This window comes from Stenotrophomonas sp. LC732 (genome assembly GCF_052446685.1).
GTDB classification, from domain to species: domain Bacteria; phylum Pseudomonadota; class Gammaproteobacteria; order Xanthomonadales; family Xanthomonadaceae; genus Stenotrophomonas; species Stenotrophomonas muris.
Map to the genome: position 1 here is coordinate 2,175,706 of NZ_CP199214.1, position 57,671 is coordinate 2,233,376.

At 67.0% G+C, this 57,671-nt stretch carries 46 protein-coding genes and 1 pseudogene (2 of these 47 only partly in view); 13 read left to right on the plus strand and 34 right to left on the minus strand.

What is annotated here, in order from left to right; translation table 11 throughout:
* From ACT6SE_RS10490 to ACT6SE_RS10500, 3 genes are all read right to left on the minus strand, one after another.
* Window positions 1–30: the start of a Rap1a/Tai family immunity protein gene (locus tag ACT6SE_RS10490; protein ID WP_046430720.1), read on the minus strand. It extends 381 nt beyond the left edge of the window; 30 of the gene's 411 nt are visible here — the first part of the coding sequence; its start codon is at window positions 28–30; its stop codon lies beyond the left edge, outside the window.
* Window positions 31–111: 81 nt separating this feature from the next.
* A complete protein-coding gene (locus ACT6SE_RS10495) occupies window positions 112–732 on the minus strand; it encodes a hypothetical protein (protein ID WP_227863764.1) in 621 nt (206 codons plus the stop codon).
* Window positions 733–824: 92 nt separating this feature from the next.
* Window positions 825–1,808 carry a LacI family DNA-binding transcriptional regulator gene (locus ACT6SE_RS10500; RefSeq protein WP_046430722.1) on the minus strand — a complete coding sequence of 328 codons (984 nt, stop codon included), beginning with the start codon at window positions 1,806–1,808 and terminating at the stop codon, window positions 825–827.
* Window positions 1,809–1,965: 157 nt separating this feature from the next.
* On the opposite strand from ACT6SE_RS10500, the gene ptsP reads away from it, so the two are divergent.
* The 4 genes from ptsP (at window position 1,966) to ACT6SE_RS10520 (ending at window position 8,489) form a co-directional block, all read left to right on the plus strand.
* Window positions 1,966–4,476 carry a phosphoenolpyruvate--protein phosphotransferase gene (gene ptsP, locus ACT6SE_RS10505; protein ID WP_046430723.1) on the plus strand — a complete coding sequence of 837 codons (2,511 nt, stop codon included), beginning with the start codon at window positions 1,966–1,968 and terminating at the stop codon, window positions 4,474–4,476.
* Window positions 4,473–5,429, plus strand: coding sequence for a 1-phosphofructokinase family hexose kinase (locus ACT6SE_RS10510; RefSeq protein ID WP_046430725.1), 957 nt, complete (start codon window positions 4,473–4,475; stop codon window positions 5,427–5,429). The genes ptsP and ACT6SE_RS10510 overlap by 4 nt, the downstream gene beginning before the upstream one ends.
* 86 nt (window positions 5,430–5,515) lie before the next feature.
* Window positions 5,516–7,222, plus strand: coding sequence for a PTS fructose transporter subunit IIC (locus ACT6SE_RS10515; RefSeq protein ID WP_046430726.1), 1,707 nt, complete (start codon window positions 5,516–5,518; stop codon window positions 7,220–7,222).
* Between the two features lie 13 nt (window positions 7,223–7,235).
* The gene (locus ACT6SE_RS10520) at window positions 7,236–8,489 is read left to right on the plus strand and encodes a carbohydrate porin (RefSeq protein WP_046430729.1); all 1,254 of its coding nucleotides are present in this window, start codon (window positions 7,236–7,238) and stop codon (window positions 8,487–8,489) included.
* 113 nt (window positions 8,490–8,602) lie between these two features.
* Here the strand turns inward: ACT6SE_RS10520 and ACT6SE_RS10525 are convergent, their stop codons facing one another.
* From ACT6SE_RS10525 to ACT6SE_RS10555, 7 genes are read right to left on the minus strand one after another with little or no spacing between them, the layout of a single operon-like run.
* The gene (locus ACT6SE_RS10525) at window positions 8,603–9,448 is read right to left on the minus strand and encodes an aldose epimerase family protein (RefSeq protein WP_046430731.1); all 846 of its coding nucleotides are present in this window, start codon (window positions 9,446–9,448) and stop codon (window positions 8,603–8,605) included.
* On the minus strand, window positions 9,438–10,475 hold the full coding sequence (locus ACT6SE_RS10530; protein WP_046430732.1) for a glycoside hydrolase family 43 protein: 1,038 nt from the start codon (window positions 10,473–10,475) through the stop codon (window positions 9,438–9,440). The genes ACT6SE_RS10525 and ACT6SE_RS10530 overlap by 11 nt, the downstream gene beginning before the upstream one ends.
* 16 nt (window positions 10,476–10,491) lie before the next feature.
* A complete protein-coding gene (locus ACT6SE_RS10535; protein ID WP_444811154.1) occupies window positions 10,492–11,976 on the minus strand; it encodes an MFS transporter in 1,485 nt (494 codons plus the stop codon).
* 59 nt (window positions 11,977–12,035) lie between these two features.
* Complete coding sequence (locus ACT6SE_RS10540; protein WP_164232680.1) at window positions 12,036–14,729, minus strand: glycoside hydrolase family 3 protein; 2,694 nt, start codon at window positions 14,727–14,729, stop codon at window positions 12,036–12,038.
* Window positions 14,726–16,420: a glycoside hydrolase family 43 protein gene (locus ACT6SE_RS10545; protein WP_046430734.1), complete on the minus strand. Its 1,695-nt coding sequence runs from the start codon at window positions 16,418–16,420 to the stop codon at window positions 14,726–14,728. Before ACT6SE_RS10545 ends, ACT6SE_RS10540 begins: the two co-directional genes overlap by 4 nt.
* Before the next feature lie 53 nt (window positions 16,421–16,473).
* Window positions 16,474–18,462 carry a sialate O-acetylesterase gene (locus ACT6SE_RS10550; RefSeq protein WP_046430735.1) on the minus strand — a complete coding sequence of 663 codons (1,989 nt, stop codon included), beginning with the start codon at window positions 18,460–18,462 and terminating at the stop codon, window positions 16,474–16,476.
* Complete coding sequence (locus ACT6SE_RS10555) at window positions 18,459–20,633, minus strand: alpha-glucuronidase family glycosyl hydrolase (protein WP_049420865.1); 2,175 nt, start codon at window positions 20,631–20,633, stop codon at window positions 18,459–18,461. Before ACT6SE_RS10555 ends, ACT6SE_RS10550 begins: the two co-directional genes overlap by 4 nt.
* A 92-nt stretch (window positions 20,634–20,725) precedes the next feature.
* On the opposite strand from ACT6SE_RS10555, the gene ACT6SE_RS10560 reads away from it, so the two are divergent.
* Entirely contained in the window at window positions 20,726–21,784 is a 1,059-nt protein-coding gene (locus ACT6SE_RS10560; RefSeq protein ID WP_014647205.1) for a LacI family DNA-binding transcriptional regulator, read from the plus strand.
* A 67-nt stretch (window positions 21,785–21,851) separates the two neighbouring features.
* Here the strand turns inward: ACT6SE_RS10560 and ACT6SE_RS10565 are convergent, their stop codons facing one another.
* The 10 genes from ACT6SE_RS10565 to ACT6SE_RS10610 all read right to left on the minus strand — a co-directional run bounded on the left by ACT6SE_RS10565 (window position 21,852) and on the right by ACT6SE_RS10610 (window position 37,547).
* Complete coding sequence (locus tag ACT6SE_RS10565) at window positions 21,852–24,410, minus strand: glycoside hydrolase family 3 protein (RefSeq protein WP_088375221.1); 2,559 nt, start codon at window positions 24,408–24,410, stop codon at window positions 21,852–21,854.
* Window positions 24,407–25,816 carry a sugar porter family MFS transporter gene (locus ACT6SE_RS10570; protein ID WP_046430740.1) on the minus strand — a complete coding sequence of 470 codons (1,410 nt, stop codon included), beginning with the start codon at window positions 25,814–25,816 and terminating at the stop codon, window positions 24,407–24,409. The genes ACT6SE_RS10565 and ACT6SE_RS10570 overlap by 4 nt, the downstream gene beginning before the upstream one ends.
* Before the next feature lie 31 nt (window positions 25,817–25,847).
* A complete protein-coding gene (xylA, locus tag ACT6SE_RS10575; protein ID WP_046430742.1) occupies window positions 25,848–27,182 on the minus strand; it encodes a xylose isomerase in 1,335 nt (444 codons plus the stop codon).
* A 43-nt stretch (window positions 27,183–27,225) separates the two neighbouring features.
* Window positions 27,226–28,719 carry a xylulokinase gene (xylB, locus tag ACT6SE_RS10580; protein ID WP_046430744.1) on the minus strand — a complete coding sequence of 498 codons (1,494 nt, stop codon included), beginning with the start codon at window positions 28,717–28,719 and terminating at the stop codon, window positions 27,226–27,228.
* Window positions 28,720–28,884: 165 nt separating this feature from the next.
* Window positions 28,885–30,417: a tryptophan halogenase family protein gene (locus ACT6SE_RS10585; RefSeq protein WP_046430745.1), complete on the minus strand. Its 1,533-nt coding sequence runs from the start codon at window positions 30,415–30,417 to the stop codon at window positions 28,885–28,887.
* 11 nt (window positions 30,418–30,428) lie between these two features.
* Window positions 30,429–31,451: a cupin-like domain-containing protein gene (locus ACT6SE_RS10590; protein WP_046430746.1), complete on the minus strand. Its 1,023-nt coding sequence runs from the start codon at window positions 31,449–31,451 to the stop codon at window positions 30,429–30,431.
* A gap of 3 nt (window positions 31,452–31,454) precedes the next feature.
* Window positions 31,455–32,213 carry a SapC family protein gene (locus ACT6SE_RS10595; RefSeq protein ID WP_046430748.1) on the minus strand — a complete coding sequence of 253 codons (759 nt, stop codon included), beginning with the start codon at window positions 32,211–32,213 and terminating at the stop codon, window positions 31,455–31,457.
* A gap of 130 nt (window positions 32,214–32,343) precedes the next feature.
* Complete coding sequence (locus ACT6SE_RS10600) at window positions 32,344–35,472, minus strand: TonB-dependent receptor (RefSeq protein ID WP_444811155.1); 3,129 nt, start codon at window positions 35,470–35,472, stop codon at window positions 32,344–32,346.
* 574 nt (window positions 35,473–36,046) lie between these two features.
* Window positions 36,047–36,259 carry a hypothetical protein gene (locus ACT6SE_RS10605; RefSeq protein ID WP_046430752.1) on the minus strand — a complete coding sequence of 71 codons (213 nt, stop codon included), beginning with the start codon at window positions 36,257–36,259 and terminating at the stop codon, window positions 36,047–36,049.
* Window positions 36,260–36,365: 106 nt separating this feature from the next.
* Entirely contained in the window at window positions 36,366–37,547 is a 1,182-nt protein-coding gene (locus ACT6SE_RS10610) for a serine hydrolase domain-containing protein (protein ID WP_046430754.1), read from the minus strand.
* Window positions 37,548–37,841: 294 nt separating this feature from the next.
* On the opposite strand from ACT6SE_RS10610, the gene ACT6SE_RS10615 reads away from it, so the two are divergent.
* Entirely contained in the window at window positions 37,842–39,089 is a 1,248-nt protein-coding gene (locus tag ACT6SE_RS10615) for an arsenic transporter (protein ID WP_041863460.1), read from the plus strand.
* A gap of 25 nt (window positions 39,090–39,114) precedes the next feature.
* Here ACT6SE_RS10615 and ACT6SE_RS10620 read toward each other — a convergent pair whose 3' ends face one another.
* The 5 genes and pseudogenes from ACT6SE_RS10620 to ACT6SE_RS10640 all read right to left on the minus strand — a co-directional run bounded on the left by ACT6SE_RS10620 (window position 39,115) and on the right by ACT6SE_RS10640 (window position 44,271).
* Window positions 39,115–40,548: an OprO/OprP family phosphate-selective porin gene (locus tag ACT6SE_RS10620; RefSeq protein ID WP_046430756.1), complete on the minus strand. Its 1,434-nt coding sequence runs from the start codon at window positions 40,546–40,548 to the stop codon at window positions 39,115–39,117.
* Window positions 40,549–40,636: 88 nt separating this feature from the next.
* Window positions 40,637–41,251, minus strand: a pseudogene (locus ACT6SE_RS10625) (ABC transporter permease); the annotation flags it as partial.
* Window positions 41,169–42,002, minus strand: a complete 834-nt coding sequence (locus ACT6SE_RS10630; protein WP_046430758.1) for an ABC transporter ATP-binding protein — start codon at window positions 42,000–42,002, stop codon at window positions 41,169–41,171. The gene ACT6SE_RS10630 and the pseudogene ACT6SE_RS10625, both read right to left, overlap by 83 nt.
* A gap of 13 nt (window positions 42,003–42,015) precedes the next feature.
* Window positions 42,016–43,074 carry an ABC transporter substrate-binding protein gene (locus ACT6SE_RS10635; protein ID WP_046430760.1) on the minus strand — a complete coding sequence of 353 codons (1,059 nt, stop codon included), beginning with the start codon at window positions 43,072–43,074 and terminating at the stop codon, window positions 42,016–42,018.
* A gap of 75 nt (window positions 43,075–43,149) precedes the next feature.
* The gene (locus tag ACT6SE_RS10640) at window positions 43,150–44,271 is read right to left on the minus strand and encodes a 4-oxalomesaconate tautomerase (protein WP_014647220.1); all 1,122 of its coding nucleotides are present in this window, start codon (window positions 44,269–44,271) and stop codon (window positions 43,150–43,152) included.
* A 109-nt stretch (window positions 44,272–44,380) separates the two neighbouring features.
* Here ACT6SE_RS10640 and ACT6SE_RS10645 point away from each other — a divergent pair, with 109 nt between their 5' ends.
* Window positions 44,381–45,283, plus strand: a complete 903-nt coding sequence (locus tag ACT6SE_RS10645) for a LysR family transcriptional regulator (RefSeq protein ID WP_010485668.1) — start codon at window positions 44,381–44,383, stop codon at window positions 45,281–45,283.
* Between the two features lie 13 nt (window positions 45,284–45,296).
* Here ACT6SE_RS10645 and ACT6SE_RS10650 read toward each other — a convergent pair whose 3' ends face one another.
* The 3 genes from ACT6SE_RS10650 to ACT6SE_RS10660 form a co-directional block, all read right to left on the minus strand.
* Entirely contained in the window at window positions 45,297–45,863 is a 567-nt protein-coding gene (locus ACT6SE_RS10650) for a hypothetical protein (protein ID WP_032958916.1), read from the minus strand.
* Between the two features lie 10 nt (window positions 45,864–45,873).
* Window positions 45,874–46,401, minus strand: a complete 528-nt coding sequence (locus ACT6SE_RS10655) for a hypothetical protein (RefSeq protein WP_180836014.1) — start codon at window positions 46,399–46,401, stop codon at window positions 45,874–45,876.
* A 129-nt stretch (window positions 46,402–46,530) separates the two neighbouring features.
* Window positions 46,531–47,058 carry a DUF6622 family protein gene (locus tag ACT6SE_RS10660; RefSeq protein WP_014647223.1) on the minus strand — a complete coding sequence of 176 codons (528 nt, stop codon included), beginning with the start codon at window positions 47,056–47,058 and terminating at the stop codon, window positions 46,531–46,533.
* A 237-nt stretch (window positions 47,059–47,295) separates the two neighbouring features.
* Here ACT6SE_RS10660 and ACT6SE_RS10665 point away from each other — a divergent pair, with 237 nt between their 5' ends.
* Complete coding sequence (locus ACT6SE_RS10665; protein ID WP_046430762.1) at window positions 47,296–47,574, plus strand: hypothetical protein; 279 nt, start codon at window positions 47,296–47,298, stop codon at window positions 47,572–47,574.
* A gap of 6 nt (window positions 47,575–47,580) precedes the next feature.
* Here the strand turns inward: ACT6SE_RS10665 and ACT6SE_RS10670 are convergent, their stop codons facing one another.
* Together ACT6SE_RS10670 and ACT6SE_RS10675 are read right to left on the minus strand one after the other, a co-directional pair.
* The gene (locus tag ACT6SE_RS10670; RefSeq protein WP_046430764.1) at window positions 47,581–48,450 is read right to left on the minus strand and encodes a methylenetetrahydrofolate reductase; all 870 of its coding nucleotides are present in this window, start codon (window positions 48,448–48,450) and stop codon (window positions 47,581–47,583) included.
* Window positions 48,450–49,364 (minus strand): LysR family transcriptional regulator, encoded by a 915-nt coding sequence (locus ACT6SE_RS10675; protein WP_014647226.1) that lies wholly within the window; start codon window positions 49,362–49,364, stop codon window positions 48,450–48,452. Before ACT6SE_RS10675 ends, ACT6SE_RS10670 begins: the two co-directional genes overlap by 1 nt.
* A gap of 176 nt (window positions 49,365–49,540) precedes the next feature.
* Between ACT6SE_RS10675 and msuE the strand changes: the two genes are divergently transcribed.
* The 3 genes from msuE to ACT6SE_RS10690 are packed head-to-tail and all read left to right on the plus strand — an operon-like array spanning window position 49,541 to window position 52,232.
* Window positions 49,541–50,125 carry an FMN reductase gene (gene msuE, locus ACT6SE_RS10680; RefSeq protein WP_041863466.1) on the plus strand — a complete coding sequence of 195 codons (585 nt, stop codon included), beginning with the start codon at window positions 49,541–49,543 and terminating at the stop codon, window positions 50,123–50,125.
* A 56-nt stretch (window positions 50,126–50,181) separates the two neighbouring features.
* Window positions 50,182–51,159: a DUF1852 domain-containing protein gene (locus tag ACT6SE_RS10685; protein ID WP_014647228.1), complete on the plus strand. Its 978-nt coding sequence runs from the start codon at window positions 50,182–50,184 to the stop codon at window positions 51,157–51,159.
* Window positions 51,160–51,197: 38 nt separating this feature from the next.
* On the plus strand, window positions 51,198–52,232 hold the full coding sequence (locus tag ACT6SE_RS10690; protein WP_014647229.1) for a methionine synthase: 1,035 nt from the start codon (window positions 51,198–51,200) through the stop codon (window positions 52,230–52,232).
* On the opposite strand, the gene ACT6SE_RS10695 is transcribed toward ACT6SE_RS10690, so the two are convergent.
* The 3 genes from ACT6SE_RS10695 to ACT6SE_RS10705 form a co-directional block, all read right to left on the minus strand.
* A complete protein-coding gene (locus tag ACT6SE_RS10695) occupies window positions 52,189–52,824 on the minus strand; it encodes a hypothetical protein (RefSeq protein WP_080281843.1) in 636 nt (211 codons plus the stop codon). The genes ACT6SE_RS10690 and ACT6SE_RS10695 overlap by 44 nt on opposite strands.
* Before the next feature lie 65 nt (window positions 52,825–52,889).
* Window positions 52,890–53,705: a S1 family peptidase gene (locus tag ACT6SE_RS10700; protein WP_046430807.1), complete on the minus strand. Its 816-nt coding sequence runs from the start codon at window positions 53,703–53,705 to the stop codon at window positions 52,890–52,892.
* Between the two features lie 135 nt (window positions 53,706–53,840).
* Window positions 53,841–54,197 (minus strand): excalibur calcium-binding domain-containing protein, encoded by a 357-nt coding sequence (locus ACT6SE_RS10705; RefSeq protein WP_088375214.1) that lies wholly within the window; start codon window positions 54,195–54,197, stop codon window positions 53,841–53,843.
* A gap of 483 nt (window positions 54,198–54,680) precedes the next feature.
* Here ACT6SE_RS10705 and ACT6SE_RS10710 point away from each other — a divergent pair, with 483 nt between their 5' ends.
* Entirely contained in the window at window positions 54,681–55,682 is a 1,002-nt protein-coding gene (locus ACT6SE_RS10710; RefSeq protein WP_046430775.1) for an NUDIX hydrolase, read from the plus strand.
* 51 nt (window positions 55,683–55,733) lie between these two features.
* A complete protein-coding gene (locus ACT6SE_RS10715; RefSeq protein ID WP_046430776.1) occupies window positions 55,734–57,581 on the plus strand; it encodes a hypothetical protein in 1,848 nt (615 codons plus the stop codon).
* 45 nt (window positions 57,582–57,626) lie between these two features.
* On the opposite strand, the gene ACT6SE_RS10720 is transcribed toward ACT6SE_RS10715, so the two are convergent.
* Window positions 57,627–57,671 carry the 3' portion of a S41 family peptidase gene (locus ACT6SE_RS10720; RefSeq protein WP_046430778.1) on the minus strand. Its footprint extends 1,410 nt past the window's final position, so the window shows 45 of its 1,455 coding nt (coding positions 1,411–1,455); its start codon lies beyond the right edge, outside the window; the stop codon is at window positions 57,627–57,629.

Here is a 57,671-nt window from a genome sequence, read left to right on the forward strand (position 1 = left end):
GCAGAGGCCAAGTGCGAGGAGCCGACGCATGACGCGGCGCGCCTGGGGTTGGTGATGTCTCTTCATGTTGAGGCCCTGGCTGTTGCTTTCATGGATGCCACGCGGCAGAGGTCAAAGCCGATCAAGCTGGTTGCGCGGACGAAACTCCGGGTCGTCCTCGGCTTCCAGCATGGCCTCCACCAATGTTTCGAAGGGCTCGGTGGCGGCATCCAGGTCTGCGGATGACAGGAATCCGGATTCCCCGGGGCCGGCCAGCCCAATCGCAGCAACCGTCTCCTGCTCACCTTCCTCGGCCCAGAGATAGTCGTGGATCAGTGCCACGCCTTCGTCGCCCCCCTTCAGGAAGTCGGCGGCGCCTCGTGCCACGGCAAGAAACGCGATGAGATCGTAAAGGCTCTCCGAATACGTCAGCGATCCTGCGACAAAGTGCGTAGCAGTGCGGTCATAGGCGGCAATCTGGATATTCCCGGCCTGTGCAGAGGCAAGGAAAGCCTTCAATGCGGCGCGATTGTCGGGGTAGCGGGCCAACAGCGCCTGGCAATCCGCGAGCAGGTGGTCCAACGCCTCGTCGCTGCACGAGGCAAGGTATTGACCGTTTTCCATGCGCCACTGCCCGGAGATGCCTCGCCAGTCGGACCAACGGGATGATGAAGGCACGGGCGCTGCCAGCCATCTGGAAAGATCGTGGTGGGAAATCTTCAGGCGGAGCAGTGCTGAATAGGGCTCTGACAAGGCGATCCTCCACTGTGTCTGCGTACAGTTGGCTTGTAGCAGACAACGCATGACCCGCCAACATCTGGCGGCTGCCGCAGGCCGGTGCCGGACTATCGCCCAGCCGTCGACCCTCTCACCACGCACCTTCCCGTCATCACCAGCCTGCGCACGGGCAGCTCCGGCATGCGCAGGCGTTCCAGCAACAGCGACATCGCAGCGCGCCCCATGTCTTCAACCGGCTGCTCGACCACGGTAATGCCAGGTTCGACCAGCTCGGTCCAGCGCTCGTTGTCGAACCCTGCCAGCGCCAGCTCTCCTGGAATGGCGAGACCGGCGCTGCGTGCCGCCTTCAATGCACCCATGAGCAGCAGGCTGTTGCTGGTGACCAGCGCGTCGGGACGCGAAGGGCCGGCCAGCCATTGGTCGACCGTTGCGATGGCGGCCTCGGCCGTTGGCTCGACTTCACGGTAATCCGGCTCCAATCCGTGCGTGCGCATCGCAGCAAGATAGCCGTCGCGGCGCTCGGCCGCCGTGGTGCTGGTGCTGCCGAACAGGCCGCCGATGCGGCGATAGCCACGCTCGACGAGATGCTCGACCAGGGCGCCCATCGCCGCGGGATTGTCCAGCACCACGCTGTCGATCGACCCGCTGGCCGCGGCGCGGTCCACCAGTACCGTCGGGAATTCCAGCGTGAGCCGTTCCAGCCGCCCCACCGTGGTCCGTGTGGGCGCAAAGATCAGTCCACTGATGCGCTCCTCGTGCATCAACTGCAGGTACAGCGCCTCGCGCTCGGGGTCTTCGTCGGTGTTGCAGAGCGTGACGCGCAGGCCTTCGCGATAGGCGACCTCCTCCACCGCACGGATAAGCGCAGTGAAGAACGGGTTGCGGATATCCGCAACGATCAACCCGATGATGCCGGTGTGCCGGGAGCGCAGCCGCCTTGCCTGCAGGTTCGGCCGATAGCCGGTCTGGCGGATTGCCACCTCGACCCGGCCGCGAACCTCTTCGCTGACCGGGCCGCCCCCGAGCACCCGCGACACGGTGGACTTGGATACCCCCGCTACACGCGCGACGTCATTGATGCTGATACTCATTGGAAACGTTCCCGGAAAAGTGCGCCTGCCATGGCCCGGCGGTTGTTCAGGACAATGCTAACGCCAAAGAGCTATTGGCATTTTGTGCAGTGCACATTGAAATAGGCATTGGGAACGTTCCCAATATGCCCAGCCATCCTTTTGCCGGAGCCGCCCTTTGTCGCCCCAGACCTTCCCCTCCCCCGTCAGCCGGGAACTGATCCGCCTGGACGCGCGGGCGCAGGACAAGACCGATGCGATCGCCCAGGTTGCGCAGATGCTGGTCGCGGCCGGCTGCGTGGCGCCGGGGTACGAGGCCAGCATGGGACGGCGCGAAGCGCTGGCCAACACCTTCCTCGGCCATGGCGTGGCAATCCCGCACGGGCTTGGCGAGGACCGCCATCTGGTGCGCCGCGGTGGCATTGCCGTGCTGCAGTTGCCGGAAGGCGTGGAATGGAATCCGGGGCAGGTCACCCGCCTGGTGGTTGGCATCGCTGCCCAGTCCGATACCCACATTACCCTGCTGCGCCGCCTGACCCGGCTGATCCAGGATGAGGCAACGCTGCAGCGCCTGTTTGCGACCACCGATGCGGGTGAGATCGTCAACGCGCTGACCGGCGACATTGCGATCACGACCGCCCAGGTACCGGCAACCGATCTGGCCGAGCGCTTTGACTGGACCATTGCCTACCCCAGCGGCCTGCACGCGCGCCCGGCCACGCGCTGGGCAGAGACGGCGCGCCGCTTTGCGGCCCGCGCCCAGGTGCGTGCCGGCGACCAGGCAGCGGACGCCAAGAGTCTGGTCGCGCTGCTGCAACTTGGCCTGCGTCATGGCGATGCCGTCAGCGTGTCTGCCGAGGGGGCGGATGCCCCTGCCCTGCTGACCGCGCTGCGCAGGGTCATGGAGGACCTGGTGGCACAGGAAAAGGCCGACGCCGAACGCGCAGCACAACGCAAGGCCACGCCGGTGGCAGGCTGGAATCCGCCCGAGGCACAGGCTGCCATCGTCGGCATCGGTGCCAGCCCTGGGCTGGCAATCGGCCCGGTGCATGTATTGGCCAGCACGCAGGCCGAGGTCGCCGATCGCCCGGCCCCGCTCGGCGAAGGCGGGGCGCGTCTGCAGGACGCGCTCGCACGTACCCGCCAGCAGTTGGCCGCGCTGCAGGATGACACCCAGCGCCGGCTTGGCGCCTCGGACGCCGCCATCTTCAAGGCCCATGCCGCGCTGTTGGACGACACCGACCTGATTACCCGTACCTGCCAGCTGATGGTCGAAGGCCATGGCGTCGCATGGTCCTGGCACCAGGCCATCGAACACATCGCCTCGGGCCTGGCCGCGCTGGGCAACCCGGTGCTGGCCGGGCGCGCCGCCGACCTGCGTGACGTTGGCCGCCGAGTGCTGGCGCAGCTTGATCCGTCGGCCGCCGGTGGCGGCCTGGCCGACCTGCCCGCGCACCCGTGCATCCTGATCGCGGCGGACCTGTCGCCGTCCGACACGGCCAACCTCGACACTACCCGCGTGATTGGCCTGGCCACCGCGCAGGGCGGGCCGACCTCGCACACCGCCATCCTCTCGCGCACCCTCGGCCTGCCGGCGCTGGTCGCCGGGGGGGGCGAGCTGCTCGCGATCAGCGCCGGTCGCGAGGCGATCATCGACGGCAGCAGCGGGCGGCTCTACCTGTCTCCGTCCGAGGCCGACCTCGCCTCGGCGCGCGCGTGGATCGCCGAACAGCAGCAGATCCGCGAGCGTGAAGCGGCGCAACGCGCGCAGCCGGCACAGACGCCGGACGGCCACCGCATCGACATCGGCGCCAACGTCAACCTGCCCGAGCAGGTGCCGCTGGCACTGGAGCAAGGCGCGGAAGGCGTCGGCCTGATGCGCACCGAATTCCTGTTCCTTGAACGTGGCAGTACGCCCAGCGAGGATCAGCAGTACACCACGTATGTGGCGATGGCCAAGGCACTCGGCGGCCGCCCACTGATCGTGCGTGCGCTCGATATCGGTGGCGACAAGCAGGTGGCGCACCTGGAGCTGCCGCATGAAGAAAACCCGTTCCTGGGCGTGCGCGGCGCGCGCCTGCTGCTGCGCCGGCCGGACCTGCTGGAACCGCAGCTGCGTGCGCTGTACCGCGCGGCGAAAGACGGCGCGCGCCTGTCCATCATGTTCCCGATGATCACCTCGGTGAGCGAGCTGGTCGCACTGCGCGCCATCTGCGAGCGCCAGCGCGCAGCACTGCAGGCGCCCGGGGTACCGATCGGCATCATGATCGAAGTGCCGGCCGCTGCGGCGCAGAGCGATGTGCTGGCCCGCCACGCCGACTTCTTCTCGATCGGTACCAACGACCTGACCCAGTACGTGCTGGCGATCGACCGCCAGAATCCGGAACTGGCCGCCGAGGCCGACAGCCTGCATCCGGCCGTGCTGCGCGCGATCCGCGCCACGGTGGAAGGCGCACGACTGCATGGGCGCTGGGTGGGCGTCTGTGGCGGGCTGGCCGGCGATCCGTTCGGCGCACTGCTGTTGGCCGGCCTGGGCGTGGACGAACTGTCGATGACCCCGAACGACATCCCGGCCGTGAAAGCACGCCTGCGTGGCAGCGCGCTGGCCGATCTGCGAACGCTGGCTGCGACGGCGCTGGACTGCGAAACCGCCGAGCAGGTGCGTGCGCTCAATGGAGCGCGCGCATGAGTTCCCGCGCCGTCACCATTACCCTGAACCCGGCAATCGACCAGACCGTGCGGCTGGCGAACCTGCAACCGGGTCACGTGCATCGCGCCCGCAGTTCCCGCGACGACGCCGGCGGCAAAGGCATCAACGTGGCCGCCTGCCTGGCAGACTGGGGCGTGCCGACCACTGCGCTGGGCGTGCTCGGCGATGGCAACGACGGCGTGTTCAGCGCACTGTTTTCCGATCGGGGCATCGCAGACGCGTGTCTGCGCATTCCGGGCCGTACCCGCACCAACATCAAGCTGGTGGAAGATGCCAACGGCGAGACCACCGACATCAACCTGCCCGGCCTGTCACTGTGCGACGCCGATCTGGACGCGGTATCGCGCCGACTCGACGCACTGCTCCAGCCGGAGCTGCCGGTGGTGCTGTCCGGCAGCCTTCCGTCCGGGCTGCAAGCCGATGCATGGGCCCGACTGCAGGCGCAGGTGCGCGCCGCCGGCGCGCGCGTACTGCTGGATACCAGTGGCGACGCGCTTGCCGCGGCGTTGAGTGGTGCACAGGGTGCACTGCCCTACGCGGTCAAGCCCAACCGCCATGAACTGGAGGCCTGGGCCGGCACGCCGCTGCTGGATCGCAGCGCCCTGCGCGCCGCGGGCCGGGCCCTGGTCGAACGCGGAGTTGCACTCGTAGCGATCTCGATGGGCGCCGACGGCGCGCTGTTCATTGATCGCAGCGGCGCCCTGGTCGCACGACCGGCGCGACTGGCGCAGGGCAGTACGGTCGGTGCCGGCGACGCCATGGTCGCCGGCATCGCCGCCGCCTTGTTGGAGCCCTCCCCCGACCTGGCCGGTTGTGCGCGACTGGCCACGGCGTTCTCGATGAGCCGGCTGGAGAGTGGCGACGCGCGACGGCTGGACCCGGCGCAGGTGCGCGCGTGGACCGGCGATGTACTGATCGAGCGGTTGGATTGAAACCCCTGCAGAGGGGGCTGCGGCTGGCCTTGGGCCACCGATGGCCCCTGCTGCAAGGACGAACCCGAAGAATTCCAGGAGTTGCCATGCAAGCTTCCACCGTAGTCATCGCCGCTGGCGAACGCAGCATCGAGGCCGTTCTTGCCGCCGAAGCGCTGCGCCGCGCCGCACGCCAGCAAAGGGTCGAATTGGCGATCGAAATCCGCAGCAATCAGGGCGTGACCGGGGCACTGTCCGACGCGCAGGCTGCCGCCGCAACGCAGCTGCTGCTGGTGGGTGACGGCGAGGCGGACAGCGCCCGCTTCGGCAATGCCCAGATCGTGCGCGCCGGCCTCGGTGAAGTGCTGGACGACCCGCTCGCCGTGCTGGCGCAGCTCGCCGCAGCATCGGCACCCCCTTCCAGGGATGACACGGGCAAGCGCATCGTCGCCGTCACCTCCTGCCCGACCGGCATCGCCCACACGTTCATGGCGGCCGAAGGCCTGCAGCAGGCGGCCAAGGCACTGGGCCACGCGATCCGGGTGGAAACCCAGGGCTCGGTCGGCGCGCAGGATGCGTTGAGCGACGGCGAAATCGCTGCCGCCGACCTGGTGCTGATCGCCGCCGACCGCGAAGTCGATCTGTCGCGCTTTGCTGGCAAACGCCTGTTCAAGAGCGGCACCAAGCCGGCGATCAATGACGGCCAGAACCTGATCCGCAAGGCGCTGGCCGAGGCTGGCGTGCAGACCGGCACGGTGGCTTCAGGTCGCACCACCGAGAAGGCCAGGGTCACCGGCCCCTACAAGCACCTGATGACCGGCGTGTCGTTCATGCTGCCGTTCGTCACTGCCGGCGGGCTGCTGATCGCACTGGCGTTCGCGCTCGGCGGCATCTATGCCTTCGACGATGCACACAAGGGCACGCTGGCCTGGTCGCTCTTCCAGATCGGCGCCAAGTCCGGCTTCATGCTGATGGTGCCGGCACTGGCCGGCTACATCGCCTACTCCATCGCCGATCGCCCGGGCATCGCCCCGGGCATGATCGGGGGATTGGTGGCAGTCAACATGGATGCGGGCTTCATCGGCGGCATCCTGGCCGGTTTCATCGCCGGCTACGGCGTGCATTGGATCAACCGTGCGCTGCGCCTGCCGCGCAGCCTGGAAGGCCTCAAGCCGGTGCTGATCCTGCCGGTGCTGGGCACGCTGCTGGTCGGCCTGTTGATGATGTATGTAATCGGTACGCCGGTGGCTGGGCTGCTGGCCTGGCTGACCGACTGGCTGCGCGGCATGCAAGGCAGCAGCGCGATCCTGCTTGGCCTGCTGCTGGGCGGCATGATGGCGGTGGACATGGGCGGACCCGTCAATAAGGCGTCCTACGCCTTCTCTACCGCATTGATTTCCAGCCAGGTCTACACGCCGATGGCGGCGACGATGATCGGCGGCATGACGCCGCCGCTGGGTATCGCACTGGCGACATGGCTGTTCAGTAGCCGCTTCACTGCCGAGGAGCGTGGCACGGCCGGTGCCGCTGGCGTGCTTGGCCTCAGTTTCGTGACCGAAGGCGCGATCCCCTATGCCGCGCGTGATCCGCTGCGCACCATTCCGGCGCTGATCCTTGGTTCTGCCGTGGCCGGTGCGATCTCGATGGCCGCAGGCGTCGAACTGAAGGTGCCGCATGGCGGCGTGTTCGTGCTGCCGATCCCGAACGCAGTCACCCACCTTGGCATCTACCTGCTGGCACTCGTGGCCGGCGTGGCCGTCACCGCGGTCGCGCTGCGCGTGCTCAAGAAGCCGGTCACGGCTCCCACCCTGTAAAAGGAACCCGCCCATGACCTCCCCTTCCCGCCGCCTGCTGCCGACAGTGATCCTGCTGGCCCTGCCATCACTGGCCGCAGCCGCCGACGCGAGCGACGTCTTCGCTCCGAAGCTCGCCTACACCGGCGAAGCGGCCGCCACGCTCGACGGTGGCAAGCGCAGCGGCACGGCCTATGCCGGCCAGCTGATGCTCGGTGCCGACGTGGACCTGGACGCGGCGTTTGGCTGGCGAGGTGCGACGGTCAAGGCCTACGGCATCAACCGCCATGGCACCAATCTCGCCAACAGCAGTACAGGCAACAGCACCTCGGTGCAGGAAATCTACGGCGGCCAGGGCACGCGCCTGGCCAACCTGACCCTCGAACAGAAGCTGTTCAACGACCGGTTGGTGCTGGAAGCAGGGCGCAGCGTCGCCAACATCCACCACCTGGGTTCGGACCTGTGCCAGTACTTCCAGGGCAACTCGGCCTGTGGCAACCCGACCTACGTATTCCGCACCAGCAGTTTCACCTGGTGGCCGGTATCGAGCTGGATGGCCGATGCCACGGCCTGGGTGACGCCCGATGTCTACGTGCGTGTCGGCGCCTACCAGGTTGATCCCAGCCAGGCCGAGGATGGCCAGCATGGCCTGAAGTGGAATACGAACCAGGCCACCGGCTGGATCGTGCCCTACACGATCGGCTGGCGCAGCCCTGCTTCGGCACGATTGAAAGCCCGCTACGAACTCGGTGGTTGGCAGGACAACTCGACCTATCGCGATCCGCTGCGCGATGCCAACGGCATTCCCGCGCTGCTCAGTGGCCAGGAGTACGCGACGCGTCACGGCCGCTCCGGTGCGTTCGCCCGCTTCGAGCAGCAACTCACCAGTGATGGTGCCGGCCGCGGCCTGACCCTTTTCGGTGCGGCGCTCAAGGGCACCTCCGGTCAGTTGATCGAGGATCATTTCCTGCAGGCCGGGCTGGTGCAGAAAGGCACGTTCGCCCGGCGGCCGCAGGACAGCATCGCTTTCGTCGTGACCCAGCAGAAGTACAGCAGCATCGCGCTGGAAGACCTGCGCCTCGCCCGCGCCGCAGCCGGTGGCAGCGGCACCCCGCACGGGAGCCAGGTGATGATGGAGCTGAGCTATGGCATCCAGCTCACCCCGCAGCTTCGTGTTGCACCGAACCTGCACTACATCGTGCATCCGGACCAGTTCAACGAGCCCGCACGCCAGCATGACCTGCCGGATGCGCTGATCGCCGGCATGCGGATCGACTGGAACCTGTAGGAAATGTCAGGTGGTCCTGGCGCGCGGCCGGTGTCAGGCACCGGGTCCACGGCCGGTCCAGGCGGCGTACCGACCGCCCGGCACCCGGGTGATCGCCTGCCCTGGCCGGGGTTTCAGGTGCTGTCCGCCGCCCACGCCAGTTCGAATGTCAACGCGAGGCGCTGGCCGGGCTCCAGCCGGTGCGGTGCCAGGGTGTAGCCATCTGGCGGGCCGCTCTGCGGCTCGACACAGGTGGCGTGCGGCGTACCATCGTAGACCACCCAGTGGTCGTGGTCCGACCTCAGCCGCAGGTGCTGGCCTTCGCGTATCAGCGTGACGTCACCGTCGGCGATGAAGCAGTCATCCCAGGGGCCGGTGGTGGGCTCCACGCGGGGCAGCGTGGCAATACCTTCCCTGTCCCGCGGATACATCGAGCGAGGACTGAACAGCAGTCGTTCCGGCTTCCGGAACCAGGGGTGCCAGCCCAGCACCGCCGGCATCGCCTGGCCGCCGGCCTGGACCGAGAGGTCCATCTGCAGGCTGTGAGCCTGCAACTGCAGGTCCAGCACGGCAGCGCCACCGAAAGGCCAGTAGCCGTCGCGCGGCAGCTCCAGCGACAACCGGGCTGCCGCCGCGTCCAAGCGGTCGATCCGCCAGGGTCGCGAGAAACCCACCCCATGGATGGCGTGCCCGTCGAAGTTGAGCGGCAGCCGATGCGGCCTGCCGTCAAAATGGAACTGTCCACGGCGGATGCGCCCGGCCCACGGCACCATCGGGTAGCAGCCCCACGCGATCGCCGCCGGGCCTGCCTGCTGCGCATTCACCAGCCATTCCACGCCCTGGTAGCGCAGGTGCGCCACGCGCCCGCCCGCCCCTGCGGCGAACGCAACCTCCAGTTCGCCGCACCTCAGCCAGTGCAGCTCGCCGGCTGGCAGCGGAGCCAGCGCATCATCCACCGGCAGCATCCGCTCAGGCCCCATACGGGTTGATCGTGCGGATGCTTCCGTCCGGCTCCATGTGCAGCGGCGTGCACTTGGCCGAGCGCAGGTGGGTGATGCCGCCGGACATCAGTGCATCGTGATAGAACAGGTACCACTGTCCTTCGAACTGGCAGATGGAGTGGTGGGTGGTCCAACCGACCACGGGGGTGAGGATCACGCCAGCGTAGGTGAACGGTCCATACGGGCTGTCGCCGATGGCGTAGCACAGCTGGTGGGTGTTGCCAGTGGAGTACGACAGGTAGTAGCGACCCTGGTACCTGTGCAGCCACGGACCTTCGAAGAAGCGGCGCGCATGGTCGTCCGCGCGCAGCGGCTGGCCATGCTCATCCAGGATCTGCACTTCGCGGGTGGGTTCGGCCAGCTCGGTCATGCCGGCATCCAGGCGGCCCACGCGCGGGCCCAGCGCCGGTGCGCTGCCCTCGGGCTCCTCGTGGGCCTCGCTGTGCTGGTTGTCACGATACTTCTGCAGCTGCCCGCCCCATATGCCGCCGAAGTACAGGTAGTGGCTGCCATCCTCGTCTTCGAACACGGCCGGGTCGATCGAGTACGCACCCTTGATCGGCTCCGGCTGGGGCACGAACGGGCCCTCCGGCCGCGTACCGATCGCCACGCCGATGCGGAACCGGCCCTCGGCATCCTTGGCCGGGAAGTAGAGGTAGTAGCGGCCATCACGGCAGGCGGCATCGGGGGCCCACATCTGTTTCCGGGCCCAGGGCACGTCGTGCACATGCAACGCCATGCCGCAATCGACGGCCGTGCCGTCGGGCGTATCCATCTTCAGCACATGATAATCCTGCATGCCGAAGTGGCCACCTTCGTCGTCGAATGGCTGGCCGCCGTCGATGTCGTGCGACGGATAGATGTACAGGCGCCCCTCGAACACGTGCGCCGAAGGGTCGGCGGTATAGATGTGGGTCACCAGCGGTTGCGAAATGGCGTGCGCGGTGAGCTGCGCAAGACGGGCTTCGCTGGCCTGGCCGTCTTCGCCGGCAGAGAGGTCGATCATGGTCGTCATCTTGGGGTTACGCGGAGGCGTCGGCGGAACGGCGACGCAGGTGGAGGTCCTGCTCGATGCGGGTTTCGGTGCGCTTGTCGATCCTGTAGAAGACCAGCAGCGCCACGGCGAGCAGGAAAGGAAGGGAGCAGTACACGCTTACGGTCAGGCGGATGCCCTGCACCACGGCCTCAGGCTGCTGCGCCAGGCCGGCCTGGTAGCCGTAGTGGGCAAGGATCGCGGCGACCAGCGCGCCGCCCACGCTGAGGCCGATCTTCAGCCCGCACAGCATCGCCGAGAAGATGATCGCGGTTGCCCGCCGATGGTTCTTCCACTCCGAGTAGTCCGCGACGTCGGCGATCATCGCCCACAGCAACGGGATGGTGATGCCGTAGCAGAAGCCATGCAGCATGAAGGCGCCGAACGCCACCGCCACCGCCGTGGGTGGAAACAGGTAGAAGGCAAGCAGGAACAGGGTCGAGACAAACAGGGCGCCACCGAAGACGTCGCGCTTGCCGAAGCGGTCCGCCAACCGTCGCGATGCGCCGATACCCAGGATCATGCAGAGGATGCCGCACGCGTTGAACAGGCTGAACGCCGAGGTGGCCGCGTCCTTCGGCCAGGTGAACGCCGCGAAGCCGGCGCTGGCCAGCGCAGCATTCAACGCGCTGACCAAGCCGTTGAACCCCGAGTTTTCAAGGAAGCCGGCCAGCGCCGCTTCACTCATGTAGTACTGGAAGTAATAGATGTAGGTACCGCCCTTCAATGCCAGGTTGATGAACACCAGCACGGTCAGGGCCAGCATCACCTGCCACGGGCGGTTGTGCAGCAGGTCCGACAGGTCCTGCACTATGCCGCCGGTCTGTTCGCGCGTCGGCACGATGCGTTCGCGGGTGGTGGCGAACGTGATCAGGAAGAACGCCGTGCCGATGATGGCGAATGCAGTCATGACCTGCTCGAAGCCGCGCACCCGGTCGCCGTCACCCAGGATCAGCACCAGCAGCATCAGCAGCACCTGGATGATGAACTGCGCGATCATCACGGCCACGAAGCGGTAGGCCGAAAGGCTGTTGCGCTGGGCCATGCTGCCGGTCAGCACGCCGCTCAGCGCCGAGTACGGCAGGTTGTTCGCTGCGTACACGCACACCAGCAGCGCGTAGGTGGCCAGTGCATAGATCACCTTTCCGCGCTCGCCCAGGTCCGGCGTGCTGAACGCCAGCAGGGACAGTACGCCAAAGGGAATGGCCGTCCACAGGATCCACGGCCGGAAGCGGCCCCAACGGGTGGACGTCCGGTCAGCCGCGATGCCGATCAACGGCGTGAACACGAACGCACCCAGCAGGCCCACCACGAAGATGATCGTGGCTGCGGTCGCAGCTGGCAGGCGGTAGACGTCGGTGTAGAAGAACGCCAGGTAGGTGATCAGGGTCTGGAAGATCAGGTTGGCGGCGAGATCGCCCAGGCTGTAGCCGAGCTTCTCGCGTATCGATAGCGCGTGTTCAGTGCTTGCCATGCAGCGGACGTCCTGGAAAAGGGATCTGGGCGGAGGGAAATCGATGCCGGCGAGAGCGATCAGTCATGCGCGGACACCACCGTGAACCTGCCCTGCGCGCGTGCATCGGCACTGGACGCCCCCACCCTGACCTCGTAGGCACCGGGCCGCACCTCATACGCGGCGCGCGCTTCGTCATAGTGGCGCAGGGCCTGCGCTGCCTCCAGGGTGAACGTCACCGTGCGGTGTTCGCCCGGGGCCAGATGGATCCGCTGGAAGCCACGCAGCTCCTGCACGGCATCGCCGCTGCCAGCGTGCTCGCGCCGCACGTACAGCTGCACCACTTCGTCACCGCTGCGCGTGCCTGCGTTGGTCACATCGACCGCCACGCCCAGGCGGCCATCGGCGCGGAGGCTGCCTGCATCGAGGCGGAGCGTTCCATAGTCGAACCGCGTGTACGACAGGCCGTGACCGAACGGATAAAGCGGCGTGCCGCGGAAGTAGCGATAGGTGCGGCCCTCCATGGCGTAGTCGTCGAATGCCGGCAACGCTTCGCCGGCCTTGTAGAAGGTGACCGGCAAACGGCCGGCGGGATTGACGTCGCCGAACAGCGCCTGGCCGACGGCGGTGCCGCCGCGCTGCCCGGGGTACCAGCTCATCAGGATCGCCGGCAGATGCGCCTGCGCCCAGTCCACGGCAATGGCCGAGCCGCCGGTGAGTACCATCACCACCGGCTTGCCGGTAGCGTGCAGGGCCTCCAGCAGGGTGCGCTGCGGCGCGGGCAACCGCAGGTCGGTACGGTCGCCACCGGCAAAGCCTGGATAGTTGACGGTCATCTCCTCGCCTTCGACATCGCCGGTAAGGCCACCAACGAACACCACCACATCGGCTTCGCGTGCGGCATCGAGCGCTTCATCGAACGGCGCCTTGGCGCCGGGCATGCGCCAGCCCAGGCGCACGCCGGCATCGCGCTCGTCGTCGTAGTACTCCAGCGTCAGCGCGTAGGCACGCCCGGCCTGCAGCTCCAGTTCGATGCCCTCGGCATGCAGGCGATCAGTGTTCACCCAGTGATCGATCACGCGCTTGCCATCCAGGTACAGGCGGTAGCCATCATCGCCGGCCACCTCCAGCCGGTAGCGGCCGGACACGGGGGGCAGCAGTTGGCCACTCCAGCGGATGCTGAAGCCGTCGTTCGGGATCCCCTGCCCCGGTGCCGCTTCGCCGCGTGCCAGCAGGTTGTCGGTCGGCGAGCCGCGGTCCCAGCGGAAGCCGATCTGCGCGTCGGTACGCACCAGGGCCGGATTGCCGGACAGGTCGGGCGTGCGGAAGTACTCGCCACGCAGGCCACGCTCGGGCGAGTCCGCCGAAGGCCGCAGGAAGGTCGGCTCGATCAACGGCGTGGCACCGGGATCGTCGCGGCCCTCCACCAGGTCAACGCCGCGGGCATAGCGAACCTCGACGCCCTTGGCCGCCTCGCGTATGCCCTGCAGGATCGTGACCGGCGCGGCCGGTGTGCCGAAGTAGTTGCCGAGCAGCGCCATGGTGTCGTCAGCAGTGGGTCCGACCACGGCAATGCGCTTGATGTCGCGTGACAGCGGCAGGATGCCGTCGTTCTTCAGCAGCACCAGCGACGCCTGCGCGGCCTTGAGCGCCAGCGCATCATGGGCCGGGGCCTGGTTCACCGAGGCCGGAATGCGCGCCCAGCGCACCCGCTCCGGCGGGTCGAACATGCCCAGGCGCATCCGTGCGGTGAACAGACGGGTCACCGCATCGTCGATCTCCGCTTCGCTGATCAAACCCTGACGCACGGCGGCGGGAAGCGTGGCGTACTCCTGGCCGCATTCCAGCTCGGTGCCATTCCTGACCGCCAGCGCCGCAGCGGCTTCGCGCGTGGTCACGATATGGTGGTGCTTCCAGATGTCGACGATGGCCCAGCAGTCCGAGACCACGTAGCCCTTGAAGCCCCAGTCGCGTCGCAGCACATCGCGCAGCAGGAAACGGCTGGCACTGGCGGACTCGCCGTACACGCGGTTGTAGGCGCCCATCACAGCATCGACGTCGCCCTCCTTGACCAGCGCCTCGAATGCCGGCAGGTAGGTGTCATACAGGTCGCGCCGGCTGGGCCGTGCATCGAAGTGATGGCGGTCGGCCTCCGGCCCGCTGTGCACGGCCAGATGCTTGGCGGTGGCGTCCAGCTTGCGGTAGACGGGGTCGTCGCCCTGCAGGCCACGTACGAAGGCCACGCCCATGCGCGCGGTGAGATACGGGTCCTCGCCATAGGTTTCCTGCCCGCGGCCCCAGCGCGGGTCGCGGAAGATGTTGACGTTCGGCGACCAGAAGGTCAGCCCCTGGTAACGGCCGTGCGCGCCTTCGCGGAGGAACTGGTGGTGCTTTGCGCGGGCCTCATCGCTGATCGTCGTGGCCACCTGCCCCATCAACGGCACATCGAAGGTCGCGGCCAGGCCGATCGCCTGCGGAAAGACCGTGGCCTGCCCTGCCCGTGCCACGCCATGCAGTCCCTCATTCCACCAGTCGTAGGCGGGCACGCCCAGGCGTTCGATTGCCGGCGCGGCGTTCTGCATCTGCGCGGCTTTCTCATCCAGCGTCATCTGCGCGACGAGTGAGGCAGCCCGTTGCTCGAAGCTGGCCGAAACGTCCAGCCAGGGCCGCGGCGCGGCTGCAGATGCGGCCGCCGCGATGCAGGTCAGAACGAACACAGTGAGCCCGCGGCGCAACGTGCGGCGACGGGCGTTGGACGACAGCGACAGCCTCATTTGCTTCTCCCGGTGCGCTCATCGCGCGCGAAGGGACCCAGCAGTGCGCCTACGAAGCCGCCCGCCCGGTCCGTGCTCAGAACGGTGCCATCCACCTTGCCTGCAAGCAGTTGCCAGCCCTGCCCGTCGCCGGTATCGAACGAGAACGCGTAGTCGCCCTCGTTGCCGTCGATCTTCAGGCGCAACGCGTCCGGTGCCCGCACCTCGCGGGTCGCCACGATGCGCGTACTGCCACCGCCATCACGAACTTCCAGGAAGAGCGAAAGTCGCTCGTCCGGAAGGCTGCGAACGCCAAGGAAGTACCAGTACGCCTCGCTCTGGAACGCCGCCAGGCCGGCCGCCACGCCAGGCCCCGGCCGGCTCATCGCGGCGCTCGCCTCGAAGCGCAGGTGCTGCTGGCGTCGGCCAAGGAACGCGGGATTGCGCAGCGTGTCCAGATCCTCGGCAAGCGGGTGCACGGCCAGCACTCCCGGGCGCGTGGCCAGGTCGGCCCAGGCGTGCTTGGGCACCCGCACGCGCAGCCACTGGCGATCGAGCCTCGGTCCATCGAAGTTGTCGCGCTCGACGAAGTTGCCGGTCGAGGGAGCCTGGGATGCCTCGCCCTGCATCCACGACGGCGCCTTGACCACGTAGGGGATGGGCTGGTCGGCCGGCAGGATCCGTGGCCAGCCGTCCTGCCAGCGCACCGGCAGCAGATAGGTCTCGCGCCCGGTGTTGTAGTGCCGCGTCTGATAGTTGCGGCTGGCCAGGAACACCGCCCACCACGAACCGTCCGGGCCTTCGACCAGGTCGGCATGGCCGGCATTGGTGATCGGTAGCGGTCGGTCGTCGGGCAGCTCGCGCTGGGTCAGGATCGGATTGCCCGCGTAGGGGTCATACGGGCCCCACACGGTGCGGCTGCGCAGCACCACCTGGGAGTGCTGCGGCCCGGTGCCGCCTTCGGCATCGGACAGGTAATACCAGCCCTGGCGCTTGTAGATGTGGGGTCCTTCGATCCAGATCGGGTTCTTCGCCGGCTCCACGCCCGCGTCGACCAGCACCCGGCGCGGCCCGACCGGCTTGAAGGCAGCCAGATCGATCTGCTGCATCCAGATGGCGCGGTGCCCGTCGTAGCGTGGTGTGCCGGGCGGCGCGTCGTTGTTGACCAGGTACACCTTGCCGTCGTCATCGAAGAACAGTGATGGATCGATGCCATCGATGCCGGGCAGCCAGTGCGGATCGGACCACGGACCGGCCGGGTCGCGCGCGGTGGCAATGAAGTTGCCACCACTGTCGGTGGCCGTGGTCACCACGTAGAAGACCCCATCGTGGTATTCGATGGTGGGCGCGAAGATGCCGCGCGAGACGCTCAGCCCGTCGAAATCCAGCTGCGTGGCGCGGTCGATCACGTTGCCGATCTGCTTCCAGTGAACCAGGTCGGCACTCTCGAACACCGGAATGCCCGGGAAATAGGTGAAGCTGGAATTGACCAGGTAGAACCGGCCGTTCGCGCTCACGATGCTGGGATCGGCATGGAAGCCGGCCAGCACCGGATTGCGGTAGTGGCCGGCCGGCAGCGGCGTGTCGAAGGCCGCGTCGTGGCCGCGGTATTCGAACCAGTCGAAGTACACCGGCGGTGCGTCCGGCGGCGCGCTGGCCGGGCTGGTTGCGGCCGACAGCAGGAGTGCCGCCGCCAGCAGGTGGCGCGCCATCGACCTCAGGCCGGCCCTGTCGCGGACCGGAGGGGACTGCTTGGACAGCGTCATCATCGTCGCGTCTCGGCTTCGGCAATGGGAAGTTCGAACGGGCCTACCGGTGCCCCGCTGCGGTCGCGCAGCGTGCACACCGGGCCATCGGCCCAGCAGTAGCGGACATGCGTTGCGTGCGTCGACAGCGGGCCGCGCAGCAGGATCCGGCGCCCATCCAGTTCAGCGTCGCCGTAGGCGCAGTGGCCGCTATCACCCCTGGTCCCGCACAGTTCAAAACCAATCGGACGCAGCGCGCCGGTCGCGGTGAGCACGCCTTCGACATCCTCGAACGCAATGGCCACGCCAGCGGGCGTCCGCACGGCCGTTACCGCTCGCGGACCCGACGGCGCCACGTCCTGCTTGCCGTACACCACGTGGCGCGCCACGCGCGCCAGGCGGCGCCCGAGCTCCTGCTTGTTCGGCGGATGGATGTCGTAGGCGTCGCCGATGTCGATGGCAATGGCGAGCCCGCTCCGCGCATCCTCGGCGGCGACGCGCCGCTGCGCCTCACGCACCTGCGCCCAACCGCTGGCGGCGGGCACAACCGGCGGCTGGCCGTAGCCGGCCAGCTGCACCAGCAGCAGTGGCGTGCGCGCACCGAACTGCCGCCGCCAGTCCTCGCGCAGCGCACGCAACCGCATCGCATACGCCGCACCATCGCTGGTGTTCGATTCACCTTGATACCAGAGCATGCCGCGCAGCCCGAAGCCCCCGAGCGGTGCGATCATCCCGTTGTACAGCGTCGACAGCCCGGTGGCGGCCTGCCATGGCGCGAAAGGCGGCGCCTGCCGGCCCGCCGCCACCCGGTATTTCCAGAGGCCCTGCAGTGCCACGCGCTCGCCGTTGTCGAACTGCAGGCCGTATGCCGTTGAGGGGCCGGCCAGGCCGCCTTCGCCGTAGGTGTCCAGCACGTTGACCGCAATGCTGTTGGATCCCGCCTTCAACAGGCCACTCGGCAACGGATAGCGCCTCTGGCCGGCGCCGTACTGGCTGCCGACGGCGACCCCGTTCACCCAGGTCACGTCCACCTCGTCGGCCGATGCCAGCTCCAGGGTCGCGCCGCGTGCAGCCTGTTCAGCGCTCAGCACCACCTGCGTGCGATACCAGACCATGCCGTTGTAATCGGCAAGCGCGGGCTCGTTCCACCGCTCCCATGCGCCCAGTGTGGCCGGTGCGTGCGACCATGCGCGGTCATCGGTATCCGCGCGCCAAGGTGCGTCGCCCGGCAGCGCCCCTTCGCGCGTCTCCCACCAGTGCTGCCAGTGGCGGCCCCAGGCTGCGCGTGCCTCCAGCGGATCACGGGCAGAGCGCGCGAGAATATCGAGGGCCTCGTCCATGCCACCTTGCCCGCGCAGGGCATCGGTACTGGTCCAGGCCTCGATCCGCGAGCCGCCCCACGCTGCCTGGATCAGCCCCATCGGTACGGTAACCGTGCGCTGCAGTTCGCGGGCGAAATAGAAGCAGGCTGCAGAGAAGCCGCGCACCGAATCGGGCGTTGCCCGCGTCCATCCAGGGTCACCCTTGAAGCTCTCCTGCGCCTGCACGGCCGCGTCCTTCGGCACGCTGAACAGCCGGATCCGTGGCAGCGTGGCCGAGGCGATCTCGCTGGCTGCGTTGAGCGAGCGCCAGACCGGCAGCTCCATGTTCGACTGCCCCGCGCACAACCAGACGTCGCCGACCAGAAGATCCCGCGCCGTCTCACGCCGGGTCCCGGCGGTTGCCTCGAGGGTGTACGGGCCGCCTGCGGCGATGGCGGGGAACATGGCCTGCCAGCGGCCTGCCCTATCGGCCTGTGTGGCCACCGCCTGGCCCGCGAAGGTGGCCGATACCGCCTGCCCAGGGCTTGCCTGGCCCCAGACGGTGATCGGCCGGTCGCGCTGCAGGACCGCATGGTCCTGGAACAGCGGGTGCAGCAAACCCGTCGTTTCGCCGGCCGCCACCGGTGCGGCAAGCCACGCCAGCACCATCAACGCCGCCGCGCGCGCGGACCATCCGAACCGGTTCATCGCCCATCTCCGGGTGCGAAAGGAAACTGCAACGCCTGGTAGTACGACAACGGCTGTGGCGGTGGCCGTTCTCCCGCCGGCAGCGGTCGGCCGCTGATTGACTGGAAGTACGCCACACTGGCATCGCGCCACCACTGCGCTTCCTCGCGCTGGATCTGCAGGGACGCCGCCACCTGCTGGTGCCGCTGCGGATCGATCCGATCGCGCAGGCCCGCCCAGGTCGCCTGCATCGACTGCACCTGGCGCACACCCCGCGAATAGCGCCCGACCAGTTCGTCCCACAGCGTCCTGCCCGAGCGCATGCGGCGGTCCCACGGCACGTGATGGAACCACAGCAGCAGCGACTCGGGCACCCGCGCCGGATCGCCATAAACCCCGGCAACCGGCGGGAAGTACTGCCCCACGGCGTTGCTTCCGCTTGCGCTGCGGTCAAAACCGATGCCGTTGCGGTCTGCACGGTGGTAGTAGACCGACGTCCAGTCCGCACGCGGGCCGCCGTCCACCCAGGGGCCGGGACCGTAGTGATGGCCGCGTGCCATCAGGTGGTGCAGGCCCAGCGGCGTCATGTAATCCACTGCCGCCTCGCGCGAGTCCATCATCATCCGCACGATCGGGCCGGTCACCTGCGGGTCGGGCGAGAAGGTCAGCCCGGCCCAGTCCTCGGCAATGCCGCGCGCGGACTGCTGCGGATTCCATGCCAGTCGCCCGAACGCGTACCAGTTGGCCTGGTCGAAATGCGAGCCGCTCCAGGTGCGGTCTACGCCAATGTTCGCAACGCCGGCGATGCCGGTCAGTGCATGACCTTCCAACGAGCCATCGACCACGCGGGCGACCGTGGAGCCCTCGCCACGTGCATGGGTGTCGGCCTGCAGCACTTCTTCGTAAAGCGTTCCCAGGTACACCAGGTGCGTCGCAAAACCCAGGTACTCCTTGGTGATCTGCAGTTCCATCATCAGCGGCGTGCGTGGCATGGCGCCGAACAGCGGATGGAACGGCTCGCGCGGCTGGAAGTCGATGGGGCCGTTCTTCACCTGCACGATCACGTTGGGGCGGAAGGCACCGTCCAGCCCGACAAACTCGCTGTACGCCTGCTTGGCGCGATCTTCGGGAACCTGGTGCGAGTACACGAAGGCGCGCCACATCACTACGCCGTTGTAGGGCGCCAGCGCCTCGGCCAGCAGGTTGGCGCCGTCGGCATGGGAACGACCGTAATCCTGCGGGCCGGGTTGCCCCTCCGAGTTCGCCTTGACCAGGAAGCCGCCAAAATCCGGAATGCGCGCATGGATCTCATCGACCTTGTCGCGCCACCAGCGCCGCACAGCCGGATCCAGCGGATCAGCCGTTGCCAGGCCGCCAAGCTCGATCGGCGCACTGAAGCGCGCGCTCAGGTAGACCCGGATGCCATAGGGCCGGAACAGGTCGGCCAGCGCGGCGGCCTTGGCCAGATAGGCCGGCGACAGGCTCAGCGCACTGGCATTGACGTTGTTGAGGACGGTGCCGTTGATGCCGAGCGACGCGTTGGCACGGGCGTAGTCGGTGTAACGCGGGTCACGCCACTGGGGCAACGTCTGCCAGTCCCACAGCGAGCTGCCTGCATAGCCACGCTCGACGTAACGATCCAGGTTGTCCCAATGGTTGAGCACACGCAGTGCGACCTGCGGCGACTCACGCACATCCAGCGCCTGCAGCGGGGTGCCACGCTGCAGCAGGCGCAGCAGATGGAACATGCCATACAGCACGCCGACATCCTGGCGTGCCGCCACAAGCAGCACATCGCGCCCCTCGATCCGGACCCGCCGGATCAGGAAGCCCTCGTTGCCCAACGTGGCGATCTCGTTGCCGTACGCGGCGACGAGTGTCGAGGATTGCGGCGTGCCCAGCACCAGGGCACGCTCGGTACTGATTGCCGTTCGCATTGGCGGCGACGCTCCCAGCAATCCAGGGAGGCTGCGCGCAAGCTCGTCGCGGGTGGCGCGCTGCATTGGCGTGCGATCCGGGGCCACCACTTCGGCCAGTTGCCGCCGGTAATCGGCAGCGACCGTTGCGGCAACCGGCTGGTAGCGCATCCACAGCGCATAGCCATCCTCCGCCCGTGCCCCGCCAACACAGGCCAGCAGCACGAGCAGGGCCCACAGGTGCGTGCCGACAGCGCGCAACAACGGCGTTAACATGCGCCTTTGTAGACTACGTCCGGGCCCGGGGCAGCGCATCATCGTCCTTCGCACCCGCGCGGCAGCGCCACCAAGAACAAAGGGATCGTGCATTGGACAAGCCGAAGAAATCGGTTCGCCGCAGAACCGCAGGCGTGACGATCGACGAGGTTGCGGCCCTTGCCGGCGTTTCGCCGATGACCGTGTCGCGGGTAATCAACCAGGGCAAGGTGCGCGACGTCACCCGCGAGCGCGTGCTGCGCGCCGTGCGTGAGCTGGGCTATACGCCCAATCTTGCCGCCAGTTCGCTGGCCGCTGCACAGCACACGCGCATTGCGCTGATCTACACCAACCCTAGTGGCGCCTACCTGCGCGAACTGCTGGTGGGCCTGCTGCGCGTCGCCTCCAGTTCCGCCATCCAGCTGGTCATCGACTACTGGGACAACCTGGATGCCGAATCCGAACGCAGGGCGGCGCGTGCGCTCGCCGGACGCGTCGACGGGGTGATCCTGCCGCCGCCGCTGTGCGAATCGCAGGCCGCCGTAAGCGAACTGGTCAAGGCTGGCATTCCGGTGGTCGCCATCGCATCGGGTCGCCTGAGCGAGGCCCTGTCCTGCGTCCGCATCGACGATTTCAGTGCGGGCAGGGAAATGACCGATCACCTGCTCCGGCAGGGACACACCCGCATCGGTTTCATCCGTGGGCGCGATGACCTGAGCGCAAGTGCGCTCCGCTACGACGGCTTCGTCACCGCCCTGCGCGAGGCCGGGCTGGCGGTGGAGCCCGGCCTGGTCCAGCACGGTGACTACACCTACCGGTCCGGCCTGGCCGCGGCCGAGAAGCTGCTGTCCCAGCGCCGGCCACCGACCGCGATTTTCGCCAGCAACGACGACATGGGCGCCGCCGCCATCTCCGTGGCGCATCGGCGCGGGCTGGAAGTGCCACGCGACCTGTCGGTGGTGGGTTTCGATGACACCTCGGCCGCCACCACCGTGTGGCCGGAACTGACCACGATCCACCAGCCCATCGCCTCGATGGCCAACGCGGCCATCGACATCCTGCTGCGCACCATCCGCCGTCCTGCGGGGGACGCAACGGTGCTGCGCGAACATGTGATGCCGCATCGGCTGATCGCACGCGGTTCGGTAGCCGCACCGCCCACGCGCCGGTAGCGAAGGCCCCGCCCTCATGCCTGCGCCTGCGCAGTAGGCGGCAGGGTGCCGGTCAGGCCGGCAGCAATCATGCGCCGCATCCAAGGGCGACCTCGGCTTCGTTCAGTGCGCCCAGCGCGACGCGTGACACGGAGATCGTCATCGCATCGGCCGTCACCACCGACCACGGTCGGTCGATCGCGTCCAGCTTTGCACCCGCCTTGGCCAGGCACTTCAGCGGCACGCCAACGCGCTTCCACTGGCCTTGGGGAAGCGCCGCCAGCGACGGCCCGATGGCGATGCGTGCCGAGCAGCCCACGCCGCAACCGACCGACAGCCACGCCTCACCCTCCGGCGCAGCGTCCACGCGCAGCGTGGTCAGCAGCATCAGGTCACCGTTGGATTCGCGCTGCAGGTCCAGCGCCGTGTGCGACTGCAGTGCAGCAACGGCCTCGCCCTTGCCCGACCAGGCCAGGCGTCGCCCATCCTCCTGCGCCAGATGATCCACGCCGGTGATCTTCAGCCGATCATCGGGCAATGCGTCCGGCACGCGGGTCACGGTCAGGCCCTGGCCTGCGGCCTGCTCAAGGCGCAGCGCCATGCCGGGGCCTGCATCACCGCGCGCGAAGAACACGCCGGTCGCACCCTCGTTGCCGGTCACACCCGATGCCTCCGGCAGCGCGGCCAGGTCGCCGTTGTCGGCGTAGGTCAGGCCGAAGCCGAACGCAAACAACGGATCGTAGTCCTTCTGGCCGACGTTGTTGGCGTACTGGGTGGCGGTGCGCGGCCAGCTGAAACTGAGCTTGCCCTTGAAATCGTGCTGCACCCGGCCATCGCTCCCGCGCAGCAGTACATCGGCAATGCCGGCGCCTTCCGAGCCCGGCAGCCACGCGGCCACGAAGGCATCGGCGGCATTGATTTCCCGGTTCACCCAGAGCGGCCGCCCGCTCAGGAAGACCGCGACGACCGGTATGCCATCGGCCTTGAGCCGCTTGAGCAGCGCCAGATCCGTTTCGTTGCCCGGCTTGTAGGCCAAGGTGGGTCGGTCCCCCTGGAACTCGGCATAGGGGTCTTCGCCAAACACCACCACCGCCACGTCGGGTTTCACTGCATAGCGACCGTCAACGGCAAGCACGGCTTCACCACCGGCCGCCCTGGCCTGGCGCGCGATGCCCTCGTAGATGGAGTCCGCATTGGGGAAGTCCTTGCGCGTGGTGCCGGTGCCCTGCCAGTTGAGCGTCCAGCCACCGGCCTGCTTGCCGACATCGTTGGCGCCGTCGCCGGCCACGAGGATCCGCTGCTTCGGCGACAGCGGCAGGACGCCGTTCTGGTTCTTCAGCAGGACCAGCGATTCGCGCACGGCCTGCCGGGCCACCGCGCGATGTGCCGGCGCGCCGATCAGTGCGAACTGGCCGCCAACGGCCCGCGTGGACGGCCTGCCGGCCTCGAACAACCCCAGGCCGAACTTGACCCGCAGGATCCGGCGCACCGCATCGTCCAGGCGCTGCGGCGTTATCCGGCCGTCCTTCACCGCAGCCAGCGTCGTCTCGTAGAAGCCTTTCCAGCTGTCCGAGGCCATCGCCATGTCCAGGCCCGCGTTGATCGTGGCCGGGCAGTCCGTGGTGGTGCAGCCCTTGACCTGGCCATGACCATTCCAGTCGCCCACCACGAAACCACCGAAGTTCATGCGTCCCTTGAGCACATCGGTGAGGTAGTGCCGGTGCCCGTGCATCTTTTCACCGTTGACGCTGTTGAACGATGCCATCGCGGTCTGCGCGCCGGCGGCGATGGCCGGCGGGTATCCGGCGGCGTGGATGCGTACCAGGTCCGGCTCACTGATGCGGGTGTCGCCCTGGTCCTTGCCGTCGGTGGTGCCGCCATCACCGAGAAAGTGCTTCACCGAGGCGATCACATGGCGGCCATCGAGGAACTCCGGTGTTCCCACCCTGCCCTGCAATCCCTCCACCATGGCGCCGGCATAGCTGGCCACCACCTCGGGCGATTCCGAGTAGCCCTCGTAGCTGCGGCCCCAGCGATCATCCTGGGGTACCGCAACGGTCGGTGCGAACGTCCACTCCATGCCGGTGACGCGGGTTTCCAGCGCGGTGATGCCACCGATCTGCCGCAGCAGCTCCGGATTGCGTGTGGCGCCCAGCCCGATGTTGTGCGGGAACAACGTGGCGCCAATGATGTTGCTCTGCCCATGCACGGCATCGATGCCGAACAGCAGCGGAATGGCCTTGCCGCCTTTCGACGTGTCCATGGAGGCGTCGTAGAAGGCGTCTGCCAGCGCCAGCCACTCGGCTGGCGACGCATCGTAGCGGCCACCGGGGTCGGAATTGCCACCGGCCAGGATCGAACCAAGGCGGTAGCGCCGCACGTCATCGGGGGTGAGGCTGGCAATGTCGCCCTGCACGAGCTGGCCGACCTTTTCCTCCACCGTCATGCCTGCCATCAGGTCGGTGATCCGCTTCTCCAGCGCAGGATCCGCGGCCAGTGGCCAGGTGACCTGCGGCCACGGGTCGCTGGCGGCTCCCGCAGTGGCGGCGGGCCGGTCCTGGCCGTGGCAGCCCAGCAACGCCAGCGTCAGCACGGCGACCAGCACGCCGCTGCGGGATAAGGAGGTCTGCGATGTCATGACGCTCATCCTTCCATCTGCTCCAGTTCCTTGCCCTTGGTCTCGTGCACATGCCGGACCACGAAAATCACCGAGATGATCGCCGCCACCAGGTAGATGCCGTAGGTGGCCGCCAGCCCTGCCGCGGCCAGCAGCATCGGGAACGTCACCGTGACCACGAAGTTGGAGGTCCATTGCGCTGCGCCGGCGACCGCCAGTGCCGAACCGCGGATCTGGTTCGGGAACATCTCGCCCAGCATCACCCACATCACCGGCCCCCACGACAGGTTGAAGAACACGACATAGGCATTGGCCGCCACCAGCGCCAGCGTGCCCATGCGCCCGGGTAGCTGCAGATGCCCGTCGGCCAGTGAACCACTTGCAAACGCGACCACCACCAGTGCAAGCGACAGCGACATCCCGGCCGAGCCGAACCACAGCAGGGGCTTGCGGCCGATCCGGTCGATCAGCAGCACCGTGACCACGCAGGCACCGATGCTCAGCGCGCCGGACAGCACGTTGATCAGCAGCGCGTCGTTTTCGGAAAAGCCGACCGCCTGCCACAGCACGGCGCCGTAATAGAACACCACGTTGATGCCGACCAGCTGCTGGAAGCAGGCCAGCCCGACGCCGACCCACACAATCGGGCGGATCCGCCCGGTCGCCCGGCTCTTCAGATCGGACAGGCGCGGGCGATGGTGGTCGTTGGACAGCGAGGCATCGATCTCTTCGAGCGTGGCGCGGGCCTTGTCGTTGCCGAGCAGCCGGGTGAGCACGCGCAGCGCGTCGTCCTTGCGCCGCTTGACCACCAGGTAGCGCGGGCTCTCAGGAATGGTCAGCAACAGCAGCAGGAACACCAGCGATGGCGCGGCCTGCATCCAGAACATCCAGCGCCAGGCAGCCTGCCCGGCCCACAGCGGCTCGGTCGACGCGCCCGCTGCGGCCGCCAGCAGGTAGTTGGACAGGAAGGCAGCGGTGAGCCCGGTGATGATCGCGATCTGCTGCACCGTGGCCAGGCGGCCGCGATAGCGGGCCGGAGCGACCTCGGCAATGTAGGCCGGCGAGATCACGCTCGCCGCGCCTACCGCGAACCCACCCACCACCCGCGCCGCAATGAACCAGCCCGACGAGGCCGCCGCCCCGGCACCGAGTGCCGACAGCAGGAACATCACCGCCGACAGGATCAGCACGTTGCGACGGCCGAGGCGGTCGGCCAGGCGGCCGGCACTGAACGCGCCCACCGCACAGCCCAGCAGCATCGACGCGATCTCGAACCCCTGCATCCATTCACCGGACCGGAACGCCTGGTGCAGGCCGTCCTGGGTGCCGTTGATCACGCCGCTGTCGAAGCCGAACAGAAAACCGCCAATCGTCGCTACCACGCTGATCAGTACGATCAGCCGGGTGTTCTCACCGCTGCCTGCTGCCTGGTTCATTCCCGTCCCCTTGAGTGCACCGTTGCCGCGCTCAGCGCAGCAGGTACTGGTTGAGCAGGTTTTCGTAACGCTCCTGCTTGCCGCTGGCCTGGTGCGGTTCGCCGAGGCGGGCGGCCAGGCCCGCCAGGTCCGGCAGGCTGAGCGTGCCACGCTCGAACTCCTGGCCGGCGCCGCTGTCGAAACTCGCGTAGCGCTCCTTGCGCCATTGCTCCCAGGGCGACTCGGTCAGCAGTGCATGGGCAACCTCCAGCCCGCGTGCGAACGCATCCATGCCGCCGATATGGGCAATGAACAGATCCTCAAGGTCGGTCGACTCACGGCGCACTTTGGCATCGAAGTTCAACCCGCCCTCCAGCCCGCCCTGGCGCAGCACGACCAGCATCGCACCCACCGTGTCGTACAGATCGCTGGGGAACTGGTCGGTGTCCCAGCCGTTCTGCGCGTTGCCGCGGTTGGCATCGATGCTGCCGAGCAGGCCATGGTCGGACGCAACCTGCAGGTCGTGCTCGAAGGTGTGCCCGGACAACGTGGCGTGGTTGGCTTCGATGTTGAGCTTGAAGTCCTTGTCCAGCCCATGCTCCTTCAGGAAGCCCACCACCGTGGCACTGTCGAAGTCGTACTGGTGCTTCATCGGCTCCATCGGCTTGGGCTCGATCAGGAAGTTGCCCTTCAGGCCGATGCTGCGGCCGTAGTCGCGGGCCATGGTGAGGAAGCGCGCGAAATGTTCGATCTCGCGCTTCATCTGGGTATTGGCCAACGACGCATAACCTTCGCGTCCGCCCCAGAAAACGTAGTGCTCGCCGCCGAGTTCGACCGTGGCCTCCAGCGCGGCCTTGACCTGCACCGCTGCGCGCGCGACCACCGCGAAGTCGGGGTTGGTCGATGCGCCGTTCATGTAACGCGGGTGCGAGAACAGGTTGGCCGTGCCCCACAGCAGCTTGACGCCGGTGGCCTCCTGGCGCGCCTTGGCCAGGGCCACCATGTGCGAGAGGTTCTTCTGGTACTGGCCGATGTCGTCGGCATCCGGCGCCAGGTCGATATCGTGGAAGCACCAGTACGGCACGCCCAGCTTGGTGAAGAACTCGAACGCCGCGTCCACCTTCGCTTCGGCCGTGGCCAGTGGCGAGGCTGCCTCCCACGGGAACTGCCGGGTACCCGGGCCGAACGGATCGTGCCCGGCATTGCAGAAGGTGTGCCAGTAGCACACGGCGAAGCGCAGATGCTCCTGCATGGTCTTGCCACCGATGACCCGGTTCGCATCGTAGACCTTGAAGGCAAGCGCATTGTCCGAGCCCTTGCCCTCGAACGGAATGCGGCCGACGCCGGGGAAGTATTCCTTGGCGCCGATGAAGGGCTGCGTGCTCATGGTGCGTGCTCCTGTCGTTGTACGGGGTGTCGTGGAGGAGCCATCAGCCGCGCTGCAGCGGCGTGATGGCATCGAGATGACTGAGGAAGCGTGCGTAGGCCCGTGCATAGGCATCGCTGCGGGCCGGATCCGGCCGTGCGGACAGCGCCGGATCGACGGTGACGTGGCGCGCGGTGATGTCGCTGATCGAGGCGGCGTCTCCCTGCGCCCGGGCGAGCGCCCACAGCGCCTGCAGTGCCGCACCAAACGCCGCGCCTTCGGCCTGGACCGGGACGTCCACCGGCAGGCCGAACACATCAGCCACCAGCTGACGCCAGGCCGCGCTGTTGCTGCCACCGCCGGTGAGCACGATGCGATCGAACTGCATGCCCGCGCGGACGAAGGCGTCGTAGCCGTACTTCAGGCTGTAGGTCGCACCCTCCATGGCGGCGCGGTAGAGGTGCGCCGGGGTGAAATTGGCGATGTCCAGGCCTGCCAGCACGCCCTTGCCGAGCGGCAGGTCGGGGGTACGTTCGCCATTGAGGAACGGCAGCATCACCAGCCCCCCTGCGCCCGGCGGCGTCGCGTGGAGGTGCGCATCGCCGTCGCGGGTGCTGAAACCGAAGGCGCTGGCCACGCGTTCGGTGGCCACGGTGCAGTTCATGGTGCAGATCAGCGGCAGCCAGCCACCGGTGGACGAGCAGAACGCCGCCCACGCGCCGTCCGGATCGATCATTGGCGAGCCGGAATACGCAAACAGCGTTCCGGAGGTTCCCAGGCTCATCGCCAGCCGCCCTTCCGTGACGCAGCCGGTGCCGATTGCCGCCATCATGTTGTCGCCGCCACCAACGGCAATCTTCACGGCCGCCGGCAGCCCCAACTCGGCCGCTGCCTTCGGCGCGATATCGAACAGGGCATCGGGTGCTGCGATCGGCGGCAGGCAGGCGGCAAGATCACGATCAGGATCGGTGGCGCGCAGCAGTTCCTGCGACCAGGTGCGTGTGCGCACGTCCAGCCAGCCGGTTCCGGACGCATCGCCAAGCTCGCAGAACCGCTGCCCGGTCAACACGAAATTCAGGTAGTCGTGTGGCAGCAGGATGGTCGCCAGCCGCGCATAGGCGTCGGCACGGTGGATCCGGGTCCAGGGCAGCTTGGACGCTGTGTAGCCGGCCAGGATCGGGTTGCCCGCCAGCGCGATGGTCCGTTGGAACCCGCCCACGGCGTCCATGATCTGGATGCATTCGGCCGAGGTGCTGGTGTCGCACCACAGCTTGGCCGGCGCCAGTACCTCGCCAGCATCATCAACCGGCACGAACCCATGCTGCTGCCCCGATACCGCCAGTGCGACGATGCGAGCGCGCAGCGAGGGGTCGATCCTGGCAAAGCAGTCGCGCAGGGCCGACACCCAGCCGGCAGGCGCCTGTTCACGGCTGCCGTCGGCACCGCTGTCCAGCGCGAGCGGCACGCTGGCCGAGGCCACCACCACCTGCGTCCGCGGGTCATAGACCAGCACCTTCAGGCTCTGCGTCCCTGCATCGATCCCTGCAACCAGACCCATCGAAACCGCCTCCGATCAAAAAAAAGGTAGCGCTAACATTCCGTGGACTCAAAAAGGGGGCGTGGTGTCCGGCCCCCTCGTTGCCACCGCGCGCGTCATCGCCAGCGGTGTTGCCGCACTGTAACCAGCTGCAGCGGAAAAAGCGTGCTGCAACGCAAAACCCTGTTACGCGCTTGCTGCCGTCGAACGCCACACGTCCACGCCGGACCTGCAGTACTGCGCGATGAACTCCGCCTGCGCCGGCATCTGCGCGGCAGCCTGCTGCACGGGCTGCTGGATGCCCTTCAACAGGGTGCGCAGATCGGCGTCGCTCACGGCCCGCGCCAGCGGGTGGGCGGGACCGGGCGCGATGCCCTGCCCGAGCAGCACGCTGGTCCAGGATTCCACGCGGAAAACCTCGCCGGGGTCCTGCCACACATGTGCACGCTCGCGCCACGCGCTCAGCCGCTGCTGCAGCGATTCGGGCACGCGCATTTCGCGACACGCCTTCCACATCGGTTCGGGGCGCTGGGTTGCGTGGTAGTGCAGGATGATGAAGTCGCGCACGTGCTCCATTTCCTGGCGGCTGACATCGTTGTACAGCTTCACCAGCGACGCACTGATGCCATCGAACGGGAACAGCTGGATCAGGCGCACTACCGCGCTGATCGTCAGATGGATGCTGGTCGACTCCAGCGGTTCGATGAAGCCGCTGGCCAGCCCGAGCGACACCACGTTCCTGTTCCAGGCCTTCAGCCGGCGCCCGCTGCGGAACGGCACCTTCCATGGATCGCGCAAGGGTGGAGCCCCGGCATCGCGCAGCAGCTTCGCTGCGGCCTCGTCATCGGACAGGTGGCGGCTGTCATACACCAGCCCGCAGCCAACGCGGTGCTGCAGCGCGATGTGCCAGCGCCACCCCGCTTCGTGGGCGATCGCACGGGTATAGGGCACCGGCGGCGCCACCGCTTCGGTCTGCACCGCCACGGCACGGTCGCACGGCAGCCATTCGTGCCAGTCCTCGTAGCCGGTGCCCAGCGTCTGCTCGATCAGCAGGCCGCGGAAGCCGGTGCAGTCGATGAACAGGTCGCCCTCGATCACCTGGCCGTCGTCCAGTACCAGCGCCTGCACCGAACCGTCGTGCGCGTGCTGCCTGACCTGGGCGATCCTGCCTTCGATCCGGCGCAGGCCGTGGGCCTCGGCCCTGCGGCGCAGGAACCGCGCATACAGGCTCGCATCGAAATGATACGCATAGCTGGCCTGCGGCTGGGTGTGCAGCGAGAAGCGGTCGCCATGCGATGCGATGCTCTCCAGGCTGAAGTCGCCCAGCTCCGAGGGCATGCCGCGGCGCAGGCTGTCCAGCCAGAAGTGATGGAAGGGTGCTGCCCAGGTGCCGTGGCCGATGGTGCCGAACGGATGGAAGAAGCGATCCCCCGGCAGGCGCCAGTTCTCGAACGAGATCGACAGCTTGAAGGTGCCGGCCACCGCGCGCAGGAACTCCTGCTCGTCGATCTGCAGGAAGCGATGGAAGGTGCGGATCGGCGGCACGGTGGACTCACCGACGCCGACCGTGCCGATCTGCTCGGACTCGACCAGCGTGATCTGCAGCTGGTCACGGAACTGATGCGCCAGCGCGCAGCCGGCCAGCCATCCCGCCGTACCGCCACCGGCAATGACCACCTTGCGGATGCGCCCTGCAGGCGTGCTCTGGGTATCCAACACGGTGCCCTCTCTCAACGGTTGAGCCTGCCCAGCAGCATCGCGCGCATGCGGCGGGCGCGCTGCTCGTCGAACGGTGCCAGATCCCCGCGCGCCGGGTCAGGCAGGTGTTGCCCGGCGCGCTCGCCGGGGCCGAATACGTAGTAACGGAAGAGCCCTTCCCAGGCCTGCTTCTCACGCGCTGGCAGGTCGCGCACGGACCACATCGCGTGCTGCAGCGCCGCCAGCGGCGACCCCAGCCAGGCCGGTGAGCTTCGCCACCAGTAGTTCACCAGCACGTTGAACGGTTCCAGGCTGCGTACATGGTGCCACCACATGCTGGGAATGAAGATCGCATCGCCGGGCCCAAGTACCGCGCTGCGTGCATGCGCCAGCGCCTCGCGGAAACGTGGATGCCGATCGAAGTCGGGGCGCTCGAAGTCCACCACGCTGACCACCTGTCCGCCCGGCGTGGGTTCGAGCGGGCCCGGATAGAGGTTGTCGACCTGGGCGGGCGGGAACAGCGTGAACTCGCGCTGCCCCACCGCGCAGAAGGCGAGGTTGTCGGGTGTGTCGAAATGGCACGAGGCCGTCACCCGGTTGCCGATCCAGATGCTGGCGGTGGCGTCGATGCCCTGCTTCGCCAGCCCGGCATCGTTGGCCTGCGCGAATGCCGGCAGCAGTGCCCGCGTGATCGGCAGCGAGGCCACGTAATAGGTTGGCGGCCGCGGCGCATGCAGCGTCGCGGCGATCTCTTCCAGCACCTGGGCGAGTACACCGCGCCGCACTTCGAAGTTCAGCCGGGTGAAGTCCGCGCTGTAGAACGGGCGGCCCGCGATCTCGGCGCCGCCGAACGAGTACTGGATGGGCGCACCCGCATCGACGCTGCACAGGTACGCCATCGCGTCACGCACGCCGCCCAGTCCGGCCTGGACCAGTGGCCAACCGCTGGCGATGCCGCGCAGTACGACCGGCTCACCGGCCTCCACCAGGGCGGCCAATGGCAAGGCAGCAGGATCGATGCCTTCCAGGCTCCGTATCGGCAGGCAGGCTTGCACCGGTCAGTTCCTGACCGCCTGCGCGTTGCCGTCCTGGACGCGGAGACGGCGCTGCTTCTCGGCGATCAGGCGGCGCATGTTATGCAGCGAGGCAAGCATCAGGTACGCACCTTCCAGGTAACCGGCGCGGTTCAACGCCGCCAGGCGTGAACTGTCCAGCGCCGCCAGGCGCTCGCGGTCGATGCCGTGCAATCCGCTCACGCCCACGCGGTGATGCGGCGCGAGCTGCACATCAAGCGTGACCGGCTGGATGAGGCCACAGTCGTCGAGCATCGTGAACATACTGGCCGCGAAGGCACTGCCCTCGTGGAGGCCGCGCAGCACGCCGGCGATGTGGTCCAGGTAAGGCGTGTTTCCACCCTGCGGCAGGAACACCGGCTCACCGGCGCCGGAGGTGACACGCGGATGGTCCAGGTCGACGTGCATCACCGCGTCCTGGGTGAGCAGGCCGTCCACGTAGTGCTCCTGGAATCCGATCAGGAACGGCCCTTTTGCGGCCGCGCCGGGCAGGTAGGAGGCATTCCAGCGTCCGTCCTGCAGGTACAGGTTCTCGTGCTGCTCGAAACCCAGCAGGGCCACGGACTGCCATGCCCCGGTCCCGGCCTCCCGGCGCAGGAAGATCGGATACTCGCGCTGCAGCTCGGCGAACTCGCTGGGATAGGCCGGCACCATGCCCACCGCATCGCCGAACTGCGGCCCAAATCCGGTGGCGACCTTCAGGTCCCGATGCGCGATGTTGTTGAGCATTTCATAGCGGGCCATCGAGGTATCCAGTCCAGTGCGGGGTGGCTGGCCAGCAGGGTAGCGCAGGCGCGGCAGGTGCGGCGACACCGTCCCGGCACGGCACCGCTGGCGGGCAGCGGTACCGTGCCGGACGCATCGGCAACCAGGCTCAGAACTTGTAGCGAACGCCCAGCATGTAGCGCGGGCTCTGGTCGGCCAGCTTGACGATCATCTGCGAGGTGCGCGAGCGCCACCGCACATCCTCGCCGGTCAGGTTGATCGCCTCCAGGCTGAAGGACCAGTGGTCATCCAGCGCGTAGTTGACGCTGAGATCCCACTGCTCGTACGGCTCCACATAGTACGGATTGCGGCTGGAGCCCTGGTTGGCCAGGATCAGGTACTGGTCGCGCCAGTTCCATGCCAGGCGCACCGACCACCCGTACTTCTCGTACATCAGCATGGCGTTGGCAGTGTCGCTCAGGCCGGTGAGCGAGAACTGGTCGATACCCGGATCGCCGCCATTGTTGTAGCCGACATCACCTTTGACCACGGTGTAGTTGGCCAGCACGCCGAAGCCGGTGTCACCGAAGAAGTACTGGCCGCCCAGCTCCCAGCCATGCAGCTTGGATTTGTTCTGGTTGATCGGGCGATTGACGTTGAACTGGTACAGCGGGTCGTTGGCCTGCCCATACAGATCGTAGGCCGCTTCGGTGGCCAGCACCTGCGCATCGGTGCCGTTGTAGGCGCCCAGGCCAGCAGGATTGTTGCGCAGCAGCGCCAGTGCGGTGAACAGCGAGGTGTCGTTGGCTGAGCAGGCGGCCGCATTGGCCGGCCCGACCTGGGCCACGCAGGCGCCGCTGGTCAGGAAGTCCAACGCCGCCCGCGCATCCGGCCCGGAGGTCGGGTCGGTGAGGCCGTACAGGCTCTCCTGGACGACCGTGTTGCCGATGAAGTTGCTGACCGACTTGTTCCAGTAGGTCAATGACACATAGCTGGCATCGGCGAAGTACCACTCCAGCCCCAGGTCGAGGTTGTCCGATTCCAGCGGCTTCAGGCTCGGGTTCTGCGAATTGCCGCTGGCGCGCGACGACGGATCGATCAGCACCGAGCCGAACGGCTGCTGGGCACCGGGCCCTGCATACAGGTTGCCGTACGGCGCGCGGGCGATGCTCTTGCCGAACGAAACGCGGCCCTTCAGTTCCTCGGTGAGGTCGATGCTGAAATCAAGGTTGGGCAGGATGTAGCTGTACCGCGCCTTCTCGGTGAAGGGCTGCTGCTCATCGGACAGCACGATGCGGAAATCGTTGTTGGCCTGCCACTCGATGGACTCGGGAACGGCAATGACCGAGGTCGACACCACGTCGGTGGTTTCATAGCGCACGCCCAGGCGGGTATTGGTGCGCATGCCGCCCAGCTCCCCGTCCAGCTCCACCTGGAAGTACGCCGCCTTGGTCTTCTCTTCCACGAAGTTGTCGGCCGCGCGTTGCGGGTTCACACCCAGGCCGACGCCGTACTCGCGCGACGCCCATTGCGCGAGCTGCCCGGCATTGCCGCGCCAGGCCGGCCAGCTGTTGGCACTGTAGTCATCGAACAGGCCGACGATGCTGACTGGCTGCAGCAGGTCCATCAGGCCGGCGGCGGTATCCCGGTCCACGTTGGCCACGCCCCAGTCGCCCAGTGTCGAATAGGCCTCGGCGGCCTGGATGCGGTGGGTGGTGGACTTGTTCGTATCCACGCCGAACTGGAAGCGGCCGTGGTCGAAGTTCCATTCGCCGTCGACACGCGCCTGCTTGATCTTGCTGATCTGGGTCTGCGCGTTGACGCGCAGCACCCGGGTGCCGATCTCGCCTTCCTGGAAGCCCGGATTGACCACGCCATTGGTCCCGGCGATCGCATCGGCAGTACTGGGATACCAGACCTGGGTGCCGACCGGCAGGCCATTGTTGAAGTTCAACTCCTGTACCCAGGAGCCACCGCAATGCGGGCCACGGGTGCAGTTGTTGGTGCCGGCAATGCTCATGAAGATGGAGCCGCCGCCGGTCAGTGGGTCATTGGGGCGGCTTTCATTCTTCGAATTGTGCGCATCGAAGCTGAGCTTGAAACGGTCGCTGACATTCCACACCGCGTTGAAGCCCAGCGAGCCCAGCTTGTACTCCTGCATGCTGCGCTGCTGTTCCAGCCCGAAGTCCTTGGTGCCGGCGATCTCGCGGATGTAGACCGGGGTGGCGACCGCACCGGAGGTGTCGAACTGGACATTGGTGTAGTTGCTGTTCTGCAGCCACATGCCCTGCTCGCCACGATTCTCGGTGATCTCGTTGGTCGAGTAGGTGTAATCCATCGTCAGGGTCAGGCTGTCCGTCGGTGCGAACTGCAGCACGGCCTGGCCATTGACTCGCTCGCGCTCGAATTCGGAGAACGCGTAGCGCAGGTCGTTGGGCCGCGCATAGAGCTGGCCGACGGCCGGGGCGTTCACCACGGTCGGGTTGCCCGGCATCGACCCCGTCCAGGGCTGCACGTTCCAGTAGTTCTCCGTGGCCTGCACCGAGCCGCCCTTGCGCTTCTGCTGGCTCGCGCTGAGGCTGACGCCAAAGGTCTTTTCCGGATTGCTGTAACTGAAGATGCCCGACAGCTCCGGCGTCAGGTCGTTGTCGAACGGCTGGCTCCGGTCGGAGACCAGCTTTGCCCCGGCATTGGCCACGATGCCGGCGTGGTCGAGCGGGCGCGAGGTCAGGATGTTGATCGTCGCGCCGATGCCACCGCTGGGCACCTGTGCCTGGCTGGTCTTGTAGACCTCGATGCCATTGATGGCCTCGGCGGCCAGCTGCGCGAAATTGAAGGCGCGAGTGCCGCCGTCGACACCGCCGATGGCCACCTGCCCGGAGGCACCGAATGCATCGGCGCCGGGCATCTGGCGACCATTGAGCGTGACCATGTTGAACTGCGGACCAAAGCCACGCGCGGTCACCTGCGCGCCCTCGCCGTCACGGCGCTCGATGGAGATGCCGGTGATGCGCTGCAACGACTCGGCAAGATTGGTATCGGGGAACTTGCCGATGTCCTCGGCGCTGATCGCGTCGACCACGCCCGCCGAGTCGCGCTTGATGTCCATGGCCTGGCTCAGGCTGTTGCGTATGCCCGTGACCTGCACTGCATCGAGCTGGGTGGGCTGCGACTGGCTCTGCGGCTGCTGCCCGGTTGCCGTTGCTGCGTCCTGCGCAAACGCAGGATTGATGACCAGGGCGCCACCCACGAAGGTGAACATGGCCCGGGACCGGAACTTCGCCAACGCGCGGCTCATGAACCGGACCTCGGGCCCGGGGTGCCACGGAAACTGCAAGTGCTCATGAAAGTCCCCTCTGACATACGATCGAATGGATGTACCGCCCCCTCCCAGGGGCACGCACGGGCGTGGCCCGCATTCCAAACCGAACAGCACGGCTGCTGGAGCACGCCGCGACTTACACTTGCTTTTCAAGCCTGCCAGGACAAACACGCGGCAAAGAAGGCAGCCCCTGGACCCTGGATCCCCGTCCGACTGGTAGCGCTACCATCGCGTTGCAGCGGAGAGTAATCACCCGGGTTCGCGCTTGTCACCATGCAGCGCAGCAAATCGGCAGCGCGCGTAGCGGCGCTGGAATCACCCCGCTACTGATGACCGGGCTGCCGCTGCATCCGGTCACCGCTCACCCGCCGCAGGAAAGATGCCCGCGCCTGCGGGTCATCCAGAAAGGAACGCACCGTGAACGCTCTCCAGCGCATCGCCGCCGCAGTCGGCTCGCCGTACTCGTTCCGTCCGGCTCCGCCGTTTTCGCGGCCAACGCCGTGATCGTGGACGGAGCAGATGAGCCGCTCACCGTGGTGCTACGCAGGGGCTACCACTCCGGTCCCAGCAGCTTCATCACTTCGGCCTCCAGTTTCTGCGCGGCCTCGTCCTGGGAGGCGACCTTGATGCACAGCCCCGACTGCGCCGGCCCGGGCATCAGCTGGTATCGGTTGATGGTGCCGCCCCCGTCGCCGTCCAGCGCCACGCGCGCCACCACCGTGCGCCCATTGGCGTGGAAGGTCCAGTCCTGGTAATCAAACATGCTTCAGTATCCCGGCGGCCAAGGGGTCATCCCACCTTAGGCGGCACGACAGTGAAGAAGGCTCCAGGAAGTTGTTCAGAGCGCGTGGACATGATGATGGCAGCACCTACTGCAGTGCCCGCGCCAATTGCAGGACATCGGCGAAGAAGGACGCGTAGTCGTCCTGTGGGGCGCGGTGGCTCTCGCGCCGATGGATCAGGCGCACTGCGACGACGCGTTGTTCCGGAACGATCATCAGGTATTGGCCCAGGTAGCCGTTGGCGGCAAAGCCGACGACCGGTCCCCGTGTGATGTCGTAGAGATCGGCGAGCTTCAGGCCGCGCGCGGTGATCTGGCTGGCGTAACGCTGCGGCCCGTCCGCACCCAACCGTTCGGTGAGGAATGCGATCAACTGCCCCCGGCTGTCGAACGTGCGCCCCGCGCTGGCCTGCACGGCGCGGCGCACGTCATCGTCAACGCCGTGCCCGGCCAGCAGGTCATCCAGCCGGGGTTTGAGCTGATAGCGTTCCCACGCTGGTATCCGCCACCACAACAGGCCCACGTCAGGCGAACGGGCACTTTCAGCAGTGATCAATGCCACTGACCGTTCACTCAACAGTCGTTTGCCATCCGGCGCCACGCCTCCATCCAGCAACAGTTGCCCGATGGCGGCAAGGTCGGCGGCACGCAGGGACAGGCCCGCCATTCCCAGCGGAGTGCCTGCCTCATCCTTCATCCAGGTGTGGTGGGCAATGCCCAGCGGCTTGAACAGGCGCGCATCCAGGTAGGCATCCAGCGGCTCGCCCGCCAGGCGCTCGACAATGCCGGGCAGCAGGTTGGTGGCCTTGTTGTTGTAGGAAAACACGGCGCCCGGGTCGTCACTCAGCTCGGCTGCCAGCGCCAGTTTGACCAGGTCCGGGGCCCCTTCCAGTTCGGCGCCCGCGTTCGCCACGTTCTGCAGGCCGGAGGTGTGGTCCAGCAGCATGCGCACGGTGATGCGGCTCTTCCTGCCCTGTTTCCATTCCGGATAGATCTGGCTGACCGGTACGTCGATCGAAGCCAGCTTTCCTTCGTCCAGCAGCAACGCAATGCCCAGCGCGACGACGGACTTGGTTGCCGACATCAGGTGCACGGATTCCTGCGCCGGGGCGGGCTTCAGCTCAAGCAGCGTGTCCCGGTCGTGCATCACGAGCACCGCATCGGTATGCGAAGCACGCGCGTTGCGCTCGATCGTGGCGAGGGCGTCGGCACGCGGCGTCGCATGGGTGGGCCCCGCGATGCCGATCACGAGGGCCAGGGCGCAGGACAACCAGCAGGACGTTGGCATTGCGTTCTCTTCCAGTGAGTGTGCGCGCAGTGTGACTACACATGTAGTCAAACTGCAGTGCCTGAAGTCATGCCGCGCTTGATTGCCCATCCGCACCGGACACCGGGTTCGTCACCAACGCGCCCGGCCCCCCCAGGAGTCGCCATGCCAGTGCGCACGGTATGATGCGGCGATCCCGGAACCTGCGATGATTGCAGCGGCCGCCCATCCGCTGATCGCGTGCGCCAGGAGCACCTGCGCCGGGGTCGCTGCCGGTGCCGCTGAAGCCCCCACTCCATGCTTGCCCCCCATTCCCCCCTCGTGATCTGGGCAGCGGTCGCCGTTGCCACCATCGGCCTGCTGTTCCGTCCCTTCCGCATCCCCGAGTATGTGTGGGCGCTGGGTGCTGCCGCCCTGTTGCCGCTGCTGGGCGCGGTATCGCTGCAGACCGCATGGGGCGCGGTAGCCGAAGGCCGCGACGTCTACCTGTTCCTGGTCGGCATGATGGTGCTGGCCGAACTGGCGCGGCGCGAAGGCCTGTTCGATTGGCTGGCGTTGTACGCGGTGCGGCATGCGGGCGGATCGGGGCGACGCCTGTTCGACCTGGTGTTCCTGGTCGGCACGCTGGTGACGGTGTTCCTGTCCAACGATGCAACGGCCGTGGTGCTGACACCGGCGGTCTACGCGGCCTGCAAGGCGGCGCGCGCCAATCCCCTGCCCTACCTGTTCGTCTGCGCCTTCATTGCCAATGCGGCCAGCTTCGTGCTGCCCATCTCCAACCCGGCCAACCTGGTGGTGTACGGCCAGCACATGCCGCCACTGCTGCAGTGGCTGGCGCAGTTCGCGCTGCCGTCGGCGGCGGCGATCGGTGCCACCTACCTGGTGCTGCGCTGGGTACACCGGCGCGAAATCGCGCAGCCGCTGGTCGCCGCACCGGAACATCGCCCGCTGACCGAGGGTGGCCGACTGAGTGCATTGGGCGTGCTGTTCACCGGCAGCGTACTGCTGGTGACGTCCGCGCTGAACGGACCGCTGGGCCTGGCCACGTTCTGCGCCGGCGCGCTGAGCGTGGCGGTCGTGGTGATACGCCAGCGCCATAGCCCGCTGCCGCTGCTGCGGCATGTCGCCTGGGGCGTGCTGCCGCTGGTGGCCGGTCTGTTCGTGCTGGTGGAGGCGGTGGCGCAGACCGGCGTCATCCAGACCGCGGCAAGCGCGCTGCAGGCCATGGCGCAGGCGTCTCCCCACCAGGCCAGCTGGCTGGCCGGTGGCGCCGCTGCACTGCTGAGCAACGTAGCCAACAATCTGCCGGTCGGCCTGGCCGCCGGTTCGCTGGGCCAGATGGCTGAACTGCCCGCACAGACCCGTGCCGCACTGCTGATCGGCGTGGACCTGGGCCCGAACCTGTCGGTGACCGGCTCGCTGGCCACGATGCTGTGGCTGGTGGCGCTGCGCCGCGAGGGCGAGCATGTCAGCGCGCTCGACTTCCTGCGCGTCGGCGCGCTGGTGATGCCGCCTGCACTCATCGCTGCGTTGTTGCTGCTGTGACCAGAATGCAGGCGGCGGCCCGGCCCTAGAAGACCAGCTGCAGACGGGTATTGAAGGTGGTGCCTTCATCCCTGCCCGCAGCACTGCCGCTGCGGTGGCGGGTCTGCCAACGCACGGCTTCGAACATCACCCGGCTGAAATCGTTGAGGTACCAGTTCGCGCCCAGTGTCCACGCGTGACCGGTACCACCACTGGGCAGTTCGGCATAGTCCACGTCCTCATAGCGGCCCTTCAGCTCCCACGCACCGCTGCCGCCGCGCGTCACCGGATCGGCCACCTTCACCTTGCCCCACATGCCGGCCTTGCCCGAGTAGGACGGCAGCGCGCCCGCCAGGAACCAGCCGGCCGAGATCGCCCACGCTTCGTGGTCGCGATCATAGCGCCCGCTGGCATCGGCCCCGCGCAGGCTTCGCGTACCCCACTCGCCGGTTGCCCACGCCGGGCCGAAGAAGCCGGCCAGTTCCGCGCCGTAGGCGGTGCTGCGCTCGGCGCCCACCAGCGTGCCCGGTGTGATCCTGACCAGATCGTTGAAATGCCCCGCGATGGCCGAACTGCGCACCACGCCGCTGGCCCCGGCGGGAATCTTCTCGTGGAAGGCCCATGCGCCCAGATGCACCGTGGCGTCGGCGGTGTCCAGCGGATTCCAGTGGACGCGGGTGGCCCAGGTCTGGCTGTCGTTGTCGGTGCCGGCGTTGTTGAGGTCGTTGCCGGCTACCGACAGGCTGGCATGCCAGCCCTTTCCATACACCCGCTCGGTGAGCCCGACACCAAACAGGCCGCGCTGCGGCAGCAGCAGCGTGCCGACCACGTTGCGTTCCTGGAACGGCGTGTTGGAGGTGCTGCTTGAGCCATCGATACCGCGATCGTTCAAGCGGTTGCCGATCGTGAGATCGGCCGGCAGGCCGAACAGCGTGTGGTCCAGCGTGGCGTAGACCGACTTCCACGCCACCGCGTTGTCGGCGAAGTCGCCCTCCACGACCCAGCCCAGGGTGCCGTAGCGCCCCTCGGCCCCCAGGCGCACCGAACGGATCTCGGTACCCGAAACGTTGCGGTCGGCGACCGCCGAACCGTCGGTGCTCGAGGCATCGACGAACAGGCGGCCACGGGGGCGGAACACCGTCGTGCCGTCGGCACTGCTGAACTCCGGTGCACCCTTGGCCCAGGAGACCTTCGGCAGCCTGGACTGGCTGGTTTCCAGTGCGGCCACCCGCGTTTCCAGCGCAGGCGCGAGCGGCGTTGACGGTGCCCTCGCACTGCCCTGCCCGCCCTCGACGGCGCGGAGGCGTGCTTCCAGTTGCTGGATCTGCAGTGCCTGCTGCTGCACCAGGCGTGACAGCTCGGCCTGGCTCAGCGGCGCGGGCAGCGAGGACGTGGACTGTGCGTCGGCATGGCCACTGGCCAACAGCAGGCCGAGCGCGACCGACAGCGCTGCCAGCGGCAGCACGTTGGAATGGTTCATGGGCTCTCTCCGGCCAGCCGGCCCCCTGGCCTGGCGCTGGCCCGTTGCGTTCGCCGATGATCGCACCGACCACGGCAAAACCGACCGAAGTACGCAGCGAAGACAGGATCCAGCTCGCCGCTGCGGGGAAGTAGACATGGCGCAGCAGGTCACTGCGGCTCGCCCCCAGGATGCGGGCATTGGCAAGCACCACTGGATTCACCTCGCGCACGCCCTGCATGGCATTGAAGAACGTGGTGAAGAACACCAGCGTGACCGCCAGCGCCACCTTCGACCACAGCCCCAGGCCCAGCCACAGCACGAAAATCGGCGCCAGCACCACGCGCGGAATCGCGTTGAAGCCCTTGATGAAGGGATCGAGGATGCGTGCCGAGCGGCGGCTCAGGCCGAGCCAGACGCCGCCGGCCACACCCAGGCCGGTGCCGATGATGTAGCCCAGCGCGGTTTCGGTCAGCGTGATGTAGACATGCTGATAGAACGACGTATCGGACAGCCAGGTCCAGGCCTGCTGCACGATGGCGGTTGGCGATGGGAAGAAGAACGGATCGATCACGCCCAGCGCGATGCCGCCTTCCCAGCCACCGAACACGGCGACCACCAGCGCGAGCTGGATGAACTTGTCAGTCTTGGCGTGCATAGCTCTTCTCCACTTCGCCGCGCAGGCAGGCCCAGATGTCGCGGTACAGGTCGGTGAAACGGTCATCCAGCTTGATTTCGGCCACGTTCCTCGGCCGTTCCAGATCCACATCGAAACTGCGCACCACGCGGCTGGCCGGGCCGGAGGACAGCACCACCACGCGGTCGCCCAGGGCGATCGCTTCTTCCAGATCGTGGGTGATCAGGATCACCGAGCGCCGGTCTTCCTGCCACAACCTCAGCAGCTCGTTCTGCATGAGGTGGCGGGTATGGATGTCCAGCGCCGAGAACGGCTCATCCATCAGGATCACCTTCGGCTCGACGATCAACGCCTGGGCCATCTGCACACGCTTGCGCTGGCCACCGGACAGCTGGTGCGGGTAGCGATGCTCGAAGCCGGCCAGGCCGACCTTGGCCAGCCACGCGTCGGCCTTGGCCTTGCGTTCGGCCTCGGGCACACCACGGAAGCGCAGGCCGAGTTCAACATTCTGGTACGCGGTCTTCCACGGCAGCAGCGCGTCCTGCTGGAACAGGTAGCCGACCGACTCCTGCACGCCGCTGACGGCACGGCCATCGATGCTGACCTGGCCCGACGACGGCTTCAGCAGGCCCGCCACGGAATTGAGGATGGTGCTCTTGCCGCAGCCGGTGGGTCCGACGATGGCAAGGAACTCGCCGTCACCCACCTGGATGTCGACATCGCGTACGGCGGTGAATTCGCCGAAGGACATGGTCACCTTGTTGATGGCGACCATGGTCTGTGCAGGCTCCAGCTGCGGCGCGCCATTGAACTGGCGCACGGTGGCATTGAGGGCCATGGTTTACCTCCGCTTACGGTTGGGCAGCCGGCGCCGCAGCGTTGGCACGCTCGACGAAGGCATTGGTATAGGTCCGGGACAGATCGATATCGGCCTTGGCGACATCCGTGTTGAACTCACGCAGCACCTTCAGCGGTGTTTCCAGATCGGCAGGCGTGAAGTGACCGTCCCGGGTGAAGATCGCGCGCGCGTTCTCCACCGCGCGGGCATAGGTGGCGCGGTCACCGGAGACGTAGCTGTCCGGCAGCGCGGCCACGATGTCTTCAGCACTGTTGTCGGCGATGAACTTCAAGGCCATCTGCTCGGCGCGGGCGATCTTCTCGGCCGCTTCGGGTCGCGTGTCCAGGAAGCTCTGGTTGGCGTACATCACCGAGGTCGGGTACAGGCCGCCATAGACCTGGTGGGCGCCGTCGGCGCTGCGCGCGTCGAGGATGATCCTGCCGACCTTGCGCTCGGTGATCAGGGTGGCGGCAGGATCATAGTTGACGAGCAGGTCGATCTTGCCCTGCTCGAGCGCGGCCACCGCTGCGGCGCCCGAGCCGACGCCGATCAACGAGATGCTGTCGGCCGGAATATCGTGCTGGGCGAGGAAGTGACGGACGAAGAAGTCGGACGAGGAGCCCGGCGCGGTGATCCCGACCTTCTGGCCCTTGATGGTCTCCGGGCGCGCCGGATCGAAGGTGGCATCCTCGCGGCCGGCCATCACCAGGCCGGAGTTGCGCGAGAGCAGTACGAAGGCCACCACGTCCTTGCCCTTGGCCTGCATCTGGATGGTGTGGTCGTAGAAGCCGACGGCCACGTCGGTGGAATTGGCCACCAGCGCCTGCAATACCTTGGAGCCGCCCTGGGCGAAGTTCTCGGTCTTCACCTGCAGGCCGACGTCCTTGAAGTACCCCTTGGCGTCGGCGATGAAGAACGGCAGGTTGTTGAGGTTGTAGGAGCCGACGCTGATGCGTACCGGTGCATTGTCGCCACCGCCGGCGGATGCGCCTTCGCTGCGCCCGCTGTTGCTGCATCCGGCCGCGGCCAGACCGGCCGCGCACAGCGCGGCCAAGAAGAACTGCTTGTACATCATCCCTCCCAGGAGTGAAGCATCTACGTTGTAATGGCGGGCATGCGCGTCTACGCAGGCCCGTCCGGGTTCAGATCATGCCGCTGACGTCCATTGGCGGGCTTGGGTGGCACTGGCCGTGGCGGGCGCGGGCGAAGTCGCGTACACGCGCCCCTCGAACAAGCGGCGTGCGGTGCGGACCACGCTGGCAATCACCGGCGAATCGCCCGAGCTGCGACTGAGGCCCACCTCCAGGGCCCCACTCGGATGTTCGAGGGTAATGCTGCCGGGAACGGACCGGCATCCGACCAAAGTGTGGGCCAGCGTGCCCGGCGTGACGGCGGCGGTGGCCAGGCCGACCGCACCGGTAATGGCCAGTGCGGTGTGGCATTGGTGCGGCATGAAATAGCGCACCTGTAGATCGCCGCCCTGTTGCGGCGCCGACAGCAGCACCGGCTTGGGAATGACCTTGTTGCCGGCGTCGGCGATGCCCATGCGGGCGCCCGCCTCGATGCGCAGCGCTTCCAGCCGGCGCATGAACGCCGCGTCCGCGTTCAGTTCGGCGGGCGAGGCATCACCGCGCACGCCCAGGTCTTCGGCACGCACCAGCATCATCGGCATGGCGCAGTCCACCAGGCTGGCCGGCACGCCATTGATGGTTTCCTGCGCATGCCCGCTGGGCAGCAGCTTGCCGGTGCGGGCGCCTGCCGCATCAAGGAAGGACAGCCTGACCGGCGCGGCTGAGCCCGGCGCGCCGGCAATGCGCGTATCACCGCGGTAGGCCACAGTGCCGCCCGGCGTTTCCACCGTGGCGATGATCAGCTTGCCGGTATTGACGTTGTGGATGCGCACCTCGGTCTGCGGATCCTGCGCCTGCACCAGCCCACGCTCGATGGCATACGGGCCGACGGCCGCCAGCATGTTGCCGCAGTTGGGCGAGGTATCCACCACCTGCTGCTCCACCCGGACCTGGGCGAACAGGTAGTCCACGTCAGCGTCCGCCCGGCTCGAGCGGTCGATGATCGCCACCTTGCTGGTCAGTGCGTTGCCACCGCCGATGCCGTCGATCTGCAACGGATGGCCCGAGCCCATCACTTCCAGCAGCAGGCGATCCCGTTCGGCGGTGTCCGCCGGCAGGTCGCTGGCCAGGAAGAACGGGCCCTTGGAGGTGCCGCCGCGCATGAGCACGCAGGGAATGCTGAGCAGATCGTTGGACATACGTGTGCTAGATTGATGCGTATAGGGGATGAATGACCCCTCTGTGATTCGATACTGGCATGACCCTAATTGATCTGTGAATTGCTGATTTTTGGATGATTGATACCCAATGAGCATCAATTGCGAAATCCTGGATCTACGCGCGTTCCTGCTGGTATCGGAGACACGCAGCTTCCATCGCGCCGCTGAAATCCTGCACGTCTCCCAGCCGGCGCTCAGCCGACGGATACAGAAGCTGGAGCAGGCCGTGGGTTCGCCGCTGCTGGAGCGCACCACGCGCAGCGTCAGTACCACCGCTGTCGGCGAGAACCTGCTGCCACTGGTGCGCCGCATGCTGGAGGAATTCGATGGCTCGCTGTTCTCGCTGCGCGGCCGCGAAGACACCCGCGGCGCCACCGTGACCATCGCGTGCCTGCCGACGGCGGCGTTCTACTTCCTGCCCAGCGTGATGGCGCGTTTCCACGAAGCACACCCGAACGTGCGCTTCCGCATTCTGGATATCCCGGCCACGGAGGGTCTGCAGGCAGTGGAACGTGGTGAAGTCGAGTTCGGCATCAACTTCATGGGCGCCAACGATCCGAATCTCGACTTCGACGTGCTGGCCGAGGATCCCTTCGTCCTCGCCTGCCGGCGCGATCATCCGCTGGCCCGCAAGCGCAAAGTGGAATGGGCTGATCTGGCCGAGCACCAGCTGATCACCGTGCATCGCACCAGCGGTAACCGCACGCTGCTGGACGGCGCGCTGGCGCGCGAGAACCTCAAGTTGAGCTGGCACTACGAGGTGACGCACCTGTCGACGTCACTGGGCATGGTCGAGGCCGGCATCGGCGTGTCGGTGCTACCGAAGATGGCCACGCCGGACGGGGATCACCCCACCCTGGTGACGCGCGCGATCGGCAACCCGGTGGTGTCGCGCACGATCGGCATCGTCCGCCGACGGGGCGCCCTGCTCTCGCCCACGGCGGAGCGATTCCTTCAGATGCTGATGAGCCAGTGGCGTGGGGAGGCGTGAGCAACCGCGCGGTTCACGCGCTTGTGCTGTCCTGGCTCCAGGCGAATGTGCTGCTGCCACCCATCAATCGGGCCGTCTGCATCGACCATTCCTGCAGAAGCTGCCGCGCGCCTGATTCGCCACCTCGCCCGATTGCCTCCAGCATCCTGTCCAGTCTTCCGCGGATCGCGCTGGACACCGGCAGTGCGAGCAGATTCTTCAGTGCAGCGTCTGCGGCCGGGAAATCGCCCAGGCGAATGGTGGACAGGTACTTCACCCATTGGCAGTAATCGCCCTCGAAACCGGCCTCTTCAACATACATCAGAAGGTCCGCAGCTGTTCTCACCCCTTCGAGCATTGCGAGGTGAGCCTCGTGCGTGCCGCGGAAAAAGTCCTTTGGATCTTCCGGGCAAGCGACCCTCTGGCCGAGAGACATATGCAGGTGTGGCAGGCCGTCATAGACCGGAAGTGCGAAGGTCCATACATAGATGGAGGACGGCGCTGGGTCCATGGCAAACCCGGAGATCACATCGCGCGTGTACGAAACAATCAGAAAGTTGCCAACCACCCGCAACCCAGCCTTCCTGGCGTTCCGTTTCATTGTCCACAGATCAATGGATCTCATGCGTGCGCCCGACGGTTGGCGACGGCATAGGACTTTCAATGTTCAACTGGATGCCCTGCACCATTCGCCTTCCGTCGCGCAGGACAACAAGGGCTCGATCCAGATCGCGCCTTGCAATGGAAATCGATCTCTGACCAAGCGATTGAGCGACCTCGCACTGCGAGAAGAAGATGTCATAGGTCTCCATCAACTCGGCATGAAACAGCTGATTGGGGGCGTTGTCGATCACCCTGGAGAGGTCCGTCATGAAATTCCATGCATCCACGACCTCCCCGGGGTCGACCTCCCGCCCTGAATCTACAGACGAGATCAGCGAGTCGAGGTCAATGACGGACTCTCCTTCCCAGTCCAGGACTCGGCCGCGCGCGGCAACCTGACCCTCCAGCCCTTCCTTGCTGCTATCGCAGACAGGCCTTCCATTGCTGGACATCACCCGATCATGGTCACCTGATACCCAGGCAAACCAGATGATCCGCATTCCCCCTGCAACGCCGACCGGATATATCGCTTCCACTATCGATTCCTGCTCAGATGGTTCCATCCATCCCGGGCTCTCACGGGAGGTACAGCCGCTCCGATGGTAACGCCAAACTCGATTGCCGATGACCTGCGGAGCCTCCAGCGACCGGCACTACCAGGTCAATCAACCTGCGGTTTCCAGCCCCTTCCCCGCCGCATCCATCCGCAGCGAGGCCAGGTAGCGACAGTACTTGCCCACGAAGACGCCAGTGAACCCGCCGGTCAGCAGCAGGTAGGCGGCGCTGAAGCCGGCACTGGTGGTCAGCGTCGGCGACACCGCAAATGCGACCTCGAAGCCGTACTTCACCAGGAAGGTGACCAGCAGCAGCGGCAGCAGGCTGAAGTCCGCGCTGCGCCAGAGCTTGCCGGTGCTGCGGTCCAGCGTCAGCTTCAATCGACTCAACAGCAGCCAGGCAAGCGCGGCCCCCGTGGCGATGCCGGCCAGCCACTCGCTCCAGGCGATCAGCGACGCGCCGAAACGATGGCTGATCGACCACGCACCCCAGACGGCAAACAGGCCGGGCACGATCGCCAGCTTCTGCAGCGAGGTCTGGGCCGGCTTCATGGCGGCAATGCCACGGGTGACCAGGAAGGCCAGGAGCAGCCAGACCCAGATCGGCGTCTGCGAGGCGAGTTGCTGGAGCATGTTCATGAGCGGTCCCCCTGGTGAGTGGTGGCTGAGTGGTGGCGAGGTGTCCTCGCCTTGGCGCTCACTATTCGCTTCCGCCCGGGTTGCAGCCAGTGACAGCTGTCAGCCATCGCCGGTTACGCCGTGGCGAGCACGCCCTGGCCTGACCCGGCCGGGGCGGGCCGGGCCGGGCCGGGCACATGCTGTTGACGGCCCGGCCCTATGCTGGGGCACTCATTGGAGACCTGCCAGGTAAAAACCATGACGAAGCTGCACACCCTGATACTGACCGGCGCCCTGCTTGCGCTGAGCCCCCTGGCCTCGGCCGAGACCGTGAATCTGACCAACAGTGCCGAGGGTGCCAACCGCGATGTCGGCATCACTGCGGTCAAGAAGAAGCTGCAGGACGCGTGTACCGAGCGCAAGGGCTCGCCCGACACCGCCTCGTTCGAGGTGGTCTTCGAGAAGACCAACCCGAACCCGAGCGTGCCCAAGCCCTACTACGTGGACGGAAAGATGAAGTGCGACCTGCCGGGCTGAGGCGATTCAACCATCGGTGCCGGAAATGCGCCGCCGGTACTGCGCCACCCACTCCAGCGACGGCGCAACGCCGCCGAACGGGAAGAAATGTGGGCTGACCTGGCCATGGGCGCGGGTCAGCCCCTTCACGAGGCGATCGACGAACACCTCCGGCCCTGCCGTGCCGAGCAGCCGGCCGATCGAGATGCCATACCGGGCCAGCATCGATGCACTGGCGCCCACGCCGCACATCGCGGCGTAGCGCAGCAGGCGAGAGACGCTGGCCGGGCCCGGCACGCCGACCAGCACCGGGACGCTGATGCCACGCGCGCGCAGTGCATCCAGCCAGGCCAGCACGGCATCGGCATCGAAGGCGAACTGGGTGACGATCAAGGGGGCCATGCCGCGCGCTTCGATGCTCTGGCATTTACGCTCAAGCGCCTGCCAGCGTTCGTCACTGCTCATTACCGGATGCCCTTCCGGGTGTCCGCCGATACCAACGACCTTGATCCCGGAGTGCTCCAGAAGACCGGTCTGGATGATCGAAGCACTGTCGGCAAACGGCCCAGCGGGCGTGGCCAGGTCGCCCGCGATCAGCAGGCAACGCGCGACCCCGGCGTCGCCGGCCGCACGCTCCAGGAAGCGCGCAAGCGATGCGGCTGACCGGATGCGGCGGGCAGAGAGATGCGGCATCGGCTCGAATCCGAGCGCGCGCACGGTGCGCACGGCGGCCAGGCGGGCGTCGTCATCCTCGCTGGCCAGCCAGGGAATGGAGATGACCGTACCGCGCGGGATCCGATCCGCCTCGGCGCGCAGCGCAGGCATGGCCTTCGCGCTGACTTCCAGTGAAAAAGCGTTGATGAAGGCTTCCGCGTGCGCTGAGGTACCGGCCGGCATCAGCGCGCCTCGCGTGCATTGCCGGCAAGCGGCGAGCTGTTGCGGGCCAGTTCGATGAAGGCCTGCAGGTAGTCGATACCGGTATCGGCCTCGCGCGCACCCAGGTAGATCTGCTTGGGGATGCCCTTGGCGCCCAGCCGTACGGGCACCACGTCCATGCGCGTGGCGTACTCCTCCACCAGCCAGCGCGGCATGGCAGCCACGCCGCGGCCGCTGGCCACCATCTGCATCATGATGTCGGTGGTTTCGATGGCCTTGTGGCGCCGCGGGGTGATGCCGGCCGGCAGCAGGAACTGGTTGTAGATGTCCAGGCGCTCGAACGGCACCGGGTAGCTGATCAGCACTTCCTGGCCGAGCTGGCGCGGCTTTACGTGGTCCACCTTGGCCAGGGCGTGGTTGCTGGCCACCACCAGCACCTGCTCGTAATCGAACACGGGGATGAACTTCAGGCCCGGCTTCAGCAGTGGATCGGGCGTGACCAGCAAGTCGATCTCGTAACCGAACAATGCGCCGATGCCACCGAACTGGAACTTCTGCTTGACGTCCACATCCACGTCCGGCCACGCCGCCAGGTAGGGAGAGACGATCTTCAGCAGCCACTGGTAGCACGGATGGCATTCCATGCCGATGCGCAACGCGCCGCGCTCGCCCTGCGCGAACTGGCCCAACCGCTCCTCGGCCAGGTCCAGCTGCGGCAGTACCCGGTTGGCGACCGCCAGCAGGTACTGCCCGGCCTGGGTCAGGCGCAGGCTGCGGCCCTCGCGCAGCCAGACATCGGTGCCCAGCTGCTGCTCCAGCTTTTTCATGCTGTGGCTGAGCGCCGACTGGGTCAGGTTGAGCACGCCGGCGGCCGCGGTGAGCGAGCCCTGCTGTTCGACCTGCTGCACGATGCTGAGGTGGATCCGTTCCAACATGACGATGAATCTCATTCATGGATTGGTGAAGTAATACCATTTTACGTCATGGAAGGGCATGGCTAGGATCGGGTCATGCCTTCGGTTGCCTGCCAGCCTGCTGACCCAGCCGGCCTGCAGGGCTGCGCACCTGCAGATGCCCGAAGGCGCTCCCCTCCCCCGCTGATAGCGAACAGATGACCCGCCCCCTCCGTATCGTCGCCGTTTCCGGCGGACTGCAACGCCCCTCCCGGGCCGCCGCCCTGGCCGAGCATCTGCTGGACCTGATCGGCGAGGACATCCACAGCGAACAGCAGCTGATCGAACTCGGTGAGCTGGCACCGCAGCTGGCCGGTGCGCTGTGGCGCTCGCAGCTGCCCGAGGCCGTGGAGCGGCAGCTGGTTGCGGTTGAACAGGCCGACGTCCTGGTGGTGGCCACGCCGGTCTACCGCGGCTCCTACACCGGCCTGTTCAAGCACTTCTTCGACTTCATCGACCAGGATGCGCTGGTCGACACCCCGATCCTGCTGGCCGCCACCGGCGGCAGCGAGCGCCACGCCCTTGTGATCGACCACCAGCTGCGCCCGCTCTTCAGCTTCTTCCAGGCCCGCACCCTGCCCCTGGGCGTCTACGCCACCGACCGCGATTTCGCCGAGGGCCGCGTGCACAACGACGCACTGATCCAGCGTGCGCGACTGGCCGTGCAGCGGGCGATGCCCCTGCTGGCGCTGTCCCATCGCGCCGCGCCTCCCGCTACCGCAGAGGCCACCGCAACGCTTTGAATGCCAGACGCCGCCGACCTGCATCTGGATGTCACCCCGCAACCCGGAACGCCGCCATGACGACCGATACCTTCACCTTCAGCATCACGCACATCCCCTTCAACGAGGATTACCAGCCGGCCGAGGGCACGCGCATCACCACCAACTTCGCCAACCTGGCCCGTGGCGCGTCGCGGCGGGAGAACCTGCGCAACACGATCAGCATGATCAACAACCGCTTCAACGACCTGGCACATTGGGACAACCCGAATGCGGACCGCTATGCGGTCGAGCTGGACATCATCACCGTGGAGATGCACATCGACGGCGCCGACGGTAGCGATCCGTTCCCGTTGATCGAAGTGCTGCGGCCGACCATCGTCGATACGCAGACCGGCGTGCGTAGCGAGGGCATCGTTGGCAACAACTTCTCGTCCTACGTGCGCGACTACGACTTCAGCGTCGTGCTGCCGGCCAGCAACGAGGGCAAGGACACCTTCGGCATTCCGGAGGGCTTTGGCGACCTGCACGGCAAGCTGTTCCAGCACTTCCTGCGCTCGGACGCCTACCGCGCCAACTTCAGCAAGGGGCCGGTGATCTGCATCAGTGTTTCCAGCAGCAGGACCTACCACCGCACCGAGAACCATCACCCGATCCTGGGCGTGGAATACCGCCAGGGTGAGTTCTCCCCCACCGACCAGTACTTCGACAAGATGGGCCTGCAGGTGCGCTATTTCATGCCACCGGGCAGCGTCGCGCCGCTGGCGTTCTACTTCCAGGGCGACCTGCTGGGCGATTACTCGAACCTGGAACTGATCGGCACCATCAGCACCATGGAAGCCTTCCAGAAGATCTACCGCCCGGAGATCTACAACGCCAATTCCGTGGCTGGCAAGGTCTACCAGCCCAGCCTGAAGCACCAGGACTACTCCTCCACCCGCATCGTCTACGACCGCGAAGAGCGCAGCCAGCTGGCGGTCAAGCAGGGCAGGTTCACCGAAGAGCACTTCATCAAGCCGTACCGCGCCGTGCTTGAGCAGTGGGCCGCCCGCTGATCCATCGATTTACCAACCGCCCCAGGACACACGACACAATGCCGACGAAGACGCTGCTCCCCACCTCCACCGCAGGCAGCCTGCCCAAACCCTCCTGGCTGGCAGAGCCCGAAACACTCTGGTCACCCTGGAAGCTGCAGGACGAAGCGCTGCTTGAAGGCAAGCAGGACGCCCTTCGCCTGTCCCTGCAGGAACAGCAGCACGCCGGCATTGATATCGTCAGCGACGGCGAGCAGACCCGGCAGCATTTCGTCACCACCTTCATCGAGCATCTCAGCGGCGTCGACTTCGAGAAGCGCGAAACCGTGCGCATCCGCAACCGCTACGACGCCAGCGTGCCGACCGTGGTTGGCGCGGTGAGCCGCCCGAAGCCGGTGTTCGTGGAGGATGCGAAGTTCCTGCGCCGCCAGACCACGCAGCCGATCAAGTGGGCGCTGCCGGGCCCGATGACGATGATCGACACGCTGTACGACGCGCACTACAGGAGCCGCGAGAAGCTGGCCTGGGAGTTCGCGAAGATCCTCAATGAGGAAGCGAAGGAACTGGAGGCCGCCGGCGTTGACATCATCCAGTTCGATGAGCCGGCCTTCAATGTGTTCTTCGACGAGGTGAACGACTGGGGCGTGGCCGCCCTGGAGCGTGCGATCGAAGGGCTGAAGTGCGAGACGGCGGTGCACATCTGCTACGGCTACGGCATCAAGGCCAACACCGACTGGAAGCAGACGCTGGGTTCGGAATGGCGCCAGTACGAGGAGTCGTTCCCGAAGCTGCAGACCTCCAGCCTCGACATCATCTCGCTGGAATGCCACAACTCCCATGTGCCGATCGACCTGATCGAGCTGGTGCGCGGCAAGAAGGTGATGGTCGGTGCCATCGACGTGGCCTCCACCACGGTGGAAACCCCGGAGGACGTGGCCAACACCCTGCGCAGGGCGCTGCAGTTCGTGGACGCCGACAAGCTCTACCCGAGCACCAACTGTGGCATGGCGCCACTGGCGCGCGACGTGGCCAGGGGCAAGCTGCGCGCACTCAGCGCGGGGGCGAGGATCGTGCGCGAAGAACTCTCGGCATAACCCTGGCTGGGGAGGAATTGCCGTTCGAATGTCGGTTTGACGGAGCCTGGCCGGGTATCGACCAGGCTCCACCCCGCCCCTGCACTTCCGGTCGGGTCTTCATCGCGGGCTGTCGCGGCGCCAGTGCCTGCTTGATCCGTACCACCTCCCCCGCCCCGGCCTCGGCCAGGCGGCGGGCCTGCTGCCGTTGTTCCCGCGAAAGCGCGGGCAACGGCGCAGCGCCTGTTTCCGGCGCTACGTCCACCAGGCGTGCCACTGCCTCGCGCAGCCGCAGCTGTGGGCAGAGCCGCGCAGCACACCAGCGCTCGGCGTAGCGCCTGGCCTGCCGCACATTCGTGGCGGCCACCACCTTGGTCTGGGACATCCTGCGTGCATCCAGGTAGACCCGGAAGCCAAGTTCGGCATGCGGCACGATGTTGGCCACCGAGCGCCCGTTCCACCACAGGTCCCAGCGCTCGCCGCTCTGTACCCAGCCGGAGGGCCGGGTGACCGTCATGAACTCTGGAAGATCGAAGGGAGAACTCATGCCGGGAAGGATACGAGCGCCCGTCGCACCGGCTGAGATCCGCACCGTGCGCTTGTTCGAGACCATGAATCGTTAAGGCGCGCTTGCTTCCGCTACGCCTGCTCCGCACCGCCGGGCTACGGGAACAAGAACTAAAGTGACGCGTCACGCTCGATGATGCTTTCGATCCAGTCGATGTAGCGGGACACACGCACGTTGTAGACCACCTGCCCATAGAAACCCGCTTCCAGCGCATGCTCGGGTACGGCGGTGATCCAGGAACCGAGGCCCACCAGCTGCCAGGCCCCATCTTTCTCGATCACCAGCGGGCCGCCGCTGTCGCCGTTGCCGAGCACGCCTTCAAGGGGAAGGCCCTGCGGAGGCGGATCAAACCGGTACCAGAGATAGCGCGTGTTGCCGCCTGTGATCGCGTTGCAGGCCCGCCGCAGCGTCGTACGATGCGGCCCGCCGGGCACCAGGCCAGTCGCACCATTGCCGGTGGCGCCTCTCCCTATCAGGGCGGCAACCTGCGTGACCTCGTCGGCGCCACGGTAGAGTGCGACCGGCGGCACATCGCTCACCGGTGCGGCGAGTTTGATCAGTGCAATGTCATCCGATGCTGCCAGGAACGCGTGGATTTTCGACGCGCTCCCGGTTGCCATCGCTTCCTTGCCCAGCGCCTCGGGCATCCTCCGGTAGCCGGGGTGCAGGAAGACACGCTCGACGCCGTAGCCGTTCCCATTGATGGTGATGGTGGCGCCCCTCCCTTCCATCGGCGCGGCATGCGCGGCGGTAAGCACCCAGCGCGGCGCGATCAGGACGCCGTGCCCCTCGCCCGGCATGTCTGCCAGTGCCGGGAACACCGATGCGTCGATCTGGTACCTGGCATCGTCAACATCATCGCGGATGACCACGGCGCCGGCGGCGAACGGGAGCGTGGCCAATACCAGGAAAATCCAGCGGTTCATGGTTGCTTGCATCCCAGCAGTTCAATCCCAACAGCCTAGGGCATGGCCCTGCCATACGGGGAGATCGTGCGACCAATCCCCGGCGATGGCCGACGAACGCGGGGAAACGGGAGTTGAAGCCAGGCGGGCCATGCCCTACCTGCGGCCCCGATAGGGTTCGCAGCCCACGCCATCATTGTCGCGATCGAGGTGCGGGCCATAGCCCGGATCACCACGCCGTACCGGCGCCGCCCCGGCGGCGCGGGCCTCCGCGCAGTTGGCAAACACCCGGGAACCGCGCGCGGGCGCGGGGGCGAAACTGCTGCGCGGAGTGTCGACGTATCGAGGTGCCGCTGGAGCGCCTCGATGACAGTGATACTCACCCGTTTTCCGGTTGGTGTGGCACCCCTGCTTGTCGAGCCCGCCCGGATGCGCGAGCGCATTGGCGGACAGTGCCAGTGCGAGCATGCCGGATGCAGTCAATACGCTGCAAACGCGGCGTCGTGTGTCCATGCCTTCCCCCTGTCAGGCACTCCTCTGCCAAGGGGAAGGCTAGCATGGTGTCTCGACCGCCAGGCTTGACGCTGCAGCGGCTGCCACTCAACGCAAGTAGTGCTTCAGGAACAGCCAGGTGATCAGCGTCGGCAAGATCAACAAGAAGAAGCTGCGCGTGCTGCACGCCCCGGAGGCAGGCGCCGGCAGTCGCTGATCCCTGGGCGGCCACGGGCTCTGCGCCAATGCGGGGAAATCAATGCACCCGCGCTCCTGTTCCGTCGGTTCCGCCGCATACATCGTGGCTGGCGCCGATCCTCCCTCGCCCCTCGCTCCTACAGTGGATTCGCGGCGACGCACGGCCTGCGCCCCGATGGCAACGCCGCCAAACCCCCACTTTTCGAGCCCACAGGAGCGAGACATGGCACGCCTTTCCCGGACTACCGCTGGCACACCGGCAATGCGCCCGGCCCCCTCCACGCAGGTTGAACGGAGGGGTGCACCATGAACCAGGTCTACGTCGCAGTCTGGGATGGAGCCCACTATCTGGTCGTCCGCAAACGGGTGCTCAACAGCTGGTGGGGCAGCAATTCCGTTGTCGTACTTTCTGCCGAGGCGATGGCCGCTGTGCTGGCCATCCGCAACGCGTCCGGTGGTGGCACAGAGCAGGACTGGGATCTGGTGAAGAAGCTGCTTTCCGGCGCCTGGCGCGCCGCTGGGTCAGTCGCCTACCGCGGCGAACGCACGCTGCCCCGCACCATGGACGCACTGGACCGGGCGCTTGAAAGCGCCGAACGCGCGCATCCGCAAACCGATGACATCGCCATGGAGACGCTGGCCGCTCTGCAGAGCCTGTTCCGCGAGGACGCAAGAACCCCTCCCCCGTTCAGCGCTGCGCGTACGACCTTGCGGGAGCTCTCCATCGCGTTGCCGCCGCCCACCCGGGGTGCGCCGAACTGGGCCGCTGCGTTGATACTGGCACAACGCCTGGTGGCGGAAGTCGGAGCGTGGTCGGATGGCCTGCCCCCGGCGCTGGTGAACCAGGCGGGGCAATGGGCCCTGCCCGGCGGCGGCCGCCTGAACAACGAACGCAAGGAGCGCGCCGCGCGCCGCGAGTTCGAGGAGGAGCTTGGCATCTGGCTTGGGCAGGGACGCGCCGCATGCGATCTGCGTGCCCGGCTGTTTCCGGATGGGGGAGGCAGCTTCTCCCTGGTTCGCTTCCGCACCACGGCCGAGGAGCTCCTGCGGATGGCGCAGGAGGCCGAGAACAACGTCCAGGCCAGTGCCAGCAGCCCTGTGCGCCCCCAGTCCTGCCTGGTGACCGACTGGGAGGTGGCGAGCATCGGACGGGTGCCGGTGGCCAATCTGCGCAATGTCCTCGGGGCACGTGTGGAGGTTCCGGGCGAAGGAACACTGGAGGTTGACGAGGCCCTGGCCAGCGCCAGGCCCGGTAGCCAGGAGATCGACTGGTACCGGGAGATCGCCGCTCTGCTGTCACCCGCCTGAGCCTCCAGCGCGAACCCGTGTGATCCCCTGCAACCCCAGCGAGGCCCCTCCATGAAAGAGAGCACGCCCGAGCGCGAGGCCCGGCGCCACATCAGCAAGCAGCTCACCGCGCAGATCAACAACGCGCAGGCGTATCCCGACGTCCGCTCGGTCGTGGTCAAGGCCCTGTCGGACATCAAGGACCAGCTGCGCAGCCTGTCCAGCAAGGTACGGCGCGACTACAGCCTGAAGCCTGACGAGCCGCTGATGTTCTTCTACGTCAAGGGCGGCAACGCACTGGACGCACTGCTTGAACGCCCGGCCCAGCCGCCACCGACGCTGTTCGATTTCGGCCGGTCCGACTGGGATACGCAGGTGGTGATCAATCCCTGGATTCCGATCCCGGCCCAGGACGCCCTGCACGGCGGCGTGGAGGACATCGTGATCGAGGTGATGCTCGGCGCCGGCCTCAATATCGCATTGGAGATCAGCGTCTTCCCACCCAACCAGAATCCGCTGGCCGGCCAAGTGGTGGATCTTGCACCGGTGGACATCCATGTGCCGTCCGGCCAGCAGTGCCTGGTGATCTGTGACACTCCGCAGACGTTCCGGAAGGTCTACCAGCGTGACCGCGCGGGCCTGCATCTGTTCACCAGCGAGCCATTGAAGGGCATCGGCACGCCCGCGCCGGTGACAAGCCCGTCCGTGCTGCCCCCGCCGCAGCCGCCACTGCCCGTGCAGCCGCCACCTGCCCCTCCGCCGCCACCCGGCATCATCCTCAACGACGGCATCAAGCCGTTCGTGCTGTACCGCATGGGCTACACCTGGCACGCGCGATGGGTGAAGGATCCGAAGGCGCCTGCCGGCGACGACCCGGTGACGCCGCGGCCGATCCTGATGGAACTGATCGATGTGACCACGCCGCGCCGCGATACCGTGGAGGCCGTGACAGTGTGGTCGGACATCATCCGCAACCATCTGGTGATTGCCGAGGATGCCGGCGCGGAAGAGCGCTGGCGGCTGCCCCTGCCCAGCATGGAGTACCACCTGTGGGAAGGCCTGACCATGCTGTGCGAGATCGCCGCCTATCCCGGCTGGCCGGGTGCGGACAAGCTGGAGAAGCGTCGCCGCAATGTGCAGCGCATCCACGACTGGTACCGCGACCAGCAGGGCGACCTGGCGACGTTCGGCAGGGTGATCGATGGCATCTCGGCGGCGCCGGTGTTCGCCGATGACAGGGACTGCATGCAGCAGGTCGATGCCTGCATGCGTGAGGTCAAAATGCGCATGCAGGCGTCATCTTCGGGATTCGATCACGGCGCCCTGTCGGCCACCCACACGCATCGCCTGCGGCAGGGGCGGCAGTGGGTCGCGCAGCGGGTCGCAACGCTGCTGCAACGCCTGCAGACATCCGCCGCATCCTGTGGCTACAGCGACGATCTGGCGTTGATCGGGACGCTGGCACAGAACCCCTACCTGGATGTCACCCAGGTACCGATCTCCGACGTCGACTGCGCGATGATCATCCGCACCGACCCTGCAACGCTGCGCAGGGCGACGGCGGCCAACTGCTTGAATGCGCTTGCCGAGGATCTCGGCGCGCACATGACCATCGAGGATTCCCTGCACTCGACCGTACGTGCGACGGGTATCAGTTACGAGCGAACGCTGGTGATCTTCGATGCGCCGCGTTCGCCGTCGGCGCGCGTGGCCAAGGCGATCCTGACATTCACCACGGCTGGCCCGGTCGGTTGCCCGTTCCGGGACAGCCCCGACGGTTCCGGGCAGGCCATCGCACCGTTGCTGGACATGGACAACCAGCGCAAGGTGGCAGCCTCGATCGTCCAGGGTTTCGTGCAACGGGCGAATCTGTCCAGGCAGCACGAGATGATCCGGGTGCTGTTGCCACAGGGGGAATGATCCTCCATCAGCGCAGCGCGGGCGGCGGGTTCCGATCAGGTCCGATCAGTCCCTGCCCTCCAGGATCCATGCCTCCAGCGCCTGCGTGTC

Bases quoted from the DNA above. Each gene is read 5' to 3' on its own strand.
- ACT6SE_RS10500 (WP_046430722.1), bottom strand. From the start codon at position 1,808: ATGAGTATCAGCATCAATGACGTCGCGCGTGTAGCGGGGGTATCCAAG.
- ACT6SE_RS10510 (WP_046430725.1), top strand. From the start codon at position 4,473: ATGAGTTCCCGCGCCGTCACCATTACCCTGAACCCGGCAATCGACCAG.
- ACT6SE_RS10515 (WP_046430726.1), top strand. From the start codon at position 5,516: ATGCAAGCTTCCACCGTAGTCATCGCCGCTGGCGAACGCAGCATCGAG.
- ACT6SE_RS10520 (WP_046430729.1), top strand. From the start codon at position 7,236: ATGACCTCCCCTTCCCGCCGCCTGCTGCCGACAGTGATCCTGCTGGCC.
- ACT6SE_RS10525 (WP_046430731.1), bottom strand. From the start codon at position 9,448: ATGGGGCCTGAGCGGATGCTGCCGGTGGATGATGCGCTGGCTCCGCTG.
- ACT6SE_RS10530 (WP_046430732.1), bottom strand. From the start codon at position 10,475: ATGATCGACCTCTCTGCCGGCGAAGACGGCCAGGCCAGCGAAGCCCGT.
- ACT6SE_RS10535 (WP_444811154.1), bottom strand. From the start codon at position 11,976: ATGGCAAGCACTGAACACGCGCTATCGATACGCGAGAAGCTCGGCTAC.
- ACT6SE_RS10540 (WP_164232680.1), bottom strand. From the start codon at position 14,729: ATGAGGCTGTCGCTGTCGTCCAACGCCCGTCGCCGCACGTTGCGCCGC.
- ACT6SE_RS10545 (WP_046430734.1), bottom strand. From the start codon at position 16,420: ATGGCGCGCCACCTGCTGGCGGCGGCACTCCTGCTGTCGGCCGCAACC.
- ACT6SE_RS10550 (WP_046430735.1), bottom strand. From the start codon at position 18,462: ATGAACCGGTTCGGATGGTCCGCGCGCGCGGCGGCGTTGATGGTGCTG.
- ACT6SE_RS10555 (WP_049420865.1), bottom strand. From the start codon at position 20,633: ATGTTAACGCCGTTGTTGCGCGCTGTCGGCACGCACCTGTGGGCCCTG.
- ACT6SE_RS10565 (WP_088375221.1), bottom strand. From the start codon at position 24,410: ATGAGCGTCATGACATCGCAGACCTCCTTATCCCGCAGCGGCGTGCTG.
- ACT6SE_RS10570 (WP_046430740.1), bottom strand. From the start codon at position 25,816: ATGAACCAGGCAGCAGGCAGCGGTGAGAACACCCGGCTGATCGTACTG.
- xylA (WP_046430742.1), bottom strand. From the start codon at position 27,182: ATGAGCACGCAGCCCTTCATCGGCGCCAAGGAATACTTCCCCGGCGTC.
- xylB (WP_046430744.1), bottom strand. From the start codon at position 28,719: ATGGGTCTGGTTGCAGGGATCGATGCAGGGACGCAGAGCCTGAAGGTG.
- ACT6SE_RS10595 (WP_046430748.1), bottom strand. From the start codon at position 32,213: ATGGCCCGCTATGAAATGCTCAACAACATCGCGCATCGGGACCTGAAG.
- ACT6SE_RS10600 (WP_444811155.1), bottom strand. From the start codon at position 35,472: ATGAGCCGCGCGTTGGCGAAGTTCCGGTCCCGGGCCATGTTCACCTTC.
- ACT6SE_RS10605 (WP_046430752.1), bottom strand. From the start codon at position 36,259: ATGTTTGATTACCAGGACTGGACCTTCCACGCCAATGGGCGCACGGTG.
- ACT6SE_RS10615 (WP_041863460.1), top strand. From the start codon at position 37,842: ATGCTTGCCCCCCATTCCCCCCTCGTGATCTGGGCAGCGGTCGCCGTT.
- ACT6SE_RS10620 (WP_046430756.1), bottom strand. From the start codon at position 40,548: ATGAACCATTCCAACGTGCTGCCGCTGGCAGCGCTGTCGGTCGCGCTC.
- ACT6SE_RS10630 (WP_046430758.1), bottom strand. From the start codon at position 42,002: ATGGCCCTCAATGCCACCGTGCGCCAGTTCAATGGCGCGCCGCAGCTG.
- ACT6SE_RS10635 (WP_046430760.1), bottom strand. From the start codon at position 43,074: ATGTACAAGCAGTTCTTCTTGGCCGCGCTGTGCGCGGCCGGTCTGGCC.
- ACT6SE_RS10640 (WP_014647220.1), bottom strand. From the start codon at position 44,271: ATGTCCAACGATCTGCTCAGCATTCCCTGCGTGCTCATGCGCGGCGGC.
- ACT6SE_RS10645 (WP_010485668.1), top strand. From the start codon at position 44,381: ATGAGCATCAATTGCGAAATCCTGGATCTACGCGCGTTCCTGCTGGTA.
- ACT6SE_RS10650 (WP_032958916.1), bottom strand. From the start codon at position 45,863: ATGAAACGGAACGCCAGGAAGGCTGGGTTGCGGGTGGTTGGCAACTTT.
- ACT6SE_RS10660 (WP_014647223.1), bottom strand. From the start codon at position 47,058: ATGAACATGCTCCAGCAACTCGCCTCGCAGACGCCGATCTGGGTCTGG.
- ACT6SE_RS10665 (WP_046430762.1), top strand. From the start codon at position 47,296: ATGACGAAGCTGCACACCCTGATACTGACCGGCGCCCTGCTTGCGCTG.
- ACT6SE_RS10670 (WP_046430764.1), bottom strand. From the start codon at position 48,450: ATGCCGGCCGGTACCTCAGCGCACGCGGAAGCCTTCATCAACGCTTTT.
- ACT6SE_RS10675 (WP_014647226.1), bottom strand. From the start codon at position 49,364: ATGTTGGAACGGATCCACCTCAGCATCGTGCAGCAGGTCGAACAGCAG.
- msuE (WP_041863466.1), top strand. From the start codon at position 49,541: ATGACCCGCCCCCTCCGTATCGTCGCCGTTTCCGGCGGACTGCAACGC.
- ACT6SE_RS10685 (WP_014647228.1), top strand. From the start codon at position 50,182: ATGACGACCGATACCTTCACCTTCAGCATCACGCACATCCCCTTCAAC.
- ACT6SE_RS10690 (WP_014647229.1), top strand. From the start codon at position 51,198: ATGCCGACGAAGACGCTGCTCCCCACCTCCACCGCAGGCAGCCTGCCC.
- ACT6SE_RS10695 (WP_080281843.1), bottom strand. From the start codon at position 52,824: ATGGTCTCGAACAAGCGCACGGTGCGGATCTCAGCCGGTGCGACGGGC.
- ACT6SE_RS10700 (WP_046430807.1), bottom strand. From the start codon at position 53,705: ATGAACCGCTGGATTTTCCTGGTATTGGCCACGCTCCCGTTCGCCGCC.
- ACT6SE_RS10705 (WP_088375214.1), bottom strand. From the start codon at position 54,197: ATGGACACACGACGCCGCGTTTGCAGCGTATTGACTGCATCCGGCATG.
- ACT6SE_RS10710 (WP_046430775.1), top strand. From the start codon at position 54,681: ATGAACCAGGTCTACGTCGCAGTCTGGGATGGAGCCCACTATCTGGTC.
- ACT6SE_RS10715 (WP_046430776.1), top strand. From the start codon at position 55,734: ATGAAAGAGAGCACGCCCGAGCGCGAGGCCCGGCGCCACATCAGCAAG.